The organism is Enterococcus sp. DIV1937, assembly GCF_050535975.1.
In the GTDB taxonomy this organism is placed as follows: domain Bacteria; phylum Bacillota; class Bacilli; order Lactobacillales; family Enterococcaceae; genus Enterococcus; species Enterococcus faecalis.
In genome coordinates this window covers 1,710,072-1,767,742 of record NZ_CP172909.1, presented here as the reverse complement: position 1 = coordinate 1,767,742, position 57,671 = coordinate 1,710,072, and the positions used below count along the sequence as shown (strand labels likewise).

42 protein-coding genes, 1 tRNA gene and 2 other annotated features (1 of these 45 only partly in view) are annotated in these 57,671 nt (G+C 36.2%); of the genes, 37 read left to right on the top strand and 6 right to left on the bottom strand.

The genetic code is table 11. The features are described 5' to 3' along the window. The 32 genes from IGL13_RS08500 to IGL13_RS08345 all read left to right on the top strand — a co-directional run. Positions 1-2,695, top strand: the 3' portion of a protein-coding gene (locus IGL13_RS08500) for a glycosyltransferase (protein WP_002378513.1). 449 nt of this gene lie to the left of the window's left edge; only the last 2,695 of its 3,144 coding nucleotides appear in the window; the start codon falls outside the window, past its left edge; its stop codon occupies positions 2,693-2,695. 11 nt (positions 2,696-2,706) lie between these two features. After that, a complete protein-coding gene (locus tag IGL13_RS08495) occupies positions 2,707-4,848 on the top strand; it encodes a glycosyltransferase family 2 protein (protein WP_002378512.1) in 2,142 nt (713 codons plus the stop codon). Then, positions 4,849-6,852, top strand: coding sequence for a DUF7657 domain-containing protein (locus IGL13_RS08490; protein WP_002398588.1), 2,004 nt, complete (start codon positions 4,849-4,851; stop codon positions 6,850-6,852). Positions 6,853-6,880: 28 nt separating this feature from the next. Further along, positions 6,881-8,182 (top strand): EpaQ family protein, encoded by a 1,302-nt coding sequence (locus IGL13_RS08485; RefSeq protein ID WP_002378510.1) that lies wholly within the window; start codon positions 6,881-6,883, stop codon positions 8,180-8,182. Positions 8,183-8,287: 105 nt separating this feature from the next. Beyond that, entirely contained in the window at positions 8,288-9,685 is a 1,398-nt protein-coding gene (locus tag IGL13_RS08480) for a sugar transferase (RefSeq protein ID WP_002356909.1), read from the top strand. Positions 9,686-9,819: 134 nt separating this feature from the next. Beyond that, a complete protein-coding gene (locus IGL13_RS08475; RefSeq protein WP_002356910.1) occupies positions 9,820-10,578 on the top strand; it encodes a glycosyltransferase family 2 protein in 759 nt (252 codons plus the stop codon). 15 nt (positions 10,579-10,593) lie between these two features. Further along, positions 10,594-11,442 (top strand): LicD family protein, encoded by an 849-nt coding sequence (locus IGL13_RS08470; protein WP_002362106.1) that lies wholly within the window; start codon positions 10,594-10,596, stop codon positions 11,440-11,442. A gap of 242 nt (positions 11,443-11,684) precedes the next feature. Continuing rightward, positions 11,685-14,366 (top strand): DUF5776 domain-containing protein, encoded by a 2,682-nt coding sequence (locus IGL13_RS08465; protein ID WP_002378509.1) that lies wholly within the window; start codon positions 11,685-11,687, stop codon positions 14,364-14,366. Between the two features lie 463 nt (positions 14,367-14,829). Continuing rightward, positions 14,830-15,534 (top strand): IspD/TarI family cytidylyltransferase, encoded by a 705-nt coding sequence (locus IGL13_RS08460; RefSeq protein ID WP_002378508.1) that lies wholly within the window; start codon positions 14,830-14,832, stop codon positions 15,532-15,534. 12 nt (positions 15,535-15,546) lie between these two features. Then, the gene (locus IGL13_RS08455) at positions 15,547-16,605 is read left to right on the top strand and encodes an NAD-dependent epimerase/dehydratase family protein (RefSeq protein WP_002378507.1); all 1,059 of its coding nucleotides are present in this window, start codon (positions 15,547-15,549) and stop codon (positions 16,603-16,605) included. Between the two features lies 1 nt (position 16,606). Further along, a complete protein-coding gene (locus IGL13_RS08450; RefSeq protein WP_002378506.1) occupies positions 16,607-17,587 on the top strand; it encodes a glycosyltransferase family 2 protein in 981 nt (326 codons plus the stop codon). Between the two features lie 32 nt (positions 17,588-17,619). Beyond that, entirely contained in the window at positions 17,620-19,026 is a 1,407-nt protein-coding gene (locus tag IGL13_RS08445) for an O-antigen ligase family protein (protein WP_223302463.1), read from the top strand. Position 19,027: 1 nt separating this feature from the next. After that, complete coding sequence (locus tag IGL13_RS08440) at positions 19,028-20,245, top strand: CDP-glycerol glycerophosphotransferase family protein (RefSeq protein ID WP_002401823.1); 1,218 nt, start codon at positions 19,028-19,030, stop codon at positions 20,243-20,245. A 75-nt stretch (positions 20,246-20,320) separates the two neighbouring features. Next, positions 20,321-21,736 (top strand): lipopolysaccharide biosynthesis protein, encoded by a 1,416-nt coding sequence (locus IGL13_RS08435; protein WP_002378502.1) that lies wholly within the window; start codon positions 20,321-20,323, stop codon positions 21,734-21,736. 40 nt (positions 21,737-21,776) lie between these two features. Further along, the gene (locus IGL13_RS08430; protein ID WP_002378501.1) at positions 21,777-22,742 is read left to right on the top strand and encodes a GDP-mannose 4,6-dehydratase; all 966 of its coding nucleotides are present in this window, start codon (positions 21,777-21,779) and stop codon (positions 22,740-22,742) included. Further along, positions 22,739-24,550 carry a DUF3329 domain-containing protein gene (locus tag IGL13_RS08425; RefSeq protein WP_002378500.1) on the top strand — a complete coding sequence of 604 codons (1,812 nt, stop codon included), beginning with the start codon at positions 22,739-22,741 and terminating at the stop codon, positions 24,548-24,550. The genes IGL13_RS08430 and IGL13_RS08425 overlap by 4 nt, the downstream gene beginning before the upstream one ends. A 108-nt stretch (positions 24,551-24,658) precedes the next feature. Beyond that, positions 24,659-25,405, top strand: a complete 747-nt coding sequence (locus tag IGL13_RS08420; RefSeq protein ID WP_025193434.1) for a glycerophosphodiester phosphodiesterase — start codon at positions 24,659-24,661, stop codon at positions 25,403-25,405. Beyond that, positions 25,406-26,335, top strand: coding sequence for a tRNA (adenosine(37)-N6)-dimethylallyltransferase MiaA (miaA, locus tag IGL13_RS08415; protein WP_002362093.1), 930 nt, complete (start codon positions 25,406-25,408; stop codon positions 26,333-26,335). It begins immediately after the preceding gene. A 3-nt stretch (positions 26,336-26,338) separates the two neighbouring features. After that, on the top strand, positions 26,339-27,580 hold the full coding sequence (hflX, locus tag IGL13_RS08410) for a GTPase HflX (RefSeq protein ID WP_002378498.1): 1,242 nt from the start codon (positions 26,339-26,341) through the stop codon (positions 27,578-27,580). Between the two features lie 202 nt (positions 27,581-27,782). Continuing rightward, positions 27,783-28,166 (top strand): MerR family transcriptional regulator, encoded by a 384-nt coding sequence (locus IGL13_RS08405; protein WP_002388239.1) that lies wholly within the window; start codon positions 27,783-27,785, stop codon positions 28,164-28,166. Between the two features lie 42 nt (positions 28,167-28,208). Then, positions 28,209-29,549 (top strand): type I glutamate--ammonia ligase, encoded by a 1,341-nt coding sequence (gene glnA / locus IGL13_RS08400; protein WP_002378497.1) that lies wholly within the window; start codon positions 28,209-28,211, stop codon positions 29,547-29,549. Positions 29,550-29,807: 258 nt separating this feature from the next. Beyond that, entirely contained in the window at positions 29,808-33,539 is a 3,732-nt protein-coding gene (gene nifJ, locus IGL13_RS08395) for a pyruvate:ferredoxin (flavodoxin) oxidoreductase (protein ID WP_002401819.1), read from the top strand. Positions 33,540-33,744: 205 nt separating this feature from the next. Next, positions 33,745-34,629, top strand: a complete 885-nt coding sequence (gene cdaA / locus IGL13_RS08390; protein ID WP_002389035.1) for a diadenylate cyclase CdaA — start codon at positions 33,745-33,747, stop codon at positions 34,627-34,629. Continuing rightward, the gene (locus IGL13_RS08385) at positions 34,626-35,789 is read left to right on the top strand and encodes a CdaR family protein (RefSeq protein WP_002356934.1); all 1,164 of its coding nucleotides are present in this window, start codon (positions 34,626-34,628) and stop codon (positions 35,787-35,789) included. Before cdaA ends, IGL13_RS08385 begins: the two co-directional genes overlap by 4 nt. After that, positions 35,782-37,137: a phosphoglucosamine mutase gene (glmM, locus tag IGL13_RS08380; RefSeq protein ID WP_002356936.1), complete on the top strand. Its 1,356-nt coding sequence runs from the start codon at positions 35,782-35,784 to the stop codon at positions 37,135-37,137. The genes IGL13_RS08385 and glmM overlap by 8 nt, the downstream gene beginning before the upstream one ends. A gap of 229 nt (positions 37,138-37,366) precedes the next feature. Then, positions 37,367-37,918 (top strand): ECF-type riboflavin transporter substrate-binding protein, encoded by a 552-nt coding sequence (locus tag IGL13_RS08375; RefSeq protein WP_002356937.1) that lies wholly within the window; start codon positions 37,367-37,369, stop codon positions 37,916-37,918. Positions 37,919-38,018: 100 nt separating this feature from the next. Next, entirely contained in the window at positions 38,019-39,725 is a 1,707-nt protein-coding gene (locus IGL13_RS08370; protein WP_002378495.1) for an ABC transporter ATP-binding protein, read from the top strand. Beyond that, complete coding sequence (locus tag IGL13_RS08365) at positions 39,722-40,555, top strand: energy-coupling factor transporter transmembrane component T family protein (RefSeq protein ID WP_002359933.1); 834 nt, start codon at positions 39,722-39,724, stop codon at positions 40,553-40,555. The genes IGL13_RS08370 and IGL13_RS08365 overlap by 4 nt, the downstream gene beginning before the upstream one ends. Positions 40,556-40,997: 442 nt before the next feature. Then, on the top strand, positions 40,998-42,806 hold the full coding sequence (glmS, locus tag IGL13_RS08360; RefSeq protein ID WP_002356940.1) for a glutamine--fructose-6-phosphate transaminase (isomerizing): 1,809 nt from the start codon (positions 40,998-41,000) through the stop codon (positions 42,804-42,806). 310 nt (positions 42,807-43,116) lie between these two features. Then, positions 43,117-44,355, top strand: a complete 1,239-nt coding sequence (locus tag IGL13_RS08355; RefSeq protein ID WP_002359935.1) for an aminoacyltransferase — start codon at positions 43,117-43,119, stop codon at positions 44,353-44,355. Positions 44,356-44,402: 47 nt separating this feature from the next. Then, positions 44,403-44,693 carry a hypothetical protein gene (locus IGL13_RS08350; RefSeq protein ID WP_002356942.1) on the top strand — a complete coding sequence of 97 codons (291 nt, stop codon included), beginning with the start codon at positions 44,403-44,405 and terminating at the stop codon, positions 44,691-44,693. 175 nt (positions 44,694-44,868) lie between these two features. Continuing rightward, positions 44,869-45,834 (top strand): hypothetical protein, encoded by a 966-nt coding sequence (locus tag IGL13_RS08345; protein WP_002378492.1) that lies wholly within the window; start codon positions 44,869-44,871, stop codon positions 45,832-45,834. A gap of 87 nt (positions 45,835-45,921) precedes the next feature. Here IGL13_RS08345 and IGL13_RS08340 read toward each other — a convergent pair whose 3' ends face one another. The 3 genes from IGL13_RS08340 to IGL13_RS08330 all read right to left on the bottom strand — a co-directional run bounded on the left by IGL13_RS08340 (position 45,922) and on the right by IGL13_RS08330 (position 48,035). Further along, a complete protein-coding gene (locus IGL13_RS08340) occupies positions 45,922-46,101 on the bottom strand; it encodes a hypothetical protein (protein WP_002401818.1) in 180 nt (59 codons plus the stop codon). Between the two features lie 213 nt (positions 46,102-46,314). Next, a complete protein-coding gene (locus tag IGL13_RS08335; RefSeq protein ID WP_002401817.1) occupies positions 46,315-47,805 on the bottom strand; it encodes a glucosyltransferase domain-containing protein in 1,491 nt (496 codons plus the stop codon). 157 nt (positions 47,806-47,962) lie between these two features. Next, positions 47,963-48,035 (bottom strand) — tRNA-Thr (locus IGL13_RS08330). Between the two features lie 263 nt (positions 48,036-48,298). Further along, positions 48,299-48,544: a binding site (T-box leader), on the top strand. Between the two features lie 321 nt (positions 48,545-48,865). Then, positions 48,866-49,116 (top strand) — a binding site (T-box leader). 85 nt (positions 49,117-49,201) lie between these two features. Between IGL13_RS08330 and IGL13_RS08325 the strand changes: the two genes are divergently transcribed. The 5 genes from IGL13_RS08325 to IGL13_RS08305 all read left to right on the top strand — a co-directional run bounded on the left by IGL13_RS08325 (position 49,202) and on the right by IGL13_RS08305 (position 54,940). Then, complete coding sequence (locus tag IGL13_RS08325; protein WP_002378488.1) at positions 49,202-50,272, top strand: methionine ABC transporter ATP-binding protein; 1,071 nt, start codon at positions 49,202-49,204, stop codon at positions 50,270-50,272. 18 nt (positions 50,273-50,290) lie between these two features. After that, complete coding sequence (locus tag IGL13_RS08320; protein WP_002359998.1) at positions 50,291-50,971, top strand: methionine ABC transporter permease; 681 nt, start codon at positions 50,291-50,293, stop codon at positions 50,969-50,971. A 19-nt stretch (positions 50,972-50,990) separates the two neighbouring features. Next, positions 50,991-51,824 carry a MetQ/NlpA family ABC transporter substrate-binding protein gene (locus IGL13_RS08315; RefSeq protein WP_002366917.1) on the top strand — a complete coding sequence of 278 codons (834 nt, stop codon included), beginning with the start codon at positions 50,991-50,993 and terminating at the stop codon, positions 51,822-51,824. A gap of 14 nt (positions 51,825-51,838) precedes the next feature. Further along, positions 51,839-53,032, top strand: a complete 1,194-nt coding sequence (locus IGL13_RS08310; protein ID WP_002378487.1) for an amidohydrolase — start codon at positions 51,839-51,841, stop codon at positions 53,030-53,032. A 369-nt stretch (positions 53,033-53,401) separates the two neighbouring features. Beyond that, a complete protein-coding gene (locus IGL13_RS08305; protein ID WP_002362078.1) occupies positions 53,402-54,940 on the top strand; it encodes an ABC-F family ATP-binding cassette domain-containing protein in 1,539 nt (512 codons plus the stop codon). A gap of 54 nt (positions 54,941-54,994) precedes the next feature. Here IGL13_RS08305 and IGL13_RS08300 read toward each other — a convergent pair whose 3' ends face one another. Genes IGL13_RS08300 through IGL13_RS08290 form a run of 3 tightly spaced genes read right to left on the bottom strand, consistent with a single transcriptional unit; the run spans position 54,995 to position 57,523 of the window. Beyond that, positions 54,995-55,921 (bottom strand): metal ABC transporter substrate-binding protein, encoded by a 927-nt coding sequence (locus tag IGL13_RS08300; RefSeq protein WP_002360002.1) that lies wholly within the window; start codon positions 55,919-55,921, stop codon positions 54,995-54,997. Continuing rightward, entirely contained in the window at positions 55,908-56,777 is an 870-nt protein-coding gene (locus IGL13_RS08295; RefSeq protein WP_002364373.1) for a metal ABC transporter permease, read from the bottom strand. The genes IGL13_RS08300 and IGL13_RS08295 overlap by 14 nt, the downstream gene beginning before the upstream one ends. Beyond that, a complete protein-coding gene (locus IGL13_RS08290) occupies positions 56,774-57,523 on the bottom strand; it encodes a metal ABC transporter ATP-binding protein (protein ID WP_002356956.1) in 750 nt (249 codons plus the stop codon). Before IGL13_RS08290 ends, IGL13_RS08295 begins: the two co-directional genes overlap by 4 nt. Positions 57,524-57,671 lie beyond the last annotated feature (148 nt).

The window sequence follows — 57,671 nt, the reverse complement described above, 5'->3', positions numbered from 1 at the left end:
GGATGCTACGCATAAATCATTCTATTTACAAGAAGGATTTGAAAAAGTTTTTGCAGAAGTTGGTTTATACATTGCCAAAGAAGATTTTACATTTAATCAAGTTGGCTACAACGAAATTCCTACGACGTATGAAGCGTTACCTGTAGAAGTACAAGCAGCTTTTAAAGCGCGTCCCTTTGGCGAAGTGTATCAGTACTTTTTTGCCTTGACTGCTGAACCAGTAGAACAGCCAGAGCGAGTGACACCAGTAAATTCATACAATGAAAAAAACGTTCATATTTTAATTAATTGCGGCGAAGAAAAAGAGACTGAGTTGGATCAACCAGTTGATTTACAAAAACCTGAAACAAAACGGTTCCAACTGAAGATACCAGAAGATGTCCAACTGATAAAATTATTCCCAAGTTTAACGGGGACAATTATCAAATTATCCATGACGATAGACGGCGAGACAGTCCCAGTCGCAGCCACGAATGCTTTTCTGGTACAAGAGAATATCTATTATTTCTTAGATACGCAAGTACCTGTAATCGAAGTAACCGATGCACAAATGGCAGGCAAAGACCTGACAGTAGACATTGATTATTTCTTTGAAGGCAACTATTCAGAACGTGAAAATACCTTTATTCATGCACTGTTAGATGAAAGAAATCAATTTTTAGAAGAAATGAATAAACAGACGGAGACTGCCCCTATGCCTACTGGAAAATATAAACGAATCACGTTAACTAAATTTGATAAAATGATTAATTTAACCATTGATGATATTGCTCGCGATGTAGAAAATAACGTTTCTGTTATCAGAGGGTGGGCGTATGACAAACAAACAAATTATCCGCTAAGATTCAGCATTGCAGAAGCTAGTGAATCAGTCACTTATACGGTGGAAACAGAATACCGTCGTGATGTTATTGATATGTTCGAATTAGAAGGCGATCAAGATTATGGTTTTGTCATTACGATTAAAGATCCAGAAGATTTACCAGCCTACACGCTAAACATTGACACCAAATCAGGCCAGAAGGTTCAATATGTGGTGGAGCGTCCAAACATGGTTCAACCAGGTACGAAATTTGATCGAGCATGGCGTTCGATTCAGACACGTGGTTTGATGGGCTCAGTGAAGTGGTACTTTAAACGACAAGAAAAAGCAGAAGCCCCTGTTGACGTGGAGGCAGTTTTAGCGGAAATTAAAACGTTCCAATTTCAGCCTAAAATTTCTGTCGCTGTGCCTGTTTATAATGTCGAAGAAAAATGGCTTGCAGCGTGCGTTTCTTCTTTACAAAATCAGTACTATGAAAATTGGGAGTTATGTTTAGCAGATGATGCATCGCCAAGCGAACATATTAAGCCCATGCTAGAAAAATATAAAGAACTAGATCAACGAATCAAAGTTATTTATCGCGAAGAAAACGGACATATTTCAGAAGCAACTAACTCAGCTTTGTCGATTGCTACTGGCGATTTTGTTGGTTTCATGGATAACGATGATGAATTAGCGCCACAAGCATTATATGAAGTGGTCAAAGCTTTAAACACAGACCCAACGATTGATTTTCTTTATACTGATGAAGATAAAATTACAGAAAATGGTCGTCGCTTCAACGCGTTTTACAAATCGGACTGGAATCCAGAACTGATTTTAAACCATAATTACATTACACACTTTGTTGTTGTGAAACGTGATTTATTAGAAAAAGTAGGCGGATTGAACTCAGCATATAACGGCGCTCAAGACTATGATTTCGTATTACGAGCAACGGAACAAGCAACGAAAATCAAGCATATTCCTGGTATGATGTATCATTGGCGTGCCATTGAATCATCGACTGCTCTAAACCCTGAAAGCAAAGGTTACGCCTATGTAGCTGGTCAAAAAGCGGTCCAAGCGGCAACGGAACGCCGTGGCTTAAAAGCACAAGTAGAGATTGCCGAATTTTATGGTTCCTATAAAATTAACTATCTTTATGATCATGTGCCGATGGTATCATTGATTATTACGAATGATACAGAGAATATGAGTAGTTACTTACGTCAATTATTAGAAAAAACTGCCTATACAAATTATGAAATTCTATTGCCTGCACGCTTCGAGAATCAAATAAATATCCAAAATGACCGTCTTCGTTATGTTTCAACAGAAACTCGTCATGGCATGATTCAAGCTGCTAAGGGAGAATATGTGGCTTTATTAAATGCTGGATTGGTACCAACGAAAAATGATTGGTTAAAAGAGTTAATGAACATTGGTCAACAAGAGACCTCTGGTTTAGTGACTGGCCGCGTAGTTGACGCACGCTATCGCGTGGAAACGGTGGGAGTATCAGTTGATACAGACAAAGGTCGATTACTTTATCCCGAAAAAGGCACCCCTGGTAAAAGCTTAGGTTACTATTACAGAATTGCTTTACCAAGAAATATTCAAGCAGCAACTGAAGACTGCTTACTATTCAACAAACAACTTTACCTAAATTTAGAAGGAATTAACGAAAACTTAGGTAAAGAGTGGATGGGTGTCGATTTATCGTTACAATTTGCTAGCGCTGGTAAACGAAATGTATATGTGTCCTATGCAATTTTGAAAGCAGACGAAAAAATGCAAAACCATGATAAAAAAGGATCTTATAAAGAACTTGCGGAAAAATGGACCGCGGAAGCTTTAGTTGATCCCTACCGAAATCCGAAACATCTATAAGGAGAATGCACATGAATGAAGACATTAAGGTGATCTTTGATAGTATCTATCGCGACAAAACAACAAATAATTTAACCATTACAGGTTGGGCGTTAGATACAATCACTAAAGAAAGCCCAACTTTCACAATTAATAATGAAAACCAAGTGTCCGCTTATAACATTCAGCGCGTTTTACGTGAAGATGTTAATCAAATTTATCAAACAGAGCCTGCGATTGAAGCTGGCTTTGTTGTTACACTTGAAGGAATTAAACAAAAAAAAGTACTCCCTTTTCATTTTCAATCATCAGCACATGTTATAACGGTGGATTTTCCCTTGAATAAAAAATATCCAGTGATTCCAGGGACAGAAGATAAAGTGACTCGTCTCTGGATAAAAGCCAAAAAAGGATTTAAGTATATGGCTAAAAATGGTATTTCTCATACCATTCAACGAGCGAAAATTGAGAAACTAAGAAATCAAGCTTCGTATCCTAACTGGTTAGCTAGAAATGAAGTACTAGACATAGAAGCGATGACACAAGAAATCGCAACATTTCATTATCAACCTAAAATTTCCATTGCGATGCCAGTGTATAATGTTGAAGAAAAATGGCTTCGGTTGTGCATTGATTCTATTTTGAATCAAGTCTATACTAATTGGGAATTATGTATGGCCGATGACGCCTCAACAGATCCTAATGTCAAAAAGATTTTAACAGAGTACCAACAATTGGATGAGCGAATTCGGGTCGTCTTTCGTGAACAAAATGGTCATATTTCCGAAGCGACTAACTCTGCTTTAGCGATTGCTACCGGAGAATTTGTCGCCTTACTAGACAACGATGATGAATTAGCAATCAATGCTTTTTATGAAGTGGTTAAAGTGCTGAATGAAAACCCAGAACTGGACTTAATTTATAGTGATGAAGATAAGATTGACATGGATGGAAATCGTTCTGATCCAGCCTTTAAACCAGATTGGTCACCTGATTTACTTTTAGGAACGAATTACATTTCGCATTTAGGCGTGTATCGTCGGAGTATTCTAGAAGAAATTGGCGGCTTTCGAAAAGGTTACGAAGGTTCTCAAGACTACGATTTAGTCTTAAGATTTACTGAAAAAACGACAAAAGAACGCATCAAACATATTCCAAAAGTTCTTTACTATTGGCGGATGCTGCCAACCTCAACAGCAGTGGATCAGGGCTCCAAAGGTTATGCTTTTGAAGCGGGGCTAAGAGCCGTGCAAGATGCGCTCGTTCGTCGAGGAATTAATGGTCATGCAACGCATGGGGCGGCGAATGGCTTATACGATGTTTATTATGACATTGAATCTGAAAAGTTAGTCTCAATTATTATTCCAACTAAAAATGGCTATAAAGACGTACAACGTTGTGTTTCATCGATTATTGAAAAAACAACCTACCAAAATTACGAGATTATTATGGCTGATAATGGAAGTACAGATCCAAAAATGCACGAATTATATGCAGAATTTGAACAACAATTACCTGGCCGCTTTTTCGTTGAATCAATCGATATTCCATTCAATTTCTCAACTATTAACAATCGTGCAGCGAAAAAAGCGCACGGAGAGTATTTATTATTTTTAAATAATGATACCGAAGTGATTACAGAGAATTGGTTAACCTTGATGGTTTCATTTGCTCAGCAAGAACGGATTGGCTGTGTAGGTGCGAAATTATTGTATCCAAATAATACGGTCCAACACGCAGGCGTTATTTTAGGATTAGGTGGTGTTGCTGGACATGGTCATTATGGTTATCCCCATGGTGACTTAGGCTATTTTGGTCGGTTAGCTATTAATGTTAATTATTCAGCAGTAACTGCCGCATGCTTACTTATGAAAAAAGCAGATTTTGATGCAGTTGGTGGTTTTGAAGAAGCGTTTACCGTAGCTTTCAATGATGTTGATTTATGCTTGAAAGTCCAAGCTTTAGGACGTGACAATGTCTGGCTTCATGAAGCAGAGCTTTATCATTTTGAATCTCAAACTCGTGGATATGATGATAAAGGCAAAAAGAAAAAACGTTTTGAACAAGAAAAAGTGATGATGGAAGAAAAATGGGGACCTTTAATTGAAAATGATCCATTTTATAATCCTAATCTGACAAGGGATATTCCCAACTTTTCATTACGAATTGACTAGATGCAATTGCGGATGACGAAATGGAGCGAAAAGATGGAACAACAACTAACTACAAGAAAAGAAAAACAACCATTACGCAACCAAGCTGAGCAGAGCGCTCGCTTGGTTGATCATTTGTTACGCTGGCGCTATCTGCTAGCGGCAGTCATTTTTATTTTACTGGTAGCCTTTAAAGTCCATGGTAGTTCATTAAACATGTGGGATGCGTATGTTTCTGAATATGCAGATGGTCAAAAAAGTTCATTAATTGCTGGTGAACCAAGAGGTGTTCGCTCGGATGAATGGCTCGTTCAAACCCCATTTAGCCTCTCACAAACACAAACAGGTTTGAAAACACATAATGATGTGATTACGTTAAATGGGCAAGACATGGTGGTAGGCTATAATTCACCAGCGTGGAATTTGGCCACGTTAGCGAAACCTTTTACGTGGGGCTATGTACTATTAGGCAAAGAATATGGCTTATCATGGTATTGGAATCTTAAATTAATTGGCTTAATTTTATTTTCTTTTGAAATTGGTTTGATCGTCACACGGCGGAATAAATATTTAGCTTTGTTAGCAAGTGTTTGGATTCCGTTTTCTTCGGCCCTTCAATGGTGGTTTGTCTCGCCAGTTGGAGATTTAGTATTTTTTGGCTTAGGTTTTTTAGTGGGAATTTATAATTATTTCTATTATCATAGTAGTGTTCGACGTCGTGTCATTTGTGCGATAACGGCTGTTATTATGGCCTCAGGATTTGTTTTAGTTATTTATCCTGCGTTACAAGTACCACTTGGTTATTTGATTTTATTATTTTTAATTTTATTCTTTTTAGAATTTCGTAAAAAAATTAAGTTGGATAAGTGGGATGGGGTCCTGATAGGTGGGGCACTCTTGATGACGGCGATTATTGTTGGCGGATCGCTATATGGCTCATTGGATTCCTTAAAAGCAGTAATGGATACCGCTTATCCAGGAAAACGGGTAAGTTTAGGTGGCGATATGCCTAAACGCGATATTTTGTTATTTTTAACAAATTGGAAAATGCCGTTTCAAGATGTTCCATATTCCAATAATTCGGAAATCAGTAGTTTTTATCAATTATTTTTTGTTATTTTGCCGCTCTCACCATTTATTTTTTATAAAAAAATCAAAGAAAACATTTACGGTTTTGTCTTATTCGTGTATTGTTTATTTAACTTAGTTTGGATGAGCGTGCAATTTCCAACAATTTTTGCTAAGTTGACATTGTGGTCTTATGTGCCAGAACAACGGGCGATGTTATCCTTCGGGTTTGCCGCTGTGTTGTTAAGTTTATGGTTCATCGATTATTTATGGAATCGCCAAGCAAAAATTCCAATGATGGCCTGGTTAGGGGCGCTAGGATTAAATGTTGTTCTGTATTTCTTTGTTTTATATACGGGCAATTTACGGTTATACGTTACACGAATGGACATCATTGGTGTCTTAGTTGTCGCTACCGTTTTAATTGTTGCTTTATTTAAACGTTGGCGCACGTTATTTGTCCTTGTCTTATTAGGAATCATTATGGTTTCTGGTGCCTTTGTTAATCCAATTTCTCGAGGCGTTTCTGCTGTCTATGGTAAAAAATTAGCGGTAGAAGTGGAAGAAATTAACAAAAAAGACCCCAACCAATTGTGGGTGGGCGAACGCTTGATGTATGGCTATTTGCCAATGTTAGGTGTGCATACATTTAACGGTGTTGCTTTTACACCTGACTTAGAGGCTTGGAAACCATTAGATCCAAAAGGAAAAGACACATTTATTTATAATCGCTATGCGCACATCAATGTTGAAGTAGGAAATCAGGCCCCTGTTTTAGAGTTGATGCAAAAAGATGCGATTATTGCTCGTTTATCTCCAGAAAAATTAAAAGAATATGGGATTAAATATGCGGTCGTTTATAAACCATTAGAACCGTTAGACACACCAACGATTCATTTTGAAAAATTATATGGACCTGATCAGAACGGGGCATATATTTATCGAATAAACGACTAGTGATTCATTCATGGAATGAGGTTTGAATATGGGAAAAGTATTGAATAGAATCGGTCGACTTATTTTATTAGTAACAATGATCGGCTCGTATACGATGTGGGTCGTAGGAATTGATGCGCCAGTCACAAAATATATGTATGCCAATAGTTCAATTTTATTATTAATAGCAGTAATACTTGTACTGCTATTAAATTGTACGAAATTAAAATTTATTGACTGGCTAACCGTTGCGTTGGCGTTAGCCACCTGGCTCTTGTTTCACTTTACGGAATCAATCCGTCATAGCACAATGCAAACAGATACAATGATTCCTTTAATTATTTTGTTGGTCCTTTGTTTTAAAGTTTGTGTCTTTGACCGTGTGGATCAAACGCTTTTATTAATTGTCTCTTTAGTTGCTTTGAGTGCGACTTTGTATCGGATGTCCGTGGAGTTGCCTCAGTTGATTCCAGCAGACGAAATTTTTAAAGAATCAAATAAACTAGAAAGTATTTGGATTAATACCAATACGATTGGTGCAACGTTGATGTTTTCAACAATGATGGCCAGTAGTTTGATCAAAGCATATAGAAATAAGGTTTTTAACCTGCTGCTTTTACCTGTATACATTGGTGGTGTTTTAGGTACATGGGTCAGTCAATCCAAAACCTCTTTTGCCATTTTAGTTGGTTTTATTCTGGTGGATAATCTTTTACCAAAACGTTTCTTGCAACGTTCGAAAGTTTGGCTATTTGGTTTTGTCGGAGTAGCTGCATTGGGACCATTGTTATTTTACTTATGTGCGGAATCGGATACTGTTGATTTATTTACAGGAAGAGAACGAATTTGGCATGAGTTTTTTGCTAAATGGTTATCTGATCCTCAACATATTAAAGTCGGTATGGAGCCTTTTGTGGCCTCATGGAAACCGCTGGGGACACATAATGCTTTTCTATTTACGTTAAGTAATTTTGGTGTCATTGGCTATCTGATTTTATTTGGTTTTTTAGTCAGTATGATTTTATTGATTGGTTTCCGCAAAAAAACATTGGATCGTTTGCAAGTTAGTTTACTTTTAGGCTTCCTTTTAATCTGGATTCATTCATTTATGGAAGATATTTTATTAGCGCCTCATTGGATGCCGATAGTTTATAGTTTCCTTGGGCTAGCCTTCTACTTCCGGCCAGAGAAAAAACGAGGAAGACATGAAAGACCAACGACACCTAAAAGAAGAAAACGAGTGAAACAAACAAGTCCTGTTAGCAATGAAGAGCGCCCGATAGCACCTGTTGACGAAGAGGGCTGGGACCAACCTGAAGAATTAAGTCGTGTCCAAAGACATCGCAGATAATTTTCATCCTATAGAACTTTCTTGTCCGCTGACATTATGGTAATATAGGGGTTGCATGTTATTACAAATAATGTAATTACTGGAAGTGAAGAGAGGAAGTTTTTAATGACATCAAAAAGTGAATGGAGTAATGCAAGACGGATTGTAATTATTTTAGCAGACGTTTTGCTCTATAATTTATCAATCATCTTAGGGTTTATGGTGAAATTTGGCCGAGAAATTCCTTCATTTAACTTTGTGGCTTATGAAAAATCTGCAATTTACATTTCAATCTTTTTTATCTTTTTGAATTTGTTGTTAGGTGCGTATATTTTTTATAATCGCAAAATTAGTGACATCATTTTTGTCACGGTGATTGGTCAAATTTTAATGACTTTAACGATTATGATTGTGACATTTGCCGGACGTTGGTTTACGTTCCCGCGTTCTGTTTTAGGATATTCCTTTATAATCGGAATTATTGTTCTAAGTCTTTGGCGAATTCTTGTTTATTATCTTTACTTAAAGGTCAGCAATGAGCGAAAAGTTGTTTTACTAGGTAAAGAAAATCAAGTCATGCGGTCAATTCAAAACTTTATGTCTGATAAAAATAACAAGCATAAAGTAACGAGCGTTGTTGTCAGCAATTACTATGAAAACTTAAAAAAAATTATCGATGAAATCGATATTGTTTATATTTCAAGTAATGTTGATGAGAACGAAAAAGTAAAATTGTATCAATTAATTGTCAAACACAAGAAAAAAATCTTTTTAGATACAAGTTTTGAAAATCTAATTATGTTAAAACCAAACATGATGAACTTTGAAGATGAAAGTATTATCGAAGTCTCAAATTTTGAAATTCAACCAGAAGAGAATTTTATTAAACGTTTATTCGATATTTTAGTCTCTGTTTGCCTATTTGTGATTACCTCACCCTTAATGCTTATTGCAGCGATTTTAGTCAAAGCAACCTCACCGGGACCAGTGATTTACAAACAAACTCGGATTACATTAGATCAACGTGAGTTCTCGATTTTAAAATTTAGAACGATGTCGGCAACAGCGGAAGCAAAATCAGGTCCAGTGTTATCTACAAGTAATGACAGTCGCGTCACTACAGTTGGTAAATACTTGCGCGCTTTACGTATTGATGAGTTGCCACAACTAATCAATGTTATTCGCGGGGATATGTCCATTGTCGGACCACGTCCTGAACGACCATTCTTTGTTGATCAATTTAATCAGGAAAACCCGAATTACTATTTACGTCACAATGTACGTGCGGGGATTACTGGCTATGCCCAAGTTTATGGGAAGTATGCTTCTGACTACAATAGTAAATTGAACTTTGATTTACTGTACATCAAGAATTATTCATTACTATTGGATATGAAAATTCTGCTTCAAACCATCAAAATTCTCTTTGATAAAGTATCATCAAGAGGATTGGATGAGTCTGAAGAACGTGAAGAATTGACGATGGATTATTGTAAAGAGAATGCTATTAGAATTTACCGTTAAAAGTTTGAGACATAAGTTATTTAAGCTTATGTCTCAAACTTTTTTTGGAAACAAGGAACGTTGAAATAATAAAAGAGCTATGCGATAATATAAACTGTTACATTCTTACATAAAATGCAACGAGGAGTGAACAAATGGAAACAGCACTTGTTTCAATTATTATGCCCATGTACAATGCTGGCAAATTTTTATCAAAATCTATTGAAAGCGTTCTGGAACAAACCTACCAGAATTGGGAATTATTACTCATTGATGATGGAAGTAAAGATGATTCTATTGATATTGCACTTGCCTTTATGGAAAAAGATTCAAGAATCTTTTTACTGAAAAATGAACAGAACATGGGCATTGCAAAGACCAGAAATAAAGGAATTGAAGCTTCAAAGGGACAATATATTGCCTTTTTAGATAGTGATGATTTATGGCTTCCTAATAAATTAGAAGTTCAAATCAAGTGGATGGAAGAAAAAAAACTTTTATTTACATGTAGTTCTTATTTTGTATGTAATGAAAATGGCAACATTACTCATGAGCGTAATTTTAGTGAGGGACCACAAACCTATCAAGATCTTTTAAAAACAAATACTATCGGCTGCTTAACAGTCGTAGTCGAATCTAATCTGCTTAAACGCCATTTAATGCCGGATTTAAAACATGAAGACTATGCTACTTGGTTAAACATTTTGAAAGAAATAAATACGGTCTATTTTATTAACGAAAAATTAGCCATTTATCGTAAGCTAACCACCTCTACATCTTCTAACAAATGGAATACAATCAGTTGGGTTTGGAAAATTTTGCGTCAAAATGAACAATTTTCAGTTATTAAGAGTTCATTCTACTTAATGCGTTTTTTATTCTATACAACATTTAAATATGCAAAGAATGAATAGGGAGGAAAAGGAAAAGTGGAACAAACAACACAGACGCAATTAGTAGAAATTCAACAAGTCGTTTTACGCATGTCAAAATATTTTGTGGCTTTTTGTGAAGAACATAATCTAACCTGTTATTTTTGTGGAGGCGGTTGTATTGGAGCAATCCGCAGTCAAGGTTTTATTCCATGGGATGATGACTTAGATTTCTTTATGCCAAGACCAGATTATGAAAAATTAAAAGTGCTTTGGCCTAAATATGCAGATACAGAACGTTATCCATTGTTAGTTGCTTCAAAAACTTATAATGATCATAATTCATTTATGACAATTAGGGATGCACAGACAACGTTTATTAAAACCTATCAAGATGGATTAGCGATTCCTCATGGTATTCCTATCGATATTTTTCCTTTAGATGGTGCGCCAAAAGGAAATTTTCAAAGGAAGAAACAAAAAATTTGGGCATTAATTTATGCTTTATTCTGTTCACAAGTGGTACCAGAAAAACATGGTGGCATTTTAGCAACGGGGAGTCGGGTATTATTGAATATCTTTCCATCGAAAAAGGTTCGCTATCATATTTGGCGCTTTGCTGAAAAAAGAATGACTAAGTATTCCTTCGGCTCCACTCCTTATGTTACAGAATTATGTGTCGGACCACGCTACATGGGTAATATTTATCATTTGGAAGATTTTAAATCTGCTATTTTTGTTCCATTTGAAGATACAAAAATGCCAATACCAGTGGGCTACAAGCGCTACTTAACACAGGTTTTTGGGGATTATATGCAATTGCCACCAGAGGAAGATCGCCAACCCCATCATGAAGCGCTAATTGTTGATACTAAAAAATCGTACACAGAATATCTTAAAAAATAAATAAAAGATGAAAACAATCGATTAAAGATCTGTTTTCATCTTTTTACCATTTAAAAGTAAAAAATTGATATAGGAATGTTAAAAAAGCGTAATTGAATTTGAAATAAAGGTATGAGATAATAATTGGTGTTAGTTTTAAAATGTGAAAACAATTAGTTGAAGGTTATAGGATACACATTTTCGAGAGCGAATGGCAAGTGTTTAAGAAAGATACATATTATTAAATATATAAGGAGAGTTTCATGAAAAAAATCATTTCAGGTATGTTAATTTGTACCGTATTATTAAATAGTTTTAGTGTGATTGCATCTGGAGAAGAGCTTGTAAAAACAGAAACAACGGGGGAGACTGGCTTGGTCACTCAAGCTACGTCAGAAACAACGACTAATTCAACGGAGGATACATCTTCTGTTACAGAAGAAAATACCTCTGAAAGAGATAGTTCTACTTCAAGCACAAAAGAAGAGTCTCTTGATTCTTCAACAAATAGTACAACGGAAGAACATTCTTCTGTTTCAGAAACAAACACAACAGATAGTAAAACAGAAGCCTCACAAAGCTCTGAAGTAGAAAAAAAGACCATTGACCAAGATGAAGCGGATTATCAAGAAGCAGCACGTGAAGGAACGAACCATAAAAAAGGAACATATGCTATGAAAAATGGCATTTCTTCTAGGGTAGCGCGAGCAACAGTTGCGAACGTCTATGCGAATGATCCTAATTTGCCTGGCAAGAATTTTATTGACGTTTCTAGTTGGAATGGAGACATTTCAGTAGCTGAATATCAAAAAATTAAAAGCTATGGTGTAACAGGTGTCTCGGTTAAATTGACAGAAGGAACTTGGTATGTTAATCCATATGCTGCGGGCCAAATTAGAAATGCCAAAGCTGCGGGCTTAAAAGTTTCAGCATATCACTATAGTATGTATGTCTCTGCTGCGACAGCACAAGATGAAGCAAGATATTTTGCTCAGGCGGCGGCTAACTCTGGCTTAGATAAAAATACCATAATGTTTAATGATGCGGAAGATCCAACGCTTACAAACAATGGGCGAAACGCCCATGCTAATTCTGTTGCGTTTAACCAGCAATTAAAGGCACTAGGGTATAAAAATGATGCGTTGTATGTTGGCAAATGGTGGTTAACAAATGGCTATATCGACACCTCCGCCTTCGGAAGAGACAGAGTATGGGTAGCGCAATATCCATATACTCCAGATAGTTCCATGCAGTGGAATAATGACCATGGTGCTTGGCAATGGTCTTCGCAAATGTATTTCCCTGGTTTAGCTAATTATGAAGGGCGTCCGTTTGATATTTCCATGACCTATAGTAATTTTTTAAATATGGGTAATAGTAGTGGGCCCGACTTAAGTAAGTATTACACAACTAATCCAGGTCGAGTGATCATGAAAAATGACGATACTTTTTACCAAGATGTGGCGTTTAGAACTCCTAGTTGGCGAGTTAAAAAAAATACACTAGTTACCATTAAGGGGATTGAATATAGTTCAGCAGGAATTCCTAGATTGGTTACAGATCAAGGTTATTTAACAGCAAATAAAGGTTATGTATTAGCAGCACAAAGCAATATTGATTTGTATTTTACGACAAATCCTAAAAAAGTTCGTTTGAAAAGCGATGATTATTTCTATGCTGATCCAGAATTTAAGCAAAGGTTGTCTAAGGTTTCGAAGGGAACAATAGTAGAAGTTGAAGATTTAGCTTATACTCAAAGCGGTATATTTCGATTGAAAACAGCGAAAGGATATTTGACTGCAAATAAAAATATAGTTGAACAATATAAAGGGTTAGAAGATATTTACTACACATCTAATCCTGGGCAAGTAATTACCAGAAACGAAGATACCTATTACAAAGATGTAGAATTCAAGACAAAAGCAAATAAAGTAACTGCAGGCAGTGTTTTAAAAGTAACTGCTATTGAGAAAACAAAATCAGGAATTCCTAGATTGAAGACGGCAAATGGGTATTATTTCACGGCTAACAAGAACTATGTAGTAGCTACTGGATCTTGGATTGCCAACTATCATACGGTTAATCCAGGGCAAATTATTATGAAAAATAGTGATAATTTTTATGGGGATCCAGACTTCTTATATAAAGGATCGGCTGTTTCCAAGGGAAGTTTAGTTCCTGTTGTGGGAATCGAATACCGTGAAAATCAAGTTCCTCGTTTGATTACCCAAAATGGTTATTTAACAGCGAATAAAAGTTATGCCCAAAAAGTTGTACCAAATATCAAAGATTATCTATATGATTATCCAGAGTATGTAGTTATGAAAACAAATGATTATTATTATCAAGATGTAAATTTCAGTAAAAAAGGTGAGTCTGTTTCCAAAGATACATTAATCAAAGTTTTAAGTGTTGATTATACTGAAAACGGATTGCCTAGATTAAAGACTGCAAAAGGCTATATAACTGCTAACAAAACATATGTTACAAAATTGGTATCAAATTCAGATAATTACTTTACTGAAAACCCGCACCAAATTATTATGCGAGTGTCAGATAAACTATATACTGATGTAGAGTTTAGTAATGCTAGCAGAACCTTATCCTCTGGGACTGTCGTTCCAGTTAAGGGCATTGAGTATTCCTCTAATGGTGTTCCTCGCTTGAAGACAGAAGAAGGCTATCTTACTGCAAATAAAAACTATGTGACAGCTGCTGGAAATACCAATAACAATTACTTTGTTACTAATCCAAAAAAAGTTAAGCTCTTAATTGATGATAGCTTCTACAATAATGTTGAGTTTACTAAAAAAGGACAGGCCGTTAAGAAGAATACGATTGTTGAAGTTGAAGCAATCGAATATACGAATAATGGTATACCAAGGTTAAAGACGAACCAAGGGTATTTAACTGCTAATAAGTGGTATGTAGCAAAAGTAGGTTAAGCTCTCCGTCAATAAACAGCCTAATTAATTAAAGTAAAGAGAATATTTGAAAGGTTAAATATATATATTGACATCTTTGTTGGACTTATTTTTATACGAGTTCGACAAAGGTGTTTTTTTATAGAGAAAAAGATTTTATTGGTCAAAAATTTTCGCTATTTATAAAGGGGCTAAAAGTGTTGTTAAAATTGATGAAAAGCATAACAATCATCTTTTTATTCAATCAATATCTAAATAAAAAAAGAAATACGATAAAGCCTAAGACTATTAAAATATATAAAATAAAACACCGCCAATATTTACAGTTCGATTAAGGTCTACGATAAATTATTGAAACTTACTGATAGTTATGAGAAAATGTAAAAGATTGAATGCAGTTTTGGCTGTGTTGATGAATATATAAGTTAAACAAAATTGAAATAAAACTAGTTGTTGACTAGTTAGAGAAAGGATTTTGTATCAAATGATTACAGCTTTAATTATTGCCGGTGGGGTCGGTAAACGAATGGGGCAGGAGATTCCTAAACAATTTATTATGGTAGAGGAAAAACCGATAATTATCTACACATTGGAATCTTTTCAAAAGCATCCACTCATTGATCGAATCTTAGTTGTGTGTAAAAAAGGTTGGGAACAAACACTAGATGCCTATGCAAAAGAGTACCATATTGACAAATTACAATGGATTATCCCAGGGGGAAATTCTGGTCAAGAATCAATTAACAATGGGGTTAATTTCTTAAAAGAACATTCAAACCCAGAAGATACTATTGTTATCCATGACGGAATTCGCCCATTAGTTGATGAATTAGTTTTATCTGATGTAATTGTTAAGTGTCAAGAATACGGAAATGCAGTGACTTCGTTGCCATATAATGAACAAATTTTTGTAAAAGAAACTGAGGAAACAACTCGACAATATATTAATCGTGAAACATTACGTCGCGTGTCAACACCACAAGCCTATAAATTTGAAAAATTAACTTGGGCTTACGAAAAAGCATTCCGTGAGAATATTGGTATTTCTGAATCGTCATACACGAATACTATGATGGTGGATTTAGGCGAAACACTGTATTTTGCTTTAGGCTCAGATAAAAACATTAAGTTAACCACACAAGATGACTTACAGTTATTTAAAGGCTTCTTGAAAATGAAAGAAGAGTAGTGGAGGGATACCATGTTATTTACAGACGATAATTATTTATCAGACGTTGAACGAGTTTTAGAGAAGACACCAGATTGGACTAAAGTAACTAATAAATCTGTTTTTATAACTGGTGCTTCAGGCATGATTGGGACCTTTTTAATTGATGTGCTTATGTACCAAAATAAAACGAGAAATGCGAATATTTCAATCTGGGCGATGGGACGAACATTGTCGCGTTTAGAAGAGCGATTTACTAGTTATCTAGAGGATCCGTTATTCCATATAGTTATCGGAGATGTCACAGAAGAAATTCAGATAGCAGAAGCTTGTGACTATGTGTTGCATTGTGCTAGTAATACACATCCTAAATCATATGCCAGTGATCCAATTGGAACGATTATGACCAATATTGCTGGTACGCAGCATATTTTAGATTATGCGGTCAAAGCGAATAGTGAAAAAGTGTTATTTTTATCAACTGTTGAAATCTATGGAGAAAATCGTGGAGATCTTGATAAATTTACGGAAGACTATTGCGGCTATATTGACTGTAACACGCTACGGGCCGGTTATCCCGAAGGAAAAAGAGCAAGTGAATCATTATGTCAAGCCTATATTCAGAAATATGGTATTGATGTTGTTATTCCAAGAATTAGTCGTACTTTCGGGCCTACGATGTTACTTTCGGATAGTAAAGCTTCTTCTCAATTTATTATGAATGCAGTCCATAAAGAAAACATTGTGTTAAAAAGTGCAGGGACCCAACTATATTCTTATGCATATGTTGCAGATATTGTATCTGCTCTTCTGTTTTTATTAGTTAAAGGGCAAAAAGGGGAAGCTTACAATGTTTCAAACGAACATTGCGATATTACGTTACGTACTTTTGCGGAAACATTAGCCAATGTGGCTGGAACAAAAGTGATTCATGGAGAAGCCACCGCCCAAGAAAAACAAGGGTTTTCTAAAGCAACAAAAGCACTACTAGACAATCAAAAAATCTATGCATTAGGTTGGCGGCCACTGTACGACAGTATGGAAGAACCATTAAAACATACAATTAAAATTTTAGAAGGTAGCGGAAATTGATATGCCCAAAATTAGTATTATTGTTCCTGTATACAATGTAGAAAAATATTTAGAAAAATGTGTACGCTCTATTTTAGCTCAAACGTTTACTGACTTTGAATTAATTCTGGTGGACGATGGCTCTCCAGACAGTTCTGGAGCAATGTGTGATCAGTTTGCTGAACAAGATCAACGGGTAAAAGTTATCCATAAAGAAAATGGTGGGCTAAGCGATGCTCGTAATGCTGGAATTGAGCTAGCGACAGGTGAGTATTTAGGTTTCGTAGATAGTGATGATTACATTGCGGATGATATGTATGAAACGTTGTATAATCAGATAGTAACTTATGAAGCAGAATTAGCTACTGTTGGGATGATTGATGTTTATGAAAACAGAGAATCTCGACTAACGGATAAAAAAGAGATAAAAATTTTGTCTCAAAATGAGGCAATTCAAGCAGTTCTTGATAGTACAGATGTATATGCTTATGCTGTTAATAAGCTATATAAAAAAGAACTTTTCAATAAAGTTAGATATCCAAAAGGAAAAATTGTGGAAGATGCATTTATCATTATAGAATTACTTTTACAATGCCAAAAAATTGTTACGAATACAGAACAAAAATACTATTACTATCGTAGAGCTGATAGTATTACTGGTTTGTCTTTTTCGGAGAAAAATTTTGATGTTATTGAAGCATGGGAACACAATGGAGTTTTAGTAGACAACAGTTATCCTGAACTAGCTGAGTCTGTTCATAGAAGGATTTGCTGGGCATATTTTGATGTCCTAGATAAGATGGCAATTAGTAATGAAAAGAATTTTAATGAGCAGAGAGAATCAATAAAGAGATTCTTATACTCAAATTTCACTTTCGTGATGAAAAATCACGTGTTCACTAAAGGTCGCAAATTATCAATGCTAGCATTAAGAGTCAATGATTCTTGTTACAATGCATTAGCAAAATTTAAATATAATCATTTAACTAAAAAAAATGATTAAACAATAGATACGTCAGGAGAAGAATGAATTTTATGGATACAAAAGAAAGCTATTTTCTTCAAAAAGGGAAAGATATTTTTATTATTGGTTTATTTTTGCTATTAATGGCTAGAGCTGTAGGAGCCTATAGTTTATTGCCTTCTAAAATTGATAATGTATTATTTTCAATGCTAGCTCTTTTCGGAGCCATTGTCTTAGCTGCTGATTTTTTCACAAGGATATTGAAAAAAAATCGTTGGACGTATGATCCATTGCTTCTTTTCTTCATGGTTATTATGCTTATATCCAGTATTGTCAATATAAAATATGGTATTTTTGGGAATTTAAAATTTATCATTTGGGAAGCTTTGTATTTCTTTATTATTTATGACAACGGAATTAGTGCAAGTAAGAAAAATACTGATACCTTATTATCAATAATAAGTAGTTTATTAATTACAGTATGGACAATGTTGGTAATTGTATCACTTGGGATGTTTCTAACACAGTATCATTATTCTATTCAGTTAAGTCGAGTGAATCCATTAAGGATAGGAATGTTAGAAGGAAGACTGTTCGGTGTCTTTTCAGATCCTAATTATGCTTCTGTCATGTGTGTCGTTACAATTTTTTTAAGTTTATATTATCTATTTAGTAAAAAATATACTAACAAGTGGTTACTATCGGGAATTATTTTGTCAATCTTTTTAAATGTGAGTTATATTATTTTATCTGGTTCTAGAAATGGACTGATCACTTTATTAATGACGACATTTGTTTTTGTTTTCTTTGGGATGTATCAATACCAAATGAAAAAAGAAGTTAATCTATTTATTTCTGTATTGATTTCTATTTTTAGCGGCTTGGTAGTCATTGGAGCTGTATATTTAATAACAAAATTAATTAAAGCAGGTTGGTCTTATTTTCCACAGTTTTTTGACAAGAAAGAAGTATCTGGAAAGCTTGAAGGAAGAGTTGACTTGACCAGACCAGATGTTGCTAAGAGCACTGATGTTTCAAACTTGCGTTTTACAATATGGAAAAGTGCTATAGAGATATTTCAATCAAGTTGGTTATTCGGAACTTCACCGAAAAACATGATTGCTTACGCACAAGATATTTTACCTAATACGTATATTGCTCAACGAAATTTTTCAGTCCATAATGCTTATTTAAATACTTTAGCATCTACAGGAATTTTAGGAGGAATTACTTTTGTAGTATTTCTTTTAGGTAAAGTTGTTAGAGTAATAAAGTATTTATTTAAACCGATTACTAATTTCTTGTCTAGCAGAATTTTTTATTGTATTTGTGGTGTGTTCGCTCTAGCTTTTTCAGGCTTTTTCCATAATGAAATGATTTTGGTAAATATCTCAGGTGCCTTTTTATTCTGGTTTTTACTAGGTAAAATTTTAGGTGATTTTGATGAAGTAAATAAGATTGAAGACAAGAGGGAATAGTATGATTAATCAAGTTGAGTCAAAGCTATCTAGACTATTGTTTGTTTTCAAAAGTCTTTTTCTTAGAGTAGGAAGGTATGCAGTATTTTATTGCTGCTATCCTTTTTTGCTAATGAGACCAATTAATAAAAATAAAATAGTTGTCTCAAGTTACTTTGGAAAAGGATATGGAGATAACCCTAAATATATTTGTGAATATCTTTTATCAAAGCGTAGTGATTTAGAAATAGTCTGGTTATGTAAACCTGAAGTGCTGAAAACACAATCTAATCTATTTCCAAAAGAAATTAGATTGGTGAAAAACAAATCTGTAAAAGCATTGATAGAACTCTTTACTGCAAAAATTTGGATAGATAACTCTAGAAAAAGTTTTTATCCGCCAAAAAGAAAAAATCAATTTTATTTGCAAACGTGGCATGCTGGTTTTGGATTAAAGAGAATTGAAAATAATGCTGCTGAAAAATTAAAACCAAGATATGTAAAATTAGCAAAAAAAGATTCTAAAATGTGTGATTTACTGGTATTTGAAAGTTCTAGTTTATTTAAAGATATTGGAAAGATGTTCTGGTATGATGGAGAAATATTCAGAGAGGGAGTTCCTAGAAATGACATTATCGTAAACAATGATCCAGCAATTATAAAAAAAGTATACAACTACTACGATTTATCAATGAAAAAACGTATTATATTATACGCGCCAACGTTCAGAGCGGGACAATTAGTGGAAGTTAATGCTTTATTTTTAGAAGAAATAAGAAAAACATTTTCAGAGAAGTTTAAAGAAGAATATGTGCTATTTGTTCGCCTGCATCCAAATGATACGGAAAATAAGGAATTGATATTAGGAAACCTGAAGAATCCTAATATTATTGATGCATCAAGCTATAATGATATGCAAGAGTTATTATGTGCAACGGATACGCTCGTAACAGATTATTCATCTACTATTGGTGAGGCTTTAGTTTCTAATAAGAAGTGTTTTATTTATGCTTATGATTATGAAAAATATAAAAAAAATCGTGGGTTAGTAATGGACTTAATAGATTTGCCGTTCCCAGTAACGTTTAATCAAGGTGGATTTATTGAAAGTGTCAAAACTTTCAACATGGATGATTATCTAACGAAAGTGACAGCGTTTAAAGATAGATTAGGTATTTCAGAATCTGGTCATGCAAGTCAATCATTGGGTGATCGATTATTGGAAGAGATGTCCAAGTAATAATATATGAGGTATAGTAAAAAATGATATATTTAAAAAGTTTAAATTCATTCCGAAAGGTCGTAGAGTACCGTTATGAGTAAATATAAAAAATTAGTAGGAAATTCATTTATATTTGCAGTGGGGAACCTAGGAAGTAAATTAATCTCTTTTGTTTTAGTACCATTGTACACTTACTATTTAACGACAAAAGAATATGGTCAAGTAGATTTAGTAACAACAACAGTTAGTTTAATGATTCCAATTGTTTCTGGTGGCATTTCTGTTGCAGTTTTGCGATTCGCTTTAGACAAGGAAGTAGATAAAAAATCTGTTGTTACTAATGCTACAGTTATTGCATTAATAGGAATTTTGCTGACTGCCGTATGCTATCCGTTGTTGGCAGCGACAAAGGCTTTTGACAAAATTTTATTGGCATTTTTGTTTTTATTGGCATTTCAAGTATTTACTCAAATTATTGCACAATTTGCTCGAGGTAATGGTCAAGTACGCGTATTTGCTTTTAATGGAATGATTAAAACTTTAGCGATTGGCTTGCTAAATATTTATTTTCTAGTTGTTTTAAAAATGGGACTAAATGGGTACTTGATTTCGCTTATTTTAGCTGAAATAGTTTCATTAATTTACTTGACTATAACGACTCCATATTTCAAGGATTTTTCTGTTAAGTTAATCAGTAAATCGTTCATGAAAGAAATGCTATGGTTTTCTATTCCGACAATTCCTAATGATGTATTATGGTGGTTTGTTAATAGTGCTAGCCGTTACTTTATCCTTTATTTCTTAGGGGTTAGTGCTAATGGTATTTATGCCGTTGCAAATAAAATACCTTCAATTATTTCGATGATGCAGTCTGTATTTTCTCAAGCTTGGCAAATCTCTTTAGTTGATGAACGAGATTCTGAAACACGAGGAGAATTTCATGCAAATATATTCAAGTATTATAGTTTTCTTCTGTTTCTTACGGCATCTTCAATTATGGTTATTTTAAAATGGTTATTAGCTAATTTAGTGCAGAGTTCATATTTTATTAGTTGGCAAGTTACCCCGTTTCTACTAGTTTCCGCTATCTATTCCGGATTCATTGGTTTCTATGGTCAGTTTTATATTGCCGAGAAAAAGACAAAAGGATTAATGAATACTTCAATTGTTTCAGGTGTTTTAAGTATCATTTTAAATTATATTTTTATCTCTCTTTTTGGGTTGATAGGTGTTGGTTTGGCTTCGATGATTAGCTTGTTTGTGGGGTGGATGATTCGAATTTATGATACAAGTAAGTTTATTACTGTAAAAATAAACTTTATGAATTTAATTGCTAATCATGTTGTTTTAAGTGTTCAAATTTTATTAATTTTCTTATTTAATGGACCAGTATTAATGGTTTTACAGGCCGTTTGTTTGGTTATTTTATTAGTTGTGAATTTAGAAATAGTCAAAGGTTTGTTTGAAACAATTAAAAAATTTATGTACTCTAAAAAGAAAAAAGATTAATAGTTAATTTATAAATGTTTGATTGAAAGTGGGGAGTAAAGTGGAATCATTTCTAATCACAGGCGGTGCCGGCTTTATCGGCTCAACCTTAGCAAATTATTATAGTAAAGACAATCAAGTTGTGGTCATTGATGATTTATCAATGGGCCATACTGAAAATTTAAACATATCTGAAAATATCACGTTCATTGAAGGTAGCGTGATTGATCAACAATTAATGGAAAAAGTACTACAAGAGTATCAGTTCGATTACATTTTTCACTTAGCAGCGATTGCTAGTGTAGCAGATTCAGTAGCACGTCCAGTGGAAACACACCAAGTGAATTTTGAGAGTGTGTTACAATTACTGGAATTAATTCGGAAATACCAGAAAGATTTAAAACGTTTGGTGTTTGCTTCTTCTGCAGCGGTTTACGGCGATGAGCCAACTTTACCAAAACAGGAAGAATCAGTAATTCGTCCGTTAACGCCTTATGCTGTGGATAAATTTGCTTCTGAAAAATATGTTTTAAACTATTGTCATTTATATGATGTTCCAACAAGCGCTGTTCGCTTCTTTAACGTTTATGGGCCAAACCAAAATCCTAATTCGCCTTATTCTGGCGTTATTTCGATTGTGATGGACTCTTACAAACGCTTATTAGCCAATCAAGAAGTGACATTCAATATCTTTGGTGATGGAAAACAATCCCGTGATTTTGTCTTTGTTGAGGACGTGGTTCAAGCATTGAATCTTGTCGCTCATTCTGACCAATCACTTGGGGAAGTGTATAATGTCGGGACTGGGAAAGCAACCGATTTAAATGAGTTAATTTCTTCTTTAAATGATATTATGAAAGTCACTTTGCCAGTTGAATACAAAGAAGCACGAGCTGGGGACATCAAAGATTCCTTAGCGGATATATCTAAATTACGTACCATTGGTTATGAACCGAAATATAGTATTCAGTCCGGTTTGGACAAATATGTTAATTATGAATTAAAAGCGGAAGGTAAGCAGAGATGAAAGTTAAATTAAATAAAAAGAAGATATTTATATGCTCAATTATTATTACATTTTTGGTGATGCTTACTTTAAATAATTTAACACCATTACTTGCAGATGACTACGAATACCTTTATAAAACGAAAAGTTGGATGACAATACTGATAGATGAATACAATCAATACATGACATGGACCGGACGTTCAGTGGTCCATATAATTGCAAGAATATTTTTATTGTTACCAAAAGGAATTTTTAATGTTTTTAACGCTTTGGCATACACAATAGTAACATATTTAGTTTATAGACTTACTTTACAAAAGCAAGATGAAAAGTATAATTCATTTAGATTTATTATTATTCAAGTGCTATTTTGGTTGTTTACCCCAGCCTTTGGAGAAGTGTTTTTGTGGGAGACAGGCTCAGCTAATTATCTTTGGGGAAGTTTAATTATTCTTTCGTTCCTTTATGTGTATCATAGAGAAATCATTGAAGAACACGTCTTTACGAAAACAAAATTAATGATTTTTTTGATGTTTGCTTTAGGAATTTTGGCTGGTTGGTGTAATGAAAATACCTCTGGAGGAGCTTTGCTTATCGTTTTAGGGTATCTTGGCTGGCAGTTTTATACAAAACGAAAGCTTTCTTTATGGATGTTCACGGGTGTTGCTGGTAATGCTATAGGTTTGGCGTTAATGGCTTTAGCACCAGGAAATAAGATTCGCGCTACTTATTTTGCTAGAAGTACTTGGTCTTTACCAAGAAAGGCCATGACAGGAATCATTACAATATTTGAACAAATTAAAGAAAATTTATCATTATTTTTAGTTATACTGATTTTGTTACTTGTTTTATATGCTTATATTAGTCAAGATAAAAAAAGAGTATACCTAAGTGTTGTATATTTTATTTCTGGAATTGCCACTATGCTGGTATTAATTATGTCTCCAACGGCATTAACTTATGGACGTTCATACTATGGGGCTGTATTATTCTTGATTATCGCTTTTTCTATGTCACTGCCAAATTATAAAGTAAATATCAGGTTTTCTCCAATTTACAGTGTTTTGTATGTGATTTTGGCATGTACATTCTTCATGAACGTAATGGTTGGTGTAAGTGATATATTCTTGTCAAAATTGGATTTGACAAAACAATATAGTTATTTAGTTGAGCAAGAGAAAAAAGGAAATATCAATCCTGTGTTTCCAGATATATCATATAGTAATACAACAAAATATTCAGCTTATTCTAATCATTTATCGCATGTAAAAACTAATTCAGATGCACAAGTTAATCGTTCTGTTGCAAAATATTATGGCTTGGAGTCTGTGCGAAGTGTTTCAGAAAAAGATTGGGACAATATATATAGAAATGGAAACCCAGAGTTGATGAATATTTTTAATCTTAATGATTATTTACAAAAATTAATTGATACGCAATATACTATTTTATTAAGTGGTTATGGTAATCAAGTCTATCTTTCACAAGCGGAAGAGTCGCTTTTAAAAGACTTGGGGCTAGGCGTAAAATTCGAAGGTAACAATGCATGGACTTTAAGTGCAGTGATTTCAAAAGACAATAAAACAGTTGAAACAAATGCAGAATTATCGAGACTATCTGGTAAATTTGAAGCTTTAAATTATGATGTATTCTCAAGTTATACTAATTATGAAAATCAAACATTCGCTTCTGCAAAAATAAATGATACAGAAATGTCTAGAAATAAAAAAGGTTTGAACTTTGTGATTATTGATAATAATACTAACAAAGTTATTGATTCGGTAAATTTTGATATTACAGAAAAAAATGCTCCAGGAATGCGTTAGTTGTTATATCTTAAAAAGAAGCCACTCATTTGTGAGAGGCTTCTTTTTTCTACATTATTTGAACCCACCTCACTCCAATGGTACAATAAACAAGATTGGAGTGAGAGCATGACAGATATTATTGCACATCGAGGAAGTAAAGGCACCCATCCTGAAAATACGTGTATTGCTTTCAGAGAGGCTGTTCGTGTTGGTGCTGAAGGAATTGAATTAGACGTTCACCTATCTAAAGATGGTTATTTAATCGTTATGCACGATGAAACGGTGGATCGTACGACAGATGGTCATGGTGAAATCCAACAGTTAACATTAAACGAATTAAAACAACTAGATGCTGGAAGCTGGTTTCAGAAAAATCCTTCTGTTCAATGTGTTCCAACATTGGAAGATGTTTTAAATTGTCTTGTAGAAGAACAATTCAATGGTTTTTTGAATATTGAACTTAAAACCGATATTATCCATTATGAAGGAATTGAGAAAAAAATCGTCCAACAAATGAAGCAAAAAAACTGGCCGTTTCGTTATTTATATTCCAGTTTTTATTTTCCGAGTTTAGTTAAATTAAAAAAAGCTGATCCTAAGACAGAAATTGCCTTTATTTATGAATCTGCAGAGGATTTAAGTCAAGCGGGACCGGCATTCGCGCTTGTCGATAGTTTACATCCAAAAATGTCTTGGGTGTTGGCTCATGAAAAAGAACTTATCGCAATTGGCAAACCGCTGCGGCCGTGGACTGTTAATCGGATGGAAGAAATGGAAAATTGTTTTCAGCTAAAATTGGCAGGCGTTCATACAGATTTTCCTGAGGAAGCAAAATTTGCTCGTCAAAATTGGCAAGAAGAAGGAGAAACATAATTGGAGAAAGTATTAGTTATTGTAGGACCCACTGCGGTGGGGAAAACAGCATTAAGTATTGCTTTAGCAAAAAAATTTAATGGTGAAATTATTAGCGGTGACTCCATGCAAGTTTATCGCTCGTTAGACATTGGCACCGCTAAAGTCACAGAAACAGAAAAAGAAGGAATTCCTCACTATTTAATTGATTGCCGTGAAGTCAGCGAAACATATTCTGCCGCTGATTTTCAGAAAGAGGGTCGTCAAAAAATCAAAGAAATTACTGAAAAAGGGAAACTACCAATTATCGTTGGAGGAACAGGTTTGTATATTCAATCACTCCTTTATGATTTTCAACTAGGAAGTCGTGAGATAGATGACTCGCCTGAAATTAGAGAAACGTATAATTTATTTGCGGAAGAAAAAGGGAATCAAGCCTTATGGCAGTTATTACAACAAAAGGATCCTCTAGCGGCTGACAGCATTCATTTTAATAATCGCAAAAAAGTCATTCGTGCGTTAGAGGTCTTTGATAAAACCGGTTATAGTATTTTGACCCCGAAGGAAAAACCAGCTCGTCTCTATGATTATTATTTGTTAGGTTTGGAAACAGATCGCGCTTTATTGTATGAGCGTATTAATCAGCGGGTGGATCAAATGATGACAGAAGGACTGTTGGAAGAAGCAAAACAGATGTTTCAGCAACCACATGCACAAGCAGCTCAAGGTATTGGCTATAAAGAATTTTTTCCGTATTTTTCCGGTGAACAATCATTAGAGATGGCGGTTGAAACAGTCAAACAGCAATCGCGGAGATATGCCAAACGTCAATTGACTTGGTTTAGAAATCGAATGGCTGCGCATTGGTGGGATTTGGTTCAACAGCCAACAGATTTGCCCAAGTTGGAAAAAGAAGTAGCGGAATGGCTACAACAGAAGGAGAGTGAGTAGGCGATGACCACTCATGAAAAAGTGATTCTAGTAGGAGTTGAAACGGAAAAAAATTATCAGACATTTTCTGCATCAATGGAGGAACTGGCGAATTTAACGGAAACCGCTAATGGAGAAGTGGTGTTTGTTTTAACACAAAAACGACCACAAGTTGATCGACAAACCGTAATCGGTAAGGGGAAATTGGAAGAATTAATTCAATTAACAGATGCCTATGAAGCGGATCTTGTTATTTTTAATCATGAGCTCACACCGCGCCAAAATCAACTGTTATCTGAAGCGTTAGCTGTGCGAGTAATTGATCGTGTACAATTAATTTTGGATATCTTTGCTTTGCGTGCGCGCTCCAAAGAAGGAAAGTTACAAGTTGAATTAGCGCAATTGGATTATTTATTGCCTCGCTTGGCTGGTCAAGGAAAACAGTTGTCCCGACTTGGAGGAGGTATTGGGACACGCGGGCCTGGTGAAACGAAATTAGAGTCGGACCGCCGGTACATTCGGAATAAAATCTTAGGCATCCGTCGTGAGTTAAAAGAAGTCACTGCTCATCGTGAACGAAGCCGCCAAAAAAGACAAAATTCAGAACTATTTCAAATTGGCTTGATTGGTTATACCAATGCTGGCAAATCAACCATTCTCAACATGTTGACAACAGCAGGAACTTATTCAGAGGATCAATTGTTTGCAACGTTAGATCCTTTAACTAAAAAATGGCAATTGCCTCAAGGCATGGAAGTTACTCTGACCGATACGGTTGGCTTCATTCAAGATTTACCAACACAACTGATTGAAGCCTTTCAGTCGACATTGGAAGAAAGTCGGACGATGGATTTACTGCTCCATGTGGTGGATGCAAGTGCGCCAGATCGGTTACAACATGAACGCACGGTTCAAACATTGATTAAAGAATTAGCGTTGGAAAATATTCCGTGCTTGACGGTTTATAATAAAAGAGATCAAGTGGACAGCAAAGAATTTGTCCCAACATTATTTCCCAATGTATTGATCTCAACTAAAATTCCTGAAGATAAAGAACGACTGGTTCAGGCTATCCGTGCCCAAATGATGGAATTACTCGAGCCTTATCAATTAGAGATTAGTCCAACTGACGGACAACTATTAAGTGAACTTCGCCGGATGACACTAATGGTTTCAGAAGAATATGCTGAAAATGAAAATCGGTATATCGTGAAAGGTTTTGCGAAAAAAGAGTCTAAATGGTTGGCTGAATCCGAAAAAGAATAAAAAATGGTAAGTTGATTAGAAATGATTTGTAAAAACAAATCATTTCTATTTTTTTGGTTAGCAGGAGAAAATCAGCCATGAAAAGATGGGAAAGTCCATATTTATCAGGTTTTTTGTTTTATGTCAGAAAATATAACATAAGTTCTTGACAATTTGTCATTCTATTGTTATTCTAAGAAATAACTAAGAGAGGAGGATGGAGATGAGAGAAAAAGAGTTACGCCGTTCCATGTCAGTTTTTCCAATTGGTACAGTTATGAAACTAACGGATTTGACCGCTCGACAAATTCGCTACTATGAAGAACAGGGATTGATTCATCCAGAACGTAGTGAGGGCAACCGACGCATGTATTCTTTAAATGATATTGATGTTTTGTTAGAAATTAAAGATTATTTATCTGATGGATTGAACATGGCAGGGATTAAGCGTGTGTATGAAATGAAATTAGAAGAACAAAAAAACACCGCCGAGGCAACTCGTCCGTTAACCGATGCAGATGTTCGTCAGATTTTATACGACGAAATCCTTTCGCAAGGAGGACTTACTCAGCAAAATCCGTTCCAATCGAATGTACCAAGGCTTTAACGTTTCAGCAGCCAATAAAAATGAAGGATGGGGATCAGACCGATGACAAGAAAAGCCAAAACGGCAGAAGAGATTAAACATATTGCAGAAGAAGAAAACGTACGTTTTTTACGACTAATGTTTACCGACATTATGGGAACAATTAAAAATGTTGAAGTTCCTGTGAGTCAGCTAGATAAAGTATTAGATAATAAAATGATGTTTGATGGGTCATCCATCGAAGGATTCGTTCGTATCGAAGAAAGTGATATGTATTTATACCCTGATCTATCTACATGGATGATTTTTCCGTGGGAAAGCGACCATGGAAAAGTTGCGCGCTTAATTTGCGATATTTACAATCCTGATGGTACCCCTTTTGCCGGAGATCCCCGCGGTAATTTAAAACGCGCCTTAGCAGATATGAAACAATTAGGCTTTACTTCGTTTAACTTAGGACCAGAACCAGAATTTTTCCTATTTAAATTAGATGAGAATGGTGAAATTACCACTGACTTGAATGATAAAGGTGGCTATTTTGATTTTGCGCCAACCGATTTAGGTGAAAATTGTCGCCGTGATATTGTTTTAGAGTTAGAAAGTTTAGGCTTTGAAGTGGAAGCTTCGCATCATGAAGTAGCACCTGGTCAACATGAAATTGACTTTAAATATGCGGATGTAGTTGATGCTTGTGACAATATTCAAACGTTCAAATTAGTTGTGAAAACTATTGCGCGCAAACATGGCTTGCATGCAACATTTATGCCAAAACCTTTGTTTGGAATTAATGGTTCTGGTATGCACTGCAATATGTCATTATTTAATGAAGAAGGTAATGTTTTTTATGACGAGTCAGGAGAGATGGGCTTAAGCCAAACTGCGTATCATTTCTTAGGTGGTTTATTAAAACATGCCCGTGCCTATACTGCGGTATGTAACCCAACAGTGAACTCTTATAAACGCTTGGTACCAGGTTATGAAGCACCTGTTTATGTAGCTTGGAGCGGCAGAAATCGTTCACCACTCATTCGAGTTCCTGAATCTCGTGGTTTATCGACTCGTTTAGAATTACGTTCTGTCGATCCTTCAGCGAATCCGTATTTAACAATGGCTGTCTTATTACAAGCAGGTTTGGATGGTATTCGTAATGAACTTACACCACCGCCAGCAGTTGATCGTAACATTTATGTGATGAATGAGGAAGAACGTCAACATGCACAAATTGAAGATTTGCCATCAACCTTACACAATGCCATCAAAGAATTACGTAAAGATCAAGTAATGATTGATGCATTAGGTCGTCACATTTTTGCCAATTTTGTAGAAGCAAAACGAATGGAATGGGCAGCCTTCCGTCAAACCGTTTCTGAATGGGAAAGAGAACAATATTTGGAGTTGTACTAAAAGCCGTTACTTTTAATAATCTTAATGTTTAGAAAGAGGAAGATAAGCCGAAACGCTTATCTTCCTCTTTCGTTCTTTAGTTTGTGAATGAATAGATAATTTCTGTTTCACAAAATAAAGTAATTTTAATTCAGTGAAATAGTTTGTTTATAGGGGATAAAGTGGTTTTTCTCTCAATTTCTCTTTTATTTTTAAGCAAAAAAATTGACAAAATCTTTCATAATTTGTGAAATTCCGCTATAATAAACAAGAATATGCGTGCAACTATTCTATTTTTTAGATATAAAGGATGAGAAAAACATGCGGAAAATGAAAACAATGGATGGGAATGCAGCAGCTGCTTATATTTCCTACGCCTTTACAGAATTAGCAGCCATTTATCCAATAACACCAAGTTCAACAATGGCTGAGCTTGTTGATCAGTGGTCGGCCGAAGGTAAGAAAAATATCTTTGGTCAACCTGTGAAAGTAGTCGAAATGCAATCGGAAGCTGGTGCTGCCGGCGTGGTCCATGGCTCTTTAAAAACAGGCGCGCTTACCACGACCTATACGGCTTCACAAGGGTTACTTTTGATGATTCCTAATATGTACAAAATAGCTGGAGAACTATTACCATCTGTTTTTCATGTGGCGAGCCGAGCTTTAACTACGAATGCTTTAAATATTTTTGGTGATCAAGGAGACGTAATGGCCGCACGCCAAACAGGCTTTGCTATGTTGTCAGAAAGCAGTGTACAAGAAGTGATGGATTTGGCACCAGTGGCTCACTTAGCTTCGATTGAAGCGAGTGTTCCATTTATGAACTTTTTTGATGGCTTTAGAACAAGTCATGAAATTCAAAAAGTGGCAGTTCTTGACTATGAAGAATTAGCACCCTTAGTAAACCAAGAGAAATTAGCCGAATTTCGTCGTCGGAGCATGAATCCGAATCACCCTTCCGTTAGTGGAATGAACCAAAATCCAGATATTCACTTTCAACAACGAGAAACAATAAATCCTTATTATGAAAAATTACCTGGTATTGTTCAAAAATATATGACAGAAATTAACCGGTTACGGGGAACCAATTATGATTTGGTGACGTATTATGGCGCAGAAGATGCAGAAGAAGTGATCGTCACGATGGGTTCAGTTGCACAAACAATTGAACAGACGGTTGATTATTTACAAGAACAAGGAAGAAAAGTTGGCTTCCTTAATGTCCATCTTTATCGACCATTTCCAGTTGAAACATTTCTTGAAAAAATACCACAATCAGTTAAAGCAATTGCTGTCTTGGATCGGACGAAAGAGCCCGGTGCTGGTGGTGAACCGTTATTATTGGATGTCCAAAGTGCGATGTATGAAACGGATATTCGCCCAACGATTATTGGTGGGCGCTATGGTTTAGGTTCTAAAGATGTATTGCCAAATCAAATTGTTGCGGTTTTTGATGAATTAATGAAAGAACGTTCTGCCATGAAGAAGCGTTTTACAATTGGGATTGATGATGATTTAACTTATACTTCATTAGAAGTTGGCAAACCACTTGATTTGACGAATCCGAAAACCTATCAAGCTAAATTTTGGGGCTTTGGTTCTGATGGGACAGTAGGGGCGAACAAGTCAGCAATTAAGATTATCGGTAATCATACAGACAAGTATGCTCAAGGCTTTTTCTATTATGATTCAAAAAAATCAGGCGGGTTGACCGTTTCTCATTTACGTTTTGGCGAGACGCCTATTCGTTCAACGTACCTCATTGAACATTCTGATTTTGTGGCTTGTCATACAGCCGCTTATTTGCATACCTATGATTTAGTAAAAGGGTTAAAAAAAGGTGGTACTTTCCTCTTAAATACCATTTGGAATGATGAACAACTAGCACGATTTTTACCCAATCAATTAAAACGGTATCTAGCTGAAAATGAGATTCAGTTTTATACAATCAATGCAGTGAAATTAGCTAGTGAAGTCGGACTAGGCGGGCGAATTAATACCGCGATGGAAACAGCTTTCTTCAAATTAGCGCAAATTATGCCTTTTGAGCAAGTGTTGCCAATTTTAAAAGAAGAAGCACTGAAAAGTTATGGTCATAAGTCCATGAAAGTTGTCGAAAAAAATATTCAAGCAATCGATAAGACCGTTGAATTGTTGCATCAGGTACCTGTTCCAGCAGAGTGGAGAACGCTTGAAGTTCAACCTCGAAAACATTCAGAAAATGTTAGTGATTTTGTTCATGAAATTGTTGAACCGATTAATCGTCAAGAAGGCAATGCGTTATCTGTTGCGACACTAGCGAAAAATGGGATGACAGATGGGCGGATGCCTTTGGGAACTGCGGCAGTTGAAAAACGTGGAGTTGCATTAGAAGTACCTGAGTGGATTAGCGATCGATGTACTATGTGTAATGAGTGTGCCTTTGTATGTCCTCATGCGGCGATACGACCATTCTTAGCAGATGAAGAAGAAATGACTGAAGCGCCAGAAGGATTCATTGTGCGTGATCTACGTGGTGCCGACGGCTTGAAGTATCGTATCCAAGTCTCAGTCAAAGATTGTACTGGCTGTGGTCTTTGTGTTGAAGCCTGTCCAGCTAAAGGCAAAGCTTTAGTAATGAGACCTTATGAAGAAGAAAAAGAGCAGGCTATGAACTGGGCGTTTGCTATGACATTACGTCAAAAGGAAAACCCGGCAAAACCGAATACTGTTTTAGGTTCGCAATTTAATAAACCTTTATTAGAGTTTTCTGGTGCTTGTTCTGGTTGCGGCGAAACGCCTTATGTTAAATTATTGACGCAAATGTTTGGTGACCGAATGCTGATTGCTAATGCAACAGGTTGCTCATCGATTTGGGGTGCTGCAGCGGGTGTGACACCTTACACTACGAATGAACAAGGACAAGGTCCAGCTTGGTCAAATTCTCTTTTAGAGGATAATGCCGAGTTTGGTTACGGCATGTTGTTAGCAACGCAAGCGCGTCGCGAACGTTTAGCTAGTAAAATGACCAAAGCTTTTTCTGTAGCCAGTGACTCGTTGCGTCTATTGATGGAAGATTGGATAGCACATCTGTCAGAAAGTGAAGGTACGCAACAACGTGCAGCTAAATTACGTGCAGCTTTGCTTGAAGAAAAAACGAATCAACCTTTATTGGAAGCAATTTATGACGATCAAGATCTTTTTGTCAAACCAAGTCAGTGGATGATTGGTGGGGACGGCTGGGCTTACGATATTGGCTACGGCGGTATTGACCACGTGTTAGCTAGTGGCGCGGATGTAAATATGTTAGTTCTAGATAATGAAGTCTATTCCAATACAGGTGGCCAAACTTCCAAAGCAACTCCGGCATCAGCGATTGCGAAATTTGCTGCCAGTGGGAAATATGCCTCTAAAAAAGATTTAGGGATGATGGCAATGACTTATGAAAATGTCTATGTCGCTCAAATTGCCTCAGGTGCAAACCAAATGCAGACGATTAAAGCTTTTGAAGAAGCAGAAAAATTCCCTGGACCATCGATTATTATTGCTTATACACCATGTATTACACATGGTTTAGCAGGTGGGATGAGTCAAACGTTGAAAGAAGCGAAAGACGCAGTTCATTCAGGTTACTGGTCTTTATATCGCTATAATCCATTATTGCGAGAAAAGGGCAAAGAACCAATGACATTGGATTTTAAAAAACCAGATTTTTCATTAATGAAAGAGTTTATGCGCCAACAAGTTCGCTTTGCATCCTTAGAATCTAGTCAACCAGATACAGCGGAATTGTTATTTAATAAAACAATTAATGATGCTAAGAGACGGTTCTATAATTATGCTCGTTTAGCTGGTCAAGAAGAAAAAATTCGAGCAAAACTTGAAAAACAAAGTGAACCAGAAATAAATACGCCAGAGAACGAGAAGCCACGAGTGAAAAAAGAACGCGTAGTTGATCCGGAAGCGGAAGCAAGAAGGGCTGCCCGCCGCGCAGAACGAGCAGCCAAGAGAAAACAACGTGGGCAAGATTAACAAGATTAAATAGAAATCAAAAAAACGTGTCTGAGCTTTTTGCTTAGACACGTTTTTTAGTTAGAAATGCGATTTTTTGATGAAAAATTTCAAGTTATTTGAAAAAGTTCCTAAATTTTTTTGATGTTTCCGCTTGCGTTCTGTGATGAAAGAAAATAATGTGGTATACTTGTTAGGAAATCTTGAGAGAGAAGTGAGGGGTATGATGTCGTTTCAATTGAATCAATTATTAGATTTGAATTATTGGCAGCAAGTCATCTCAACGGATTTCTTATCTAAGGATTTTGTTATCAATATCATAGATATCCTAGTCGTATGGTACCTCGTTTACAAATTAATCATGCTTGTTCGTGGAACAAAAGCAGTCCAACTATTAAAAGGTGTCGCTGTTTTTATCATTATCCGCATTCTAAGTGAGATAATTGGTCTACATACATTATCTTGGTTAATGAATCAAGTCATCATGTATGGTGTAATCGCCGCGGTTGTTATTTTTCAACCAGAAGTGCGAAGAGGGCTGGAACATCTAGGGAGAAGTTCGTTTTTCCGCCCGAATAAAGGTGCGCAACAAGAAGATGAGCGTATTATTCAGGCCTTTGACAAAGCCATTCAGTACATGTCAAAACGGAAAATTGGTGCTTTGATAACCATTGAACGCAATACCGGTTTAGATGAATACATTGAGACAGGTATTGATTTGGATGCCGATATTACTGGTGAATTACTGATTAATATTTTCATTCCAAATACACCACTACATGATGGTGCGGTGATTATCAAAAATGAAAAAATTGCTGTTGCTAGTGCGTATTTACCGCTATCAGAGAGCAATTTAATTCCAAAAGAATTTGGAACGCGCCATAGAGCCGCAGTCGGTATCAGTGAAGTCAGTGACGCCATTACGATTGTTGTTTCTGAAGAAACTGGTGACGTTAGTTTGACATTGAACAATGAATTAATTCCTGGACTAACGCAAGAAGAGTATTTAACAATTTTGCGTAAGGAGTTAATTTCGGAATCATCGGAAGATAAAAAAAGTGCTTTGCAGCATTTTATCGATGATGTAACAAAGGGGGTTAAACGCAAATGAGAAAAGCCTCCCAAAAAAGCTGGTTTAATGGTTTGCTTTCATTGCTGTTTGCATTGTTGTTATTTTTTAATGCCAATGCAACAGGCAATAATCCCTCCAATTCAGGTTCAAGCCAAACGTATAGTGAGACACTGAATAATATTCCTGTCCAAGTCCAATACGATAAAGACAAATATTATGTCTCTGGATTTGAAGAGAGTGTAAATGTTCATTTACGTAGTGCGAACCGCATTCAATTAAACATGGAATCAAATGCTGACACACGAAATTTCCAAGTGGTCGCAGACTTAACCAAATTGCCATTAGGGACTTCGGAAGTGCCTTTGACAGTTCGGGGACTAAGTTCAGCTGTTACAGCTGAAATTGAACCGAAAACAGTGACTGTAACGATTGAAAAGAGAGTAACAAAAAAATTCGATGTAGAAGCACAACTTTCTGATAACATTGAAAAAGAAGGCTACAAAGTAAAAAATATTTCTGTAGATCCAAAAACTGTAGAAGTAACAACTGGAGAAGAAACAGCGAAAGCAATTGACAAAGTGATTGCGCCAGTCTCAAGTGCCAAACAAACAATTGATACGATTAAACAAACGGTAAATGTTCAAGCGCTAGATGCCAAAGGTCAAGTCCTAAGTATCGAAAATCCAGCACCACAAGTCAAAGTAACAGTAGGCTTAACTGCGCCAACAAAAGATGTACCACTGAATGTTAGTATGACAGGTACGCCACCTGCTGGGATCGCTCATTACAATTATAGTTTATCAACGTACCAAGTTAGGGTCAGTGGTCCGCAATCAATTTTAGATACGCTAGAATCAATTGAGGTACCGGTAGATATTTCTGATATTCGCAAAGAAACAAAACAATCAGTGACTATTCCCGTTAATGGAGAATACGTAGTTACACCAGATGAGGTTGACGTTTCTTTGAGCCCCGTGTACAATCAACAACAGTCATCAAATACAAATGAAACTTCAGAGGAACCTGCAAGTTCAACAACGGTTGGCTCAGGTAGCCAAGCAGTACAACCAAGTACATCCAGTCAAGTAGAATCAAATACTTCTGAAACAACAAGTGAGGGATCAACAGTAGAAAGTACAACTGCTGGTTCAACTGAAAATACAGAGAATCAAGTGACTAAGGAGAATCAAAATGGGTAAATATTTTGGAACAGATGGTGTAAGAGGAATTGCAAATAAGGAGTTAACACCTGAATTAGCCTTTAAATTAGGGCGTTACGGTGGTTATGTGTTGAGTCAACATGAAGATAGTTCAAGAAAACCTCGTGTTCTCGTAGGCCGCGATACACGTATTTCAGGTGAGATGTTGGAACAAGCATTGATTGCTGGATTATTATCAGTCGGAATTGAAGTTTTCCAATTAGGGGTGATTTCAACACCTGGTGTAGCATATCTTACTCGTTTACAAAAAGCATCCGCTGGCGTAATGATTTCAGCTTCACATAATCCTGCGGAAGACAATGGGATTAAGTTTTTTGGGGCAGATGGCTTCAAATTAGTAGACGATCAAGAAGCAGAAATTGAAGCATTGTTAGACGCAGAAGAAGACACCTTACCAAGACCTTCTGCAGAAGGCTTAGGCTCATTAGATGAATTTCCAGAAGGCTTACTAAAATATTCGCAATTTTTAGTTCAAAGTATTCCTGGCGATTTAGCAGATATGACTGTTTGTTTAGATGCGGCCAACGGAGCAACTGCAACAGCAGTCAATCGTGTCTTCGCGGATTTAGAGACAGATTTCTATACAATGGGAACAAGTCCTAATGGATTGAATATCAATGATGGTGTGGGTTCCACTCATCCTGAAGCTTTGGCAGAAATGGTTGTTGAAAAAGGCGCCGATGCTGGTTTGGCTTTCGATGGCGACGGTGATAGAATTATTGCAGTCGATGAATTAGGACGAATTATCGATGGTGATAAAATCATGTATATTTGTGCCAAATATTTAGCTGAGAAAAAACGTTTGAAAAAAGATACAATCGTTACAACGGTGATGAGTAATCTAGGTTTCCATAAAGCTGTAGAAGAAATTGGCTTAAAAGATGTGGTAACGCAAGTGGGTGATCGTTATGTTGTAGAAGAAATGCGTAAAAATGATTACAATTTTGGTGGCGAACAATCTGGTCACATGATCTTTTTAGATTACAACACAACAGGTGATGGCATGCTTTCAGGGATTCAATTGTTGAATGTTATGAAGCAAACGGGCAAAAAATTATCTGAATTAGCGGATGAAGTGACGATTTATCCACAAAAATTAGTCAATATTCGTGTCACAGATAAAAATGGTGCAATGGAAGTTCCGGCAATCAAAGCAGTTGTCGAACAAGCAGAAGCAGAAATGAATGGCGAAGGTCGTATTTTAGTTCGTCCTTCTGGAACAGAACCATTGTTACGTGTGATGGCCGAAGCGCCAACACAAGAAAAAGTTGATTATTACGTTGATAAAATTGCTGAAGTAGTACGTGCAGAAATCGGCGTTGAATAAGAACAAATTAGAAACCAGACACTTAATGCTAGCTTGCGTTAAGTGTCTGGTTTCTTTGTTGGAAATCAAAAAAAGAAAATAGCTAATAAGCTCCGTCTATCATTGACATAGAGCGGTTAAAAGGGTACTATTTTAGAAGTAAGATGCACCGCGTATCTTCTTTTTTTATTTGATAAAATCAAGAAGGGAGCGGCTGTAAATCAATGGAGTTATAGAATGGAGGAGCGAAATGAAAGAAAAAATGTCCGTCAAGACAATTGTAGCAATTGGAATTGGCTCTGCAGTTTTTGTTATTTTAGGTCGATTCGTTGTAATTCCAACTGGGATTCCTAATACGAACTTAGAAACGTCGTATCCATTTCTTGCTTTAATGTCAGTTGTTTTTGGACCAGTAGCTGGAGGGCTAATTGGTTTGATCGGTCACACGTTAAAAGATTTTACCACGTATGGTAGCGCTTGGTGGAGCTGGATTATTTGTTCAGGAATTATTGGTATTATTTTTGGCTTCGCTGGTCGTAAAATGGATCTTCAACATGGTGAATTTACAACAAATGACATGGTGCGTTTCAATATTTTCCAAGCGTTTGGTAATATCGTCGTTTGGGGTTTAATCGCGCCTAGCTTGGATATTTTGATTTATAGTGAACCCGCAAGTAAAGTATTTACACAAGGCGTATTCGCGACTGTTTCAAATATTGTCGCTGTGGGGATTATTGGAACATTGTTGATGAAAGCTTATGCATCAACAAGAACAAAGAAAGGCAGTTTATCAAAAGATTAAGAAACTGTCGAAATAATTTAAATGGTTAAGGGTCTGCCCTAGTAATTACTTTGCTAATGCTCAGACCCTTTCTTTTATGGAGAAACTGAGGTGAGGCCGAATGAAAAAACCAATCATTACTTTTAATAATTTTTCCTTTCAATATCATAGCCAATCTGAACCGACATTAAAGGGGATTCAATTAACCATCTATGAAGGAGAAAAGGTTTTAATCGTTGGGCCTAGTGGTAGTGGTAAATCAACATTGGCGCAATGTATCAACGGGTTAATTCCCAATATTTATGAAGGTGAGATTCAAGGAACAGCTACGGTTGCTGGTAAAAATATCCAAGAAACAAGTCTATTTGATTTGTCTTTTGATGTAGGAACTGTTTTGCAAGATACCGATGGGCAGTTTATCGGTTTAACGGTTGCTGAGGATATTGCTTTTGCTTTAGAAAACGATGCAGTTGAACAAGCAGAAATGAAAAAAGCGGTCCACAAATGGTCCGAGATTGTTGAGCTGAATCAGTTATTGCAACACCGTCCACAAGATTTGTCAGGTGGTCAAAAACAACGTGTATCTATGGCGGGCGTTCTAATTAACCAATCAAAAATTTTACTTTTTGATGAACCTTTGGCTAATCTTGACCCTCGAGCGGGACAAGAAACAATGACTTTGATTGACACCATTCAACAAGAAACAAAAGCGACTGTTTTAATAATAGAACATCGCTTAGAGGACGTTCTTTGCGAATCAGTTGATCGAATTATTGTCATGAATGAGGGCGCAATTATTTCTGACACAACACCAGATGAATTGTTACGTCAAGATACGTTGACCCAACAAGGGATTCGTGAACCTTTGTACGTTACAGCCATGAAATATGCTGGGATTGATTTAACACAAGTTAGTCATTTAGACAAATTAGCCGAAGTATCAGGCGAAATGGTTTTGCCTAAAATGACACAGTGGTCTGTCCAACCTAGTTCAGTTAGTGCAGTCAAAGGAGCTGAACTATTACGTTTGGAACAAGTGTCCTATCAATATGATCGTCACGGTGAAAAAGTGTTAGATGACTTCTCAGTAACTATTCATCATGGAGAAATGATTAGCATTGTAGGAAAAAATGGTGCCGGGAAGTCTACGCTTTCTAAAATAATTTGCGGGTTCATCACGCCTCAATCGGGCAAGATTTTATGGGAAGGACAGGATTTTTCCAATTATTCAATCAAAGAACGTGCAGATAAAATTGGTTATGTGATGCAAAATCCCAATCAAATGATTTCTAAAAAAATGATTTTTGAAGAAGTAGCTTTAGGATTAGTTTTACGAGATGTGCCACAAGCAGAAATTGAGGAACGTGTGACGAATATTTTACATATTTGTGGGCTGTATCCCTTCCGGAACTGGCCGATTTCTGCGTTGAGTTTTGGGCAGAAAAAACGGGTAACTATTGCATCAATCTTAGTTTTAGAACCTGAATTATTAATTTTAGATGAACCAACAGCTGGACAAGATTTTAAACATTATACAGAAATGATGACATTTTTAGAAGAATTGAACCGCTTAGGTGTGACTATTTTAATGATCACTCACGATATGCACTTAATGTTGGAATATACAACACGTGCGTTAGTAGTTTGTGATGGACGTTTACTAGCAGATGCGACTCCAGTTGCTGTTTTAACAGATGAAAAATTAATTCAAGCAGCTTCTTTAAAAGAAACAAGCTTGTTTACCTTTGCTAAAGCGTTAGGCTTGGAAAATCCCTTGCTATTTACGGAAAAATTTGTTGCTTACGATCGTGAGGTGCGTTTTGGATGAGTGAACGACAAATGTTAGGCTATCATCCTGATTCAACCTGGATTCATCGCTTAAACGGCACAAGCAAATTAGTCTTTTTAATCGTTGTCTCTGTGGCTTGTATGACCACGTATGATACTCGTTATCTGTTAGGAATGTCTGTGGTTTCGCTTGTTTTGTTAAAATTATCAAATATTAAATGGCATCAAATATCTTTTGTTATTAAATTTATTGCTATTTTTTCTTTGTTAAATATCTTAACGGTTTACCTTTTTGCACCTGAATATGGGGTTGATTTATATCAATCACGTACCGTGATTTGGGAAGGAATCGGACGGTTTACTTTGACACAAGAAGAATTATTTTATGAATTTAATTTAGTTTTAAAATATTTCTGTACGATTCCGTTGGCATTAATCTTTTTATTAACAACAAATCCTAGTGAATTTGCCTCCAGCCTGAATCGAATTGGTGTGAGTTATCGGATTAGTTATGCAGTAGCGCTGGCTATTCGTTATATTCCCGATATCCAAGAAGATTTTTTTAATATTTCTTTAGCACAACAAGCGCGAGGTTATGAGATGTCTAAAAAGGGACGGTTAGGCCAACGAATCAAAGGCGTAGCACAAATCGTTTTACCCTTAATCCTATCTAGTTTAGATCGAATTGAAACTGTGAGTACCGCTATGGAATTAAGGCGTTTTGGTCAAAAGAAAAATCGAACGTGGTATGCGCAACAACCTTTTCATCTGCGTGATTTTTCGGTAATGTTACTTGCCTTATGCTTATTAGGAATCAGTTTCTGGTTGTTCCATGTGAATGGTGGCCGGTTTTATAATCCATTCCAATAAATAACAAATTGATAAGGTTCTATAAATAGAACGGATATTTTTTTATTATTAAGAATCTAGTACTTTCGCTTACTATGAGTGTACTAGATTCTTTTTTTGCAACTTTAAAGAACTAGACCAATTTTCGGTTTTTAGATTTTTGTTGACAAGCACCTACTTTTAATTGTATGATTGTTTATGTTTCTACGGAATATATTTACAAAGGAGGTATATAGACCAATATCGGATAGCGCCAGACCTGAACGTTCAGGTGACGAGGAGAGAGCTTATCGAAGATTCGGCGGGTGGCTCTAGGGACTGCACTCTACAGATAACAAAGAAAAACTAATTGTGAAGTTAGAACAAAGCGGTTATCACGCAGGTAGAAACATATAATGGGATTTGCTAGTTAAACAGGACCTAGTAAATACAGAATTTCAATTGGAAAGTAGGAATTAGCATTATGTGTGGAATTGTCGGAATGATTGGAAAAGAAAATGTCACGGAAAGTTTGATTCAAGGATTAACAAAATTGGAATATAGAGGTTATGATTCTGCTGGGATTTGTGTGAATGATCAAAGCCAACAGCCCCATGTAGTTAAGGCAGTTGGGGGCATTGCCGATTTAGCAGCAAAATTAACGCCAGAAATCGATGGAACAGTTGGTATTGGTCATACTCGTTGGGCCACTCATGGCGAACCAACTGTCGCCAATGCACATCCCCATGTTTCAAGCGATCAACGCTTTGCATTAGTGCATAATGGTGTCATTGAAAACTTTGAAGAATTAAAAGAACAATTTTTAAGTGGTGCTCACTTAATTGGTGATACAGATACTGAAATCGTCGTTCAATTAATTGCTCATTTTGCTGAAAATGGTTTTTCAACAAAAGATGCTTTTAAAGCGGCTTTAGCCGAAATTAAAGGTTCATACGCTTTTGCATTAATGGATAAAATGGACCCCAATACTATCTACGTAGCGAAAAATAAAAGCCCGTTACTTATCGGTCTAGGTGAAGGCTTTAATGTTATTTGTAGTGATGCGATGGCGATGATTAAAGAAACCAATCAATTTGTTGAGATTGTTGATGGTGAAATTGTAACTGTTACAGCGGACAAAGTAGTAATCGAAACGCCAGAAGGACAAGTAATCAACCGAGAACCTTTTGAAGCGCAATTAGATTTAAATGACATTGAAAAAGGAACATATCCGTTTTATATGCTCAAAGAAATTGATGAACAACCTGCAGTGATGCGCAAAATTGTTCAAGCGTATACTCAAGGTGAAAAAGTGACTTTAGATGAGGCGTTACTTGAAAAAATTAATCAATGTGACCGAATTTACATTATTGCTTGTGGAACAAGTTATAATGCAGGTTGGGTCGGAAAATCTTTAATTGAAACGATTGCCAGTATTCCTGTGGAAGTTCATTTATCAAGCGAATTTGGCTACAACATGCCTATTTTATCTGAAAAACCGTTCTTCATTTTCTTAAGTCAAAGTGGTGAAACGGCAGATAGTCGCCAAGTACTGGTACAGGTTAATGAATTAGGGCATCCATCACTTACATTAACAAATGTTGCTGGCTCAACATTATCACGTGAAGCGGACGATACCTTGTTATTACACGCAGGACCAGAAATTGCTGTCGCTTCCACCAAAGCTTATACTGCTCAAATCGCTGTCTTAGCTATTTTAGCAAAAGCAATTGGTGAAGAACGCCAAACATTAGCAGCCGTCTCATTTGATGTGGCTCACGAATTGAGCGTGGTAGCAGCTGTCATGGAAACCTTGATTGATGAAAAACAACAAATGAAAGCCTTAGTGGAAGATTATCTGACGTATACTCGAAATGCCTTCTATATCGGGCGAGGAGTCGACTATTATGTGTCGATGGAAGCGGCCTTGAAGTTGAAAGAAATTTCCTACATTCAAGCAGAAGGCTTTGCGGCAGGTGAATTGAAGCATGGAACGATTGCCTTAATTGAAGAAGGAACACCTGTGATTGGGATTGTGACAGATGCCAAAGTCGCAGCCCATACAAGAGGCAATTTAAAGGAAGTCGAAAGTCGTGGAGCAAGAAATATTGTGATTGCTTTGGAATCCTTGGCAAAACCACAGGACCAACTGATTATTCCAGATGTTCATCCGTTACTTTCTGCCTTAGTTAGCATTGTTCCAGGCCAATTATTAGCGTACTATGCAACCTTACAAAGAGGCTACGATGTTGATAAACCAAGGAACTTAGCCAAAAGTGTAACTGTTGAGTAAATCAAGAACCTGAGAGAAAGATGTTCAACGGGTTTTCATGAGTTTTAATATCTGAGACAAAAATCACTTTAGATTTTTGTCTCAGATATTTTTTATAAAAGAAAGATATTCAGTCAAAAATGAAAGATTCCAAAGAAATTCTTTTTTTCCGTTGAAAACTGTTTGCATTTTAGCAAAATTAGATATAATTAATAAGAACCGAAAAATAAGAATTAGCCAGTGAGGTAACTTTGTTTGAAAGAAAGCAAAAAGTAGGTTAAGCTGAAAAGTGCTAATTTATTTAACAAAAAAAGATTGTGAGTTGTTTGATATGGATCAGTTTAGTACATTAACTGAACAAGAATTTACTACCTTTGCAATGACACATCCTGCAGGTAACTTTTTAGAAACACCCGAAATGAAACATTTATTGGAACGACGTGGCTGGCATTGTGAATACGTTGGCGTCAAACGAGAAGGGCAACTAATTGCTGCGTGTATCCTAAGCAAGAAAAAAGTCAAAATTGGTTATGCTTTCGACATTGACGGCGGAATTTTGATGGATTATACAGATAAAAAATGTGTAGAAGCCTTTTTCACAGGCTTAAAAAAATATGTGAAAAAAAATGATGGCCTTTATTTAACCTTTACTCCAAATAAACAAATTTGTTTACGTGATTTTAATGGCGGTGAAGTTGAAAAGGTCAATCAAGAAACATTTGACTATTTCACATCAATTGGTTTTGAACACCAAGGGTTTGATGTGCACAATTTTGATGGCGCGCCACGTTGGCTGTTTGTCAAAGATATGGCTGGATTAACAGAAGAAGATCTTTGGAAATCTTATGGAAAAGATGCTAAATATGACATCAAGAAAACATGGGAATATGGAGTAACAACCCGAGAACTTCGTTACGAAGAGTTACCTCTCTTTAAGAAATTAACGGAAGAAACAAGTGCACGACGTAATTTTGAAGATAAGGATTTAGCTTATTACCAAGCTGTTTATGAAGAGTTTGGCGAACGAGCGAAATTTATGGTGGCGGAACTAAACTTTGCTACTTATTTAGAAAATCTTCATGAGAAATTACGCAAATTACAAGAGACGCTCAACGAAGTCAATGAAGCGTTAATTGCCAATCCTAAAAGCCGTAAAAAAAATAACCAGAAACGTGAATTTGAAGATGAAGTTCGTACCGTGCGCAAACGGATTGACGAAGCTAAAGAAATGAAAACATCAGATGAACCTGAAATTTTAGCAGGCGCCTTATTCATTGTTCATCCACAAGAAGTTGTTTACTTGTTTAGTGGTACGTATGAAAAATATAAACAATACTATGCACCGTATTTAATTCAACATAAAATGTTAACTTACACAGTAGAAAATAACATTCCCAAATATAATTTTTATGGCGTTGACGGTGTCTTTGATGGAAGTGATGGGGTTCTTAAATTCAAACAATCCTTTGGTGGTCATGTCGAAGAATTAATGGGCAATTTCCAATGGAAAGCCAAACCAATGAAATATGCCTTATATCACGCATTAAAAACAATTAAAGAAAAAGTCTAAAATTAAAACCCAATCCTAAAAAAGGAATGGCAAAGTGAGGCGTTTAAATGGAAAATCAAGTCGAGGTTATGACGTATGCACAGTTAAAAGAAATTATGCAGGTGTTAGAAGCAAACGAAGCGATTACAGAAGATACAAAAGTCTTTATTGATACAGGCTGGGATAGCGTGCAAGAAGTAGCACCAGATGCAGTCAGTATTGAAAAAGTTGCTAAATTTACAGTAGCAGATGTTTTAACAAACGAAAGTTTTGCTGGGTATAGTTTAGAAGAAAAGGCGGAGAAGATGAACGCTGAAGGCGACCTAGAAACGGCAATTATTATTCGTAATCTTTACTAAAAAAGTCCGTTTGAATAGTTAAAATCGAGGTCGGGACAGAAGTGTATAGCTCCGAGCAACGCGTAGTGTTGGTTCTGTTCCCGCCGGTTATCAGGTTTTGAGCCTGGAGCAAAAATCCAAAGGGATTTTTGTCCCAGGCTCATCTGCTTTAAATAAGAAATAAAGGAGGTTAGATATGAGTACCATTCATGAATTTCCAAAAAACTATGAACGTTTTATTGCACAAGGAGAAGAAGCACTTGTAGAACATAATCAGATCGCCGCTTTAGAAAATTTTCAACAAGCCTATCAGCTACAACAAACGCCGCCAGTAAACCAAAAAATTGTCCAATTATTGTTGGAAATGGGTGAAGCTGACGAAGCACTAGCATTGGCAGAAGCGTTCCAAGAGACTTATTTTGAGAACCTTGAAACAGCGGCAATTTATATGCAAATTTATAGTCAAAGTCGTCGCTTTATTGAAGGGTATATTTTATTGAAGCAATTACTTCAAACTAAAAAAATAACGCTAGCACAACAAAAAACGTTAGAACAGCAATTAATGCAAGTGGAAGAGGCGTATCAACAATTAGAAACGCAGCAAATTCAAGCAATTAAAAGGAACTTGTTAGTAAGCGATCAATTGCCCGTTTATCAACAATTAGCGAACATTAAAACCAGTTTATATTTGCCTAAACCAGTATTTGTGGAAGTCGCAAAAGATTTAGTTATGAACCAAGCACTTAGTTATTTTGCTCGGGAATGGTTCATTGAAGAATTAGCACTGTTGCAATTTTCAGAACCACTGACTTTTCTTTGGTATGACAATCAGCCTCAGACAGTTTTACTAGAAGGAAAAACTGGACCGTTAAATACGCCGATCTATTCCGAAATTTGTACTGAACTTAGGAATCGTTTAGAAAATGATGATCCAATTATGCTGCAGCATTTGGAAGAAGAAATTCGGTTGCATCTTGCCTATTTGTATCCATTAGCAGAAACGGTTATTTCAGATCCAACTATCTGGGTCTGGGGTTATTTGGCAACCTATTATCCTGAATATATTGAAAAAGAATTGACTGAAGCAAAAGGCCATCAAATCGATGCTGTTCAAAAAGTTCAACAGGCGATACGAACGGCATTTACACAAATAATGCTTTAAAAAATGGCACGTCCTAAAAGCGAGGACGTGCCATTTTTTCGGTTTCAGAAATTTGCTGAATCTGCTCTAATTGCTTTTCTTGACTGATTATTGCGGATAATAGAAAAAAGCAAGACAGAAATAAGTAAAAAGAATTCCTTGAATCAAGCAAATCACAACGAACAATGGCGTTGCTCCTGGAAAAGAATCAGAAATCCGTGTAATTAAAAATTCAACTAACCATAAAATAATTGAAAATAAAAATAATTTTTTCTGACGAGTTCTCATAGTCCGCAACAACCTTTCTGGTGATTTTCACTTCTCTATCATAACATAGAAAACGAGCTGTTTTTTCTCAAAAATTTTGTTACTTCATAAGAAAAATGGGAAATAAACAAGTTTCAGGAAGTAATAAATGTACCCGAAAAGAATACTTAATCCATCTTAATCAAACCATACAGTCACGTTTATTGCAAAAGAAGTGTTTTTGGATGGAACAAATTATTTCATAAACACAAATATTTCTTTGTTGTTTGTATAAATGTCATAAAAGTGATTACTTACTACTTTTTGATTTTTAGACATATCCGTATCGGTCAGTGGTACCATCTCTACTCCTAAATTCGATGAAGTATTGAACCAAACGTAATTAGGGAAGTATAGACCGTCATTTGGTGGCACAATTTTTGAAAGAATTGGGTAGTTTCGACTTGTATTAGCATAAACAGTTGAATTTTTGAAAAACGTATTTAAATAAACTTTTTTTCGTTCGTTTGTTACAACATTTTTTAAATCATCTGTTAAAACAGCTGCTTGGCGATTGAATGCTTCTTTTTGATAGTTTAATGTGGAAGAATACACCAAAACAAACGATAAAATATAATAAGATAACAAGCTGGCCACAAGTAACGAAGTTAGATAAATTGCTTTCACTTGTCGATTGTTAAATAAACTTAACATGCTGATTGTAACGAAAACAGCAAATCCGTAAATATAGCGAGGCGCATCACCTGCGATATTCCTTGAATAGACAATAAAAATACCAAAACTTAAGAGAGAAGCAAGTCCTAAATACAAGATACAATAAAGGAAACTTAAGCATAAGTTGATTTTGCTATTTGATAGATGACTAATAAAAAATAAAACAAGCAGTAGGAGCAGTAATAAAAGCCATAAACGATTACTCTGGTTCAATAGCTCTGAAAAATAATGGTAACTATTTTGATAAGCCACACTGGGAATATCGTGCAAACTTGGTAAGGCCTGACTGCCCCCAATGTTGTTTGTTGCGGAAGGTACAAATTTTAACTCGATAAGGTAGCTGACTATAGAAAGTAGATAAGCGATAGCAGCAAGTGCGACTTTTTTACAAAGAGCAATGAAATTTTCTCCAGCAAGTAACTGCTTGAAAGTAAGGAATAAGACGATAACTATATAAATTCCTGACGAGGCTTGGTAAGTATTAAACATAACAAACAGTGAAAAGGCAGAAACCAAGAAAAACGTAAAAGAATTACGCTGCCACCAATAAAAAGGAAGAAACGAACAAAAAATACTCAATGCCATATAGGGACTATCAAACCTGAAACTAAGACATTGAAGGAACCAAGGATTGAGGCCAATTAAAGTAGCTACTAAAGAGGAACCCCAGCTAATTTTTTGGTCATTGATGATATAAATAGCCAGTATGCTTGTGAGAGATAAGATAAGACCTGTTAGAATCGGTGTGGTCAAGCCCAGATCTGTCAAATGACGACTTCCTTGAACAAACCATGAGAGAAATTCACTGCCCCAACGTGCGTAAGTCGTACCAAAATCTGTCATTCCAGCGACTTGGCGAGCATTATCATCTAAGTAAGGGAAATTGATAATGCCGATGGATAAAACTGCCACTTGATAAATTAAAATGATCAATAGAAGATAGGCTTTATTTTCAATACACCAATTCTTTAAATCAAATTTTTTTGATTCTGTAGGTAATTGTTTCATCATTGTACTCCACTCCAATAATTATTTAACAATTAAAATATACCATAACGAGTGGAATGAAGAAATTGCTTTTGTTATTTTCTCATCTTGACAGAACACTAAGGGTAGGCAAAACAAAAAAATCCCAACTCTTTATTAAAGAGTTGGGATTTTACCAAAAAGCCACCTGCCGGGCTTGAACCGGCGACCCCCACCTTACCATGGTGGTGCTCTACCAACTGAGCTAAGGCGGCACTTTCAAAGGCTAAACTAACTCGAGGATTGCAACGAAGTGAACCCCATAGAGTTCATTTTCAAAGGCTACACTGCGACGAGTAATCGTCAAAGTTCCTTTTAAAAAATCGTACAAATCTCGTGCACAAGAAATAGAATAACGTATAGACGAAAGTTTGTCAATTGCTCTTTCGTAAAAAAAGAAAAATGATTTTTTTCTAAGAAAAACTGTTGACAATCTCTTTTTTCTCTAGTAAAGTGTAAATCAACATCACAGATAACTATTCATTCGTTGAAGAGAAGAGTAAATTTTGATGACCTTCAAAAGAGAGTCCTGATTGGTGAAAAGGGACAAGGTTCAGAAAAGTTGAAGATGGCCTCTGAGAATAAATTGCTGATAAGTAAGCAATTTCGGCTAAGCACCCGTTACCATGTGCACCAAGTTAATAAAGACTTGGATAAGAGATGAGATATAAAGAATCAGTTATATTTCGAAAAAAGGTGGTACCGCGAATCATTCGCCCTTTACTAGCAAAACGCTAGTGAAGGGCTTTTTGCTGTGAATCACTACGACTGGCGCGAAGCGACAGAGTAGATGCTGTCTGCGGTTACTCGACGCAGGATGGCCTTTGTAAGTGATGAACAGTACAAGCTGTTCGAAGGGCAAGTTGTGTCATTTACACGAAAGTGTTCTTACGATTCTCGCCACAGTCAAATCCTGTTGAGCACTACGACTGATGCAAAGAGAGAGAGCAGCTATTATCTGCGATTACTCGATGCTGAAGGGGTAGGAACTCTAGTCTGTTTAATTTTGAAAACAGATGAAAATCAGTTTAAAATGAATAGAAATAAAAAAGCAGTGATATAGTAAGTACAAGACTTGATTTGTCTAACAGAGAGCCTAGGTAGCTGAGAATAGGTAACAAAGACGTTTTGGAAAATGGCTATTGAGCAAGCGCTCCGAGTGTTAAACACAAGGCGGCGACGGGGGCTCCCGTTATCGAGCTAGGGTATCGAACATGTTGTTCCGTACTTGAAAAGGGAATTTGTGTGAGCAAATTCTGAACATGAGGTGGTAACACGCAAAAAAGCGTCCTCAACGATACAACTCGAGTTGTGTCGTTGAGGATGCTTTTTTCTTTTTTATGAAAAAATGCAGGTTGGTAAGAATGAAGGGGGATAAAGAATGATTGAACTAAAAAATATCAGTGTGACATTTCAACAAAAAAAACAAGAAATTCAGGCTGTCCAAGATGTGTCTTTGACAATTGATAAAGGGGATATCTACGGAATTGTTGGTTATTCCGGTGCTGGAAAAAGTACGCTAGTACGGGTAATTAATTTATTGCAACGACCAACAGCGGGCACCGTTATTATTAACAAAGAAAATATTTTAACTTTTTCTAAAAAGGAATTACGACAACAACGAAAAAAGATTGGAATGATTTTTCAACATTTTAATTTGATGAAAGAGCGGACTATATTTAGAAATATCGATTTTTCATTAAAATATTCTGGGCTAAGTAAAAGTGAACGGCGTCAAAAAATCAGCCATTTATTAGAGCTAGTTGGACTAAGTGAAAAACGGGACGCTTACCCCAGTCAACTATCAGGAGGGCAAAAACAGCGGGTTGCGATTGCCCGCGCTTTAGCAAATGATCCTGAAATTTTACTTTGTGATGAAGCGACGAGTGCGTTAGATCCAAAAACAACGGGACAGATTTTAGCTTTGTTAAAAAAGTTAAATCAAGAACTGAACTTGACGATTGTCTTAATCACCCATGAAATGCAAGTGGTTAAAGAAATTTGTAATAAAGTCGCGGTGATGGAAAATGGCTGCGTTGTCGAATCAAACGATATTGTTTCGATTTTTAGTCAACCCCAACAACCTTTAACCAAAGATTTTATTCGGACAGCAACTCATATTGACCAAGCATTAACAACAATTCTTGAACATCCTAAATTAGCTGATTTAGATAAAAATCAAGAATTAATTGAATTTTCTTATGTGGGGGATCAAACGAATGAGCCATTAATTGCACAATTGTATAGCCAATATCAGGTGTATACGAATATCCTTTACGGCAATGTCGAAATTGTTCAAAATGTTCCTATTGGCCATTTAATTGTGGTGCTTTCTGGTGATGAGGCCCAGCGTCAACAAGCCCTTACTTATTTAGCGAAACAAGGCGTGCGAACCAATGTTTTGAAAACCTATCAGCAAACGAAGCAAAAGCAGAATTTACAGGTGATTTAAAAAAGGAGTGAACTGAGAATGTATCAATTATTTGAGAAATATTTTCCGAATGTTGTCCAATTAAAACAAGAGTTTCTTCAAAGTACATGGGAAACATTATACATGGTTTTTTGGACAGCATTGATTGCTGGTGTGTTAGGAGTCTTGTTGGGTGTCGTGCTTGTCAGTACTGGCCCCAGTGGTGTTTTGAAAAATCCACCCCTGTATAGTGTCTTAGAAAAAATTATTAATGTTTGCCGCTCTATTCCTTTCATTATTATGCTCGCACTGATTCAACCATTAACACGAATTTTGGCAGGAACGACAATTGGTACAACCGCAGCGTTAGTCCCATTAGTTATTGGCGTAATTCCGTTCTTCGCGCGCCAAATTGAAAATGCGTTATTAGAAGTGGATCCTGGCGTTATTGAAGCGGCAGAAGCAATGGGGACGAGTCCCTTAGGGATTATTTTTCGGGTTTATTTAATTGAAGGGTTACCAAGTATTATTCGTGTTTCAGCAGTGACAATTATTAATTTGATTGGATTAACAGCCATGGCAGGAGCGATTGGAGCCGGTGGTCTGGGCAACTTAGCGATTACTCGAGGATACAATCGGTTTCAAACCGATGTGACATTTATGGCCACGTTAATTATTTTAATTATGGTATTTATCAGTCAAGCCATTAGTAATCAATTAATCAAAAAAACATCACATTAGAAAAAAGGAGAAATAACAAATGAAAAAATTTAGTAAATTAATTGGACTTATTGGGGTATTAGCTTTTACGATTGCAGGTTGTGCATCGGGGTCTGCGAAGGATACTAAGACAGAAACCGTTAAACTAGGGGTTGTAGGAACAAAAAATGATGAATGGGAATCGGTCAAAGACCGTTTGAAAAAGAAAAATATTGATCTACAATTGGTAGAATTTACAGACTATACGCAACCAAATGCAGCATTAGCAGAAAAAGAAATTGATTTAAATGCCTTTCAGCATCAAATCTTTTTAGACAATTACAATAAAGAACATGGGACGAAATTAGTATCAATTGGCAATACAGTCAATGCACCATTGGGGATTTACGCTAATAAATTGAAAGATATCACGAAAATTAAAGACGGCGGAGAAATTGCTATTCCTAATGACCCAACGAATGGCGGGCGGGCGTTAATTTTATTACAAACTGCAGGACTGATAAAAGTAGATCCTGCGAAACAGCAACTACCGACTGTCAGTGATATTACTGAAAATAAACGCCAATTGAAAATAACTGAATTAGATGCTACGCAAACAGCGCGCGCTTTACAAGATGTCGATGCTTCAGTGATTAATAGCGGCATGGCTGTCGATGCTGGGTATACACCAGATAAAGATGCTATTTTCTTAGAACCTGTAAACGAAAAAGCGAAACCTTATGTGAACATTGTCGTGGCCCGAGAAGAAGATCAAGAGAATAAACTTTATCAAAAAGTTGTAGAAGAATATCAACAAGAAGAAACGAAAAAGGTCATTGCAGAAACATCAAAAGGCGCCAATGTTCCAGCCTGGGAAACATTTGGTAAAAAATAAAGGAGGCATTTATAATGAGTACAACAACGATTCAAACAATCCAAGAAGCTATTGCTACAGAAAAGGAATGGATAATCCATTTAAGACGTCATTTTCATCAATACCCTGAAGCAAGTTTAAAAGAATATGAAACGATTAAGCGAATTAAAGAAGAACTACTAGCCTTAGCTATTCCTTTTGTAGAAGTAGGGGAAACGGGTGTTTTAGCAACCATTGAAGGAGGTCTTGGCGCTGGCAAAACGATTTTGTTACGTGCAGATATTGATGCGTTGGAATTACCAGATGCAACAGGCGCTGCCTATGCTTCTAAAAATCCAGGACTCAATCATGCTTGTGGACACGATGGTCATGCTGCAGCATTGCTAGGTGCAGCTAAAGTGCTCAAAAAACATCAGAATACCTTTTCAGGAACGGTTAAACTGGCCTTCCAGCCAGCTGAAGAAATTGGTGCAGGCGCTCGACAATTTGTGGAAGGAAATTATTTAGAAGCAATCGACCAAGTGTTTGGGATTCATTTAGATTCCAGTGTGCCGGTCGGAAAATTAGTCGCTACCAAAGGCGCCACCAACGCCTCTTGTGATATTTTTAAAATTGAAGTCAGTGGTCAAAGTAGTCACGTCGCCCAACCACAGAATGGCCGAGATGCTGTTTTAGCAGCGGCCAGTATCGTTGTGGAATTACAAAAAATTGTAGCGCGCGAGATTGATCCTTTAGATTCTGTCGTAGTAGGAATTGGCGTTTTACAAGCAGGAACACGCTATAATATTGTAGCAAACCAGGCAACCATTGAAGGTACTGTTCGAACATTTAGTCAGGAAACGCGCCAATTTGTTTTACAACGAGTCGAAGAAATTGCCCATGAAATTGCCCAGTCTCATCGCACAGAAATTGCTGATTTTTCTGTTTATGCGGCAGCGAATCCATTAATTAATGAAGAACAAGCAACCAACCGTGCACAGCAGGTAGCCAGTGAAATTGTTGGTTTTGAAAATGTTGTGACCGATCATCCTAAAAGTTTAGGGGCGGATGATTTTGCTGATTACTTAGCGGTAATTCCTGGTATCTATGGACGGGTCGGTTCACGAAACCCTGAAAATCCTGCTACTCATTTTGGACACCATCATGAACAATTTGATATTGATGAACGTGCCTTACTTTTAGCAGCAGAGTACCACATACGCTATGCATTAAATTATTTATCAGAATAACAGGGATAGGGAGCCGACAAAATGATGGTTTGTGGGCTCCTTTCGTTATAAACCAACGTGGCTTGCTTTCTTGTCATTCTATGGTAGAATACAAGCATAAGAAAGGTGATTCACATGTTTTTTGTTTTAACTGATAAATTAACAAGAAAAGTAGCTCCCGATAGTTTAAGAACAGATGAAGCACTGTTGTGGAGCCGAGCAATTAATTTCTTCATCGCTTGATAGCACATTTTTTGACTAGAAAAGCTAGTCTTATTTGAGTGTACGTACAAGCGGTTGTCGGGATTTCTGTCAGGATGGACGACGTGCAGACGTGGTTCTTTTTTTGTTGTCCCAAAATAATCAGTTAACAAGAAAGAAGTGACGAAAATGAGTATTTTAACTATTGAACATTTAACGCATCGGTTTGGCGAAAAGGTCTTGTATGAAGAGGCTTCATTGCAAGTGAATAAAGGGGATCATTTAGGCTTAACTGGCCAAAATGGTGTCGGCAAATCCACCTTAATTAAAATTTTAACGGGGGAAGTATTGCCAGACGAAGGAACGATTCAGTGGCAAAAAAATTGCAAGATTGGGTACTTGGATCAGCATGTTTCTGTAGAACAATCACTAACGATGGTTGATTTTTTGAAACAAGCCTTTCAAGAACTTTTTGATAAAGAAGCGAAACTGACAAAACTTTATGAAGAATACAGTCAAACGGCTTCGGAAAAACTTTTAGAACAAGCAGGCAAGTTACAAACAGACTTAGATGAAAGTAATTTTTACCAAATCGACACGATTATTCAGGATTTAGCCAATGGGTTAGGACTACAAGCAATTGGTTTGGATAAAAAGTTAGGGGAGCTAAGCGGTGGTCAACGTTCAAAAGTGATTTTAGCAAAATTATTGTTAGAGGCCCCTGATGTGTTACTTTTAGATGAACCCACCAACTATTTAGATGATACACATATTCAATGGCTTGTTCGCTATCTGAATAATTTTGAAGGAAGCTTTCTATTAGTCTCCCATGATTATCAATTTTTAAATGAAGTGACGAATTGCATCGCAGACATTGAGTTTGGCAAGTTAACCAAATATACTGGAAATGTAGAAAAATCTTTTGCACAAAAAGAGCAGAATAAACAAACCTATTTGAAACAGTATCAGGCCCAACAAGAAAAAATTGAAAAAATGGAAGCCTATATTCGTAAATACAAAGCTGGAAATCGAGCAACGATGGCTAAAAGTCGACAAAAACAATTGGACCGGTTAGAACGATTGACTCCGCCAGGTTCCTTGACTAAGCCAGCGATTGAATTTCCTTATCAAGGGTTAGTTGCAACGCAAGCACTAACGACCCAGAAGTTAGTTGTCGGCTATCGGGAACCTTTGTTAGAACCGTTAGATTTAATGGTTCATGTCGGTGAAAAAGTCGCATTGAAAGGTTTCAATGGGATTGGCAAATCAACATTAATTAAAACGTTGACGAAAGTGATTCCTTCATTAGATGGAGAATTTCATTATCCGCTGAATACAAAAATTGCTTATTTTACCCAAGACTTAGCGTGGCCTAATGAGCAGTTAACGCCGCTAGACTATTTATCAGATCGTTTTCCAGATACAACGATTAAAGAGCGAAGAAGTCATTTGGCTAGAGCAGGTTTACCAGATAAGTTAGCAATGCAGTCGTTAGCCCTGTTAAGTGGTGGTGAGCAAACAAAAGTAAAACTAGCGGAACTAATGATGCAAACTAGTAATTTGTTATTTTTAGATGAGCCAACCAATCATATTGATGAAGCGGCCAAAAAAAGTTTACAAGAAGCAATTCACGTTTACCCAGGAACGGTTTTTCTGGTTTCCCATGAAGCAGATTTTTATGAGGAAATTGTGGATCGAGTAATTGATATTGAGGAATTAGTTAAATAAAGAAGAAAGAACCAAGTTGAGGGGGAGTCAACTTGGTTCTTTCTTCTTTATTATTTATTTACTCATTAAGCCATCATGGATTTTTGTTAAATTCCAGTTCATCATGCTGTAGTACGTATCGCCTTCTGTTCCTTCTTTGGCAAGAGAGTCTGTGAAAAGTGTATCGTAAATTGGTCGTTTCACTTCTTTTGAGACCCGTTCCATACTACGTTTATCGACACTGGTTTCAACAAATAACACAGGTGCTTTTGATTTCTTAATGGTATCAATAATCGTGGTCATTTGTTCAGGTGTTCCTTGACTTTCTGTGTTAATTTCCCAAATATAAGCGGCATTTAAATCATAAGCTTTGGAGAAATATTTAAAGGCACCTTCACTTGTAACTAATAATTTTTTATCATCAGGAATATCAGCAAATTTAGCTTTGGCTTCCTCATGTAGTTTGCTAAGTTTTTCGGTATAATTTTTCGCGTTTTCTGTATAGAAATCTTTATTTTTTGGATCTTTTTCTACTAACACGTCACGAATGTTTTCTACATATTTAATGCCATTTTCAATGTCTAACCAAGCATGTGGATCTTCTGTTTGTTCTTGACCGGCACTTGTTAAATATTGTGGCGTAACATTTTTGCTTGTAGAAAAGTAATCTTTATTCTCAACTTTTTTGGCCGTTTTCATTAATTTGTTAAACCAGCCATTTCCGCCTGTTTCTAAGTTCAAGCCGTTAAAGAATAAAATGTCCGCTTCAGAAGCTTTCGCAATGTCTTCTGGTAACGGTTCATATTCGTGAGGGTCTGTCCCAATTGGCACAATACTATGCAGCTCAATTTTGTCTTCCCCAACATTTTTCACTAAATCGGATAAGATCGAGTTCGTTGTCACAATTGCTAATTTTTCTTTCTTTTCAGCGGCTTGATTCCCGCAAGCAGCTAACGTTAACCCTGCTAAAAGTGTTAAAAAAAATAAACTAAATTTTTTCATTCGTTGATTCCTCCATTTCTTTCTCACGGTTTACAAATACTAGGCCTTTCTTTGGTGAGAAAAAGAAAGCCAATAAAAAGAATAAGGCGGCGGTTAAAACAATCGTCGCACCAGAAGCTAAGTTATAAGAATAACTGAAGAATAGGCCAATCACTGAACTTAAAATCCCAAAAGTAGAGGCTAAGCCAATCATTGTTGGTAAGTGATTTGTTAATAGATAAGCTGTTGCCGCTGGTGTAATCAGCATGGCAATGACTAAAATAGTTCCGACGGTTTGCAAAGAAGAAACAGCGACTAATGTTAGTAAAAACATCAATGCATAGTGGAAAAATTGAATATTTAAACCGTAGGCCTGAGCCATTGTGGGATCAAAAGAAGTGAGTTGCAACTCTTTATAAAACAATGCCACAAAAATCAAAACAATCACACCGACGACACAAGTAATTAAAATATCGGTATCTGCGACCGCTAATACATTTCCAAACAGAATATGATATAAATCGGTGGAACTTTTTGCAAAAGAGATAAAAATAATCCCTAAAGCAAAAAAAGAACTAAAGACAACACCAATGGCAGTATCATTTTTTAGTGGACTTTTTTGGGTAATAAAGCCAATCGATAATGCAGCTAATAAGCCAAAAATAGAAGCGCCAAAAATATAATTGAAACCAAACATATAAGAAACAGCGACCCCTGGTAAAACAGCATGTGAAATCGCATCACCCATCAAAGACATCCCACGTAAAATAATGAATGAACCAATTACCCCTGAAATGAGTCCGACAATTATAGACGTCAAAAGGGCATTTTGTAAAAATTGATAACGGAATAAACCATCAATAAATGCAGCAATCATTTTGCAACCCCCTGTATTAATAAATCACCTAACAAATCACCGTATGCTTCTTGGAGCGTTTCTGCAGTAAATGTTTGTTCAACAGGACCCGCAGCAATTAGCCGGTTTTTCAAAACGATTAATTCATCAAAATAGTGGGACACTTTGTGCAAATCATGGTGAACAATGATAATCATTTTACCTTGATTTTTTAATGATTTAAGAATATCCATAATCACTTTTTCACTAGACATATCAATGCCGACGAAAGGTTCATCTAAAAAAATCACCTCAGCACCTTGGGCCAAAACACGGGCGATAAACACACGTTGTAATTGGCCACCAGAAAGTTCGCCAATCTGGCGTTGCGCATAGTCTTCTAATTGCACCATTTTTAATGCAGCCATGGCTGCTTGCTTTTCTTTCTTTCCTGGGCGTTTTAATAGTCCCAAGTTTGGATAGGTTCCTAGCAAGACCGTTTCAAAAACGCTAATTGGGAAACTAAGATCCAAGGCGCTACGTTGTTCTACATAGGCAATGGTTGTTTTTTGTTGGTCAATCGCTTGATTATTTAACAAAACATTACGTTCCTTTGTTTTAATCAAGCCTAATAACCCTTTAATAAATGTTGACTTTCCAGCACCATTTGGTCCGATAATTCCAGTAATTTTACCGGAGGGAATAGTAACGTGGATATTATTTAAAGCGGTCCGTCCTTGATATTGAACGGTTAACGCTTGAACAGCTAAGTTAAAGCTTTTTCTCATGAAATTCCTCCTTTTTAGGTTTGCCTTAAAATCAGTATAAGGGATAGTTTAAGAAAATGCAAATAATTTTTAGGCACGCCTAAATACAAGCGCTTTTTTCACAAAGAAAACCGTTTCTTTCAATAAATTAAGGAGGATCCCATGATTT

What these genes read in the sequence shown, in the direction of transcription:
- IGL13_RS08440 (WP_002401823.1), top strand. Translation starts at nt 19,028, where the DNA reads ATGATTAATCAAGTTGAGTCAAAGCTATCTAGACTATTGTTTGTTTTC.
- IGL13_RS08485 (WP_002378510.1), top strand. Translation starts at nt 6,881, where the DNA reads ATGGGAAAAGTATTGAATAGAATCGGTCGACTTATTTTATTAGTAACA.
- IGL13_RS08425 (WP_002378500.1), top strand. Translation starts at nt 22,739, where the DNA reads ATGAAAGTTAAATTAAATAAAAAGAAGATATTTATATGCTCAATTATT.
- glmM (WP_002356936.1), top strand. Translation starts at nt 35,782, where the DNA reads ATGGGTAAATATTTTGGAACAGATGGTGTAAGAGGAATTGCAAATAAG.
- IGL13_RS08315 (WP_002366917.1), top strand. Translation starts at nt 50,991, where the DNA reads ATGAAAAAATTTAGTAAATTAATTGGACTTATTGGGGTATTAGCTTTT.
- IGL13_RS08350 (WP_002356942.1), top strand. Translation starts at nt 44,403, where the DNA reads ATGGAAAATCAAGTCGAGGTTATGACGTATGCACAGTTAAAAGAAATT.
- IGL13_RS08300 (WP_002360002.1), bottom strand. Translation starts at nt 55,921, where the DNA reads ATGAAAAAATTTAGTTTATTTTTTTTAACACTTTTAGCAGGGTTAACG.
- IGL13_RS08355 (WP_002359935.1), top strand. Translation starts at nt 43,117, where the DNA reads ATGGATCAGTTTAGTACATTAACTGAACAAGAATTTACTACCTTTGCA.
- IGL13_RS08495 (WP_002378512.1), top strand. Translation starts at nt 2,707, where the DNA reads ATGAATGAAGACATTAAGGTGATCTTTGATAGTATCTATCGCGACAAA.
- IGL13_RS08325 (WP_002378488.1), top strand. Translation starts at nt 49,202, where the DNA reads ATGATTGAACTAAAAAATATCAGTGTGACATTTCAACAAAAAAAACAA.
- IGL13_RS08490 (WP_002398588.1), top strand. Translation starts at nt 4,849, where the DNA reads ATGCAATTGCGGATGACGAAATGGAGCGAAAAGATGGAACAACAACTA.
- IGL13_RS08420 (WP_025193434.1), top strand. Translation starts at nt 24,659, where the DNA reads ATGACAGATATTATTGCACATCGAGGAAGTAAAGGCACCCATCCTGAA.
- IGL13_RS08480 (WP_002356909.1), top strand. Translation starts at nt 8,288, where the DNA reads ATGACATCAAAAAGTGAATGGAGTAATGCAAGACGGATTGTAATTATT.
- IGL13_RS08340 (WP_002401818.1), bottom strand. Translation starts at nt 46,101, where the DNA reads ATGAGAACTCGTCAGAAAAAATTATTTTTATTTTCAATTATTTTATGG.
- cdaA (WP_002389035.1), top strand. Translation starts at nt 33,745, where the DNA reads ATGTCGTTTCAATTGAATCAATTATTAGATTTGAATTATTGGCAGCAA.
- IGL13_RS08445 (WP_223302463.1), top strand. Translation starts at nt 17,620, where the DNA reads ATGGATACAAAAGAAAGCTATTTTCTTCAAAAAGGGAAAGATATTTTT.
- IGL13_RS08455 (WP_002378507.1), top strand. Translation starts at nt 15,547, where the DNA reads ATGTTATTTACAGACGATAATTATTTATCAGACGTTGAACGAGTTTTA.
- IGL13_RS08345 (WP_002378492.1), top strand. Translation starts at nt 44,869, where the DNA reads ATGAGTACCATTCATGAATTTCCAAAAAACTATGAACGTTTTATTGCA.
- IGL13_RS08450 (WP_002378506.1), top strand. Translation starts at nt 16,607, where the DNA reads ATGCCCAAAATTAGTATTATTGTTCCTGTATACAATGTAGAAAAATAT.
- IGL13_RS08335 (WP_002401817.1), bottom strand. Translation starts at nt 47,805, where the DNA reads ATGATGAAACAATTACCTACAGAATCAAAAAAATTTGATTTAAAGAAT.
- IGL13_RS08290 (WP_002356956.1), bottom strand. Translation starts at nt 57,523, where the DNA reads ATGAGAAAAAGCTTTAACTTAGCTGTTCAAGCGTTAACCGTTCAATAT.
- IGL13_RS08295 (WP_002364373.1), bottom strand. Translation starts at nt 56,777, where the DNA reads ATGATTGCTGCATTTATTGATGGTTTATTCCGTTATCAATTTTTACAA.
- IGL13_RS08460 (WP_002378508.1), top strand. Translation starts at nt 14,830, where the DNA reads ATGATTACAGCTTTAATTATTGCCGGTGGGGTCGGTAAACGAATGGGG.
- IGL13_RS08375 (WP_002356937.1), top strand. Translation starts at nt 37,367, where the DNA reads ATGAAAGAAAAAATGTCCGTCAAGACAATTGTAGCAATTGGAATTGGC.
- IGL13_RS08320 (WP_002359998.1), top strand. Translation starts at nt 50,291, where the DNA reads ATGTATCAATTATTTGAGAAATATTTTCCGAATGTTGTCCAATTAAAA.
- IGL13_RS08310 (WP_002378487.1), top strand. Translation starts at nt 51,839, where the DNA reads ATGAGTACAACAACGATTCAAACAATCCAAGAAGCTATTGCTACAGAA.
- IGL13_RS08305 (WP_002362078.1), top strand. Translation starts at nt 53,402, where the DNA reads ATGAGTATTTTAACTATTGAACATTTAACGCATCGGTTTGGCGAAAAG.
- IGL13_RS08370 (WP_002378495.1), top strand. Translation starts at nt 38,019, where the DNA reads ATGAAAAAACCAATCATTACTTTTAATAATTTTTCCTTTCAATATCAT.
- IGL13_RS08405 (WP_002388239.1), top strand. Translation starts at nt 27,783, where the DNA reads ATGAGAGAAAAAGAGTTACGCCGTTCCATGTCAGTTTTTCCAATTGGT.
- IGL13_RS08435 (WP_002378502.1), top strand. Translation starts at nt 20,321, where the DNA reads ATGAGTAAATATAAAAAATTAGTAGGAAATTCATTTATATTTGCAGTG.
- glmS (WP_002356940.1), top strand. Translation starts at nt 40,998, where the DNA reads ATGTGTGGAATTGTCGGAATGATTGGAAAAGAAAATGTCACGGAAAGT.
- IGL13_RS08365 (WP_002359933.1), top strand. Translation starts at nt 39,722, where the DNA reads ATGAGTGAACGACAAATGTTAGGCTATCATCCTGATTCAACCTGGATT.
- IGL13_RS08385 (WP_002356934.1), top strand. Translation starts at nt 34,626, where the DNA reads ATGAGAAAAGCCTCCCAAAAAAGCTGGTTTAATGGTTTGCTTTCATTG.
- hflX (WP_002378498.1), top strand. Translation starts at nt 26,339, where the DNA reads ATGACCACTCATGAAAAAGTGATTCTAGTAGGAGTTGAAACGGAAAAA.
- IGL13_RS08475 (WP_002356910.1), top strand. Translation starts at nt 9,820, where the DNA reads ATGGAAACAGCACTTGTTTCAATTATTATGCCCATGTACAATGCTGGC.
- glnA (WP_002378497.1), top strand. Translation starts at nt 28,209, where the DNA reads ATGACAAGAAAAGCCAAAACGGCAGAAGAGATTAAACATATTGCAGAA.
- IGL13_RS08465 (WP_002378509.1), top strand. Translation starts at nt 11,685, where the DNA reads ATGAAAAAAATCATTTCAGGTATGTTAATTTGTACCGTATTATTAAAT.